54 protein-coding genes (1 of these 54 cut by a window edge) are annotated in these 55,669 nt (G+C 63.3%); 19 read left to right on the top strand and 35 right to left on the bottom strand.

Going from position 1 to position 55,669, the window contains the following annotated elements:
* Positions 1-365 precede the first annotated feature (365 nt).
* Complete coding sequence (locus BLQ09_RS13340) at positions 366-2,486, top strand: TonB-dependent receptor (protein ID WP_092357270.1); 2,121 nt, start codon at positions 366-368, stop codon at positions 2,484-2,486.
* Between the two features lie 5 nt (positions 2,487-2,491).
* Here the strand turns inward: BLQ09_RS13340 and BLQ09_RS13345 are convergent, their stop codons facing one another.
* From BLQ09_RS13345 to BLQ09_RS13365, 5 genes are read right to left on the bottom strand one after another with little or no spacing between them, the layout of a single operon-like run.
* The gene (locus BLQ09_RS13345; RefSeq protein ID WP_092357271.1) at positions 2,492-3,259 is read right to left on the bottom strand and encodes an energy transducer TonB; all 768 of its coding nucleotides are present in this window, start codon (positions 3,257-3,259) and stop codon (positions 2,492-2,494) included.
* Complete coding sequence (gene tolR / locus BLQ09_RS13350) at positions 3,256-3,702, bottom strand: protein TolR (RefSeq protein WP_027607142.1); 447 nt, start codon at positions 3,700-3,702, stop codon at positions 3,256-3,258. The genes BLQ09_RS13345 and tolR overlap by 4 nt, the downstream gene beginning before the upstream one ends.
* A 14-nt stretch (positions 3,703-3,716) precedes the next feature.
* Positions 3,717-4,409, bottom strand: a complete 693-nt coding sequence (gene tolQ, locus BLQ09_RS13355; RefSeq protein WP_092357273.1) for a protein TolQ — start codon at positions 4,407-4,409, stop codon at positions 3,717-3,719.
* A gap of 47 nt (positions 4,410-4,456) precedes the next feature.
* Positions 4,457-6,322 (bottom strand): phytase, encoded by a 1,866-nt coding sequence (locus tag BLQ09_RS13360; RefSeq protein WP_092357275.1) that lies wholly within the window; start codon positions 6,320-6,322, stop codon positions 4,457-4,459.
* 46 nt (positions 6,323-6,368) lie between these two features.
* The gene (locus tag BLQ09_RS13365) at positions 6,369-8,882 is read right to left on the bottom strand and encodes a TonB-dependent receptor (protein WP_092357277.1); all 2,514 of its coding nucleotides are present in this window, start codon (positions 8,880-8,882) and stop codon (positions 6,369-6,371) included.
* A 450-nt stretch (positions 8,883-9,332) separates the two neighbouring features.
* Here BLQ09_RS13365 and BLQ09_RS13370 point away from each other — a divergent pair, with 450 nt between their 5' ends.
* Positions 9,333-10,247: a GGDEF domain-containing protein gene (locus BLQ09_RS13370; RefSeq protein WP_065941920.1), complete on the top strand. Its 915-nt coding sequence runs from the start codon at positions 9,333-9,335 to the stop codon at positions 10,245-10,247.
* Between the two features lies 1 nt (position 10,248).
* Positions 10,249-11,286, top strand: a complete 1,038-nt coding sequence (locus tag BLQ09_RS13375; RefSeq protein ID WP_027607147.1) for an AraC family transcriptional regulator — start codon at positions 10,249-10,251, stop codon at positions 11,284-11,286.
* Here BLQ09_RS13375 and BLQ09_RS13380 read toward each other — a convergent pair.
* The 5 genes from BLQ09_RS13380 to BLQ09_RS13400 all read right to left on the bottom strand — a co-directional run bounded on the left by BLQ09_RS13380 (position 11,273) and on the right by BLQ09_RS13400 (position 16,135).
* On the bottom strand, positions 11,273-12,154 hold the full coding sequence (locus BLQ09_RS13380) for a LysR family transcriptional regulator (protein ID WP_092357279.1): 882 nt from the start codon (positions 12,152-12,154) through the stop codon (positions 11,273-11,275). The genes BLQ09_RS13375 and BLQ09_RS13380 overlap by 14 nt on opposite strands.
* Positions 12,155-12,370: 216 nt before the next feature.
* Complete coding sequence (gene ycaC, locus BLQ09_RS13385) at positions 12,371-12,988, bottom strand: isochorismate family cysteine hydrolase YcaC (RefSeq protein WP_027607149.1); 618 nt, start codon at positions 12,986-12,988, stop codon at positions 12,371-12,373.
* 27 nt (positions 12,989-13,015) lie between these two features.
* A complete protein-coding gene (locus BLQ09_RS13390) occupies positions 13,016-14,854 on the bottom strand; it encodes an amidohydrolase (protein ID WP_027607150.1) in 1,839 nt (612 codons plus the stop codon).
* Positions 14,851-15,441, bottom strand: coding sequence for an antibiotic biosynthesis monooxygenase (locus tag BLQ09_RS13395; RefSeq protein ID WP_027607151.1), 591 nt, complete (start codon positions 15,439-15,441; stop codon positions 14,851-14,853). Before BLQ09_RS13395 ends, BLQ09_RS13390 begins: the two co-directional genes overlap by 4 nt.
* 106 nt (positions 15,442-15,547) lie before the next feature.
* Positions 15,548-16,135 (bottom strand): NUDIX domain-containing protein, encoded by a 588-nt coding sequence (locus tag BLQ09_RS13400; protein ID WP_027607152.1) that lies wholly within the window; start codon positions 16,133-16,135, stop codon positions 15,548-15,550.
* A gap of 164 nt (positions 16,136-16,299) precedes the next feature.
* Here BLQ09_RS13400 and BLQ09_RS13405 point away from each other — a divergent pair, with 164 nt between their 5' ends.
* Positions 16,300-17,226, top strand: coding sequence for an alpha/beta hydrolase (locus tag BLQ09_RS13405; protein WP_027607153.1), 927 nt, complete (start codon positions 16,300-16,302; stop codon positions 17,224-17,226).
* A 195-nt stretch (positions 17,227-17,421) separates the two neighbouring features.
* Here BLQ09_RS13405 and BLQ09_RS13410 read toward each other — a convergent pair whose 3' ends face one another.
* Positions 17,422-18,579 (bottom strand): alpha-hydroxy acid oxidase, encoded by a 1,158-nt coding sequence (locus tag BLQ09_RS13410; RefSeq protein ID WP_092357281.1) that lies wholly within the window; start codon positions 18,577-18,579, stop codon positions 17,422-17,424.
* 121 nt (positions 18,580-18,700) lie between these two features.
* On the opposite strand from BLQ09_RS13410, the gene BLQ09_RS13415 reads away from it, so the two are divergent.
* Together BLQ09_RS13415 and BLQ09_RS31270 are read left to right on the top strand one after the other, a co-directional pair.
* Positions 18,701-19,486 (top strand): DeoR/GlpR family DNA-binding transcription regulator, encoded by a 786-nt coding sequence (locus tag BLQ09_RS13415; RefSeq protein WP_092357283.1) that lies wholly within the window; start codon positions 18,701-18,703, stop codon positions 19,484-19,486.
* A 14-nt stretch (positions 19,487-19,500) separates the two neighbouring features.
* Positions 19,501-19,656, top strand: coding sequence for a hypothetical protein (locus tag BLQ09_RS31270; protein WP_175472311.1), 156 nt, complete (start codon positions 19,501-19,503; stop codon positions 19,654-19,656).
* Positions 19,657-19,824: 168 nt separating this feature from the next.
* Here BLQ09_RS31270 and BLQ09_RS13420 read toward each other — a convergent pair whose 3' ends face one another.
* Positions 19,825-20,259 (bottom strand): hypothetical protein, encoded by a 435-nt coding sequence (locus BLQ09_RS13420; RefSeq protein WP_027607156.1) that lies wholly within the window; start codon positions 20,257-20,259, stop codon positions 19,825-19,827.
* A gap of 296 nt (positions 20,260-20,555) precedes the next feature.
* Between BLQ09_RS13420 and BLQ09_RS13425 the strand changes: the two genes are divergently transcribed.
* Positions 20,556-21,116, top strand: coding sequence for a type 1 glutamine amidotransferase domain-containing protein (locus BLQ09_RS13425; protein WP_092357285.1), 561 nt, complete (start codon positions 20,556-20,558; stop codon positions 21,114-21,116).
* 62 nt (positions 21,117-21,178) lie between these two features.
* On the opposite strand, the gene BLQ09_RS13430 is transcribed toward BLQ09_RS13425, so the two are convergent.
* Complete coding sequence (locus BLQ09_RS13430) at positions 21,179-21,385, bottom strand: PLD nuclease N-terminal domain-containing protein (protein WP_027607158.1); 207 nt, start codon at positions 21,383-21,385, stop codon at positions 21,179-21,181.
* 256 nt (positions 21,386-21,641) lie between these two features.
* Here BLQ09_RS13430 and BLQ09_RS13435 point away from each other — a divergent pair, with 256 nt between their 5' ends.
* Positions 21,642-22,118: a hemerythrin domain-containing protein gene (locus BLQ09_RS13435; protein WP_092357287.1), complete on the top strand. Its 477-nt coding sequence runs from the start codon at positions 21,642-21,644 to the stop codon at positions 22,116-22,118.
* Positions 22,119-22,186: 68 nt separating this feature from the next.
* On the top strand, positions 22,187-22,465 hold the full coding sequence (locus BLQ09_RS13440) for a hypothetical protein (protein WP_092357289.1): 279 nt from the start codon (positions 22,187-22,189) through the stop codon (positions 22,463-22,465).
* On the opposite strand, the gene BLQ09_RS13445 is transcribed toward BLQ09_RS13440, so the two are convergent.
* Positions 22,454-22,663, bottom strand: a complete 210-nt coding sequence (locus tag BLQ09_RS13445) for a DUF3079 domain-containing protein (protein WP_027607161.1) — start codon at positions 22,661-22,663, stop codon at positions 22,454-22,456. The genes BLQ09_RS13440 and BLQ09_RS13445 overlap by 12 nt on opposite strands.
* A gap of 179 nt (positions 22,664-22,842) precedes the next feature.
* Between BLQ09_RS13445 and BLQ09_RS13450 the strand changes: the two genes are divergently transcribed.
* From BLQ09_RS13450 to BLQ09_RS13465, 4 genes are read left to right on the top strand one after another with little or no spacing between them, the layout of a single operon-like run.
* Complete coding sequence (locus BLQ09_RS13450; protein WP_092357291.1) at positions 22,843-23,373, top strand: iron transporter; 531 nt, start codon at positions 22,843-22,845, stop codon at positions 23,371-23,373.
* On the top strand, positions 23,373-23,696 hold the full coding sequence (locus tag BLQ09_RS13455) for a cupredoxin domain-containing protein (RefSeq protein WP_092357293.1): 324 nt from the start codon (positions 23,373-23,375) through the stop codon (positions 23,694-23,696). The genes BLQ09_RS13450 and BLQ09_RS13455 overlap by 1 nt, the downstream gene beginning before the upstream one ends.
* Positions 23,697-23,705: 9 nt before the next feature.
* A complete protein-coding gene (locus tag BLQ09_RS13460; protein WP_092357295.1) occupies positions 23,706-24,545 on the top strand; it encodes an FTR1 family iron permease in 840 nt (279 codons plus the stop codon).
* Positions 24,542-25,897 carry a 4Fe-4S binding protein gene (locus tag BLQ09_RS13465; protein WP_092357298.1) on the top strand — a complete coding sequence of 452 codons (1,356 nt, stop codon included), beginning with the start codon at positions 24,542-24,544 and terminating at the stop codon, positions 25,895-25,897. The genes BLQ09_RS13460 and BLQ09_RS13465 overlap by 4 nt, the downstream gene beginning before the upstream one ends.
* 399 nt (positions 25,898-26,296) lie before the next feature.
* Here BLQ09_RS13465 and BLQ09_RS13470 read toward each other — a convergent pair whose 3' ends face one another.
* The 12 genes from BLQ09_RS13470 to BLQ09_RS13535 form a co-directional block, all read right to left on the bottom strand.
* Complete coding sequence (locus BLQ09_RS13470; RefSeq protein ID WP_027607166.1) at positions 26,297-27,916, bottom strand: methyl-accepting chemotaxis protein; 1,620 nt, start codon at positions 27,914-27,916, stop codon at positions 26,297-26,299.
* 69 nt (positions 27,917-27,985) lie between these two features.
* A complete protein-coding gene (locus tag BLQ09_RS13475; protein WP_043293716.1) occupies positions 27,986-28,681 on the bottom strand; it encodes an anaerobic ribonucleoside-triphosphate reductase activating protein in 696 nt (231 codons plus the stop codon).
* The gene (gene nrdD, locus BLQ09_RS13480) at positions 28,678-28,833 is read right to left on the bottom strand and encodes an anaerobic ribonucleoside-triphosphate reductase (RefSeq protein WP_049712898.1); all 156 of its coding nucleotides are present in this window, start codon (positions 28,831-28,833) and stop codon (positions 28,678-28,680) included. The genes BLQ09_RS13475 and nrdD overlap by 4 nt, the downstream gene beginning before the upstream one ends.
* A 31-nt stretch (positions 28,834-28,864) precedes the next feature.
* Complete coding sequence (locus BLQ09_RS13485) at positions 28,865-30,865, bottom strand: ribonucleoside triphosphate reductase (RefSeq protein WP_092357300.1); 2,001 nt, start codon at positions 30,863-30,865, stop codon at positions 28,865-28,867.
* A 916-nt stretch (positions 30,866-31,781) separates the two neighbouring features.
* Positions 31,782-32,768 (bottom strand): GTP 3',8-cyclase MoaA, encoded by a 987-nt coding sequence (moaA, locus tag BLQ09_RS13500; protein WP_092357302.1) that lies wholly within the window; start codon positions 32,766-32,768, stop codon positions 31,782-31,784.
* A 1-nt stretch (position 32,769) separates the two neighbouring features.
* Positions 32,770-33,696 carry a peptidylprolyl isomerase gene (locus BLQ09_RS13505; protein ID WP_027607171.1) on the bottom strand — a complete coding sequence of 309 codons (927 nt, stop codon included), beginning with the start codon at positions 33,694-33,696 and terminating at the stop codon, positions 32,770-32,772.
* A 10-nt stretch (positions 33,697-33,706) separates the two neighbouring features.
* Positions 33,707-34,387: a respiratory nitrate reductase subunit gamma gene (narI, locus tag BLQ09_RS13510; RefSeq protein WP_027607172.1), complete on the bottom strand. Its 681-nt coding sequence runs from the start codon at positions 34,385-34,387 to the stop codon at positions 33,707-33,709.
* Entirely contained in the window at positions 34,380-35,135 is a 756-nt protein-coding gene (gene narJ, locus BLQ09_RS13515; protein WP_027607173.1) for a nitrate reductase molybdenum cofactor assembly chaperone, read from the bottom strand. Before narJ ends, narI begins: the two co-directional genes overlap by 8 nt.
* A 3-nt stretch (positions 35,136-35,138) precedes the next feature.
* Entirely contained in the window at positions 35,139-36,677 is a 1,539-nt protein-coding gene (gene narH, locus BLQ09_RS13520; protein ID WP_027607174.1) for a nitrate reductase subunit beta, read from the bottom strand.
* Between the two features lies 1 nt (position 36,678).
* Positions 36,679-40,452, bottom strand: coding sequence for a nitrate reductase subunit alpha (locus tag BLQ09_RS13525; RefSeq protein ID WP_092357304.1), 3,774 nt, complete (start codon positions 40,450-40,452; stop codon positions 36,679-36,681).
* A 57-nt stretch (positions 40,453-40,509) separates the two neighbouring features.
* A complete protein-coding gene (locus BLQ09_RS13530; protein ID WP_092357306.1) occupies positions 40,510-41,907 on the bottom strand; it encodes a NarK family nitrate/nitrite MFS transporter in 1,398 nt (465 codons plus the stop codon).
* Between the two features lie 2 nt (positions 41,908-41,909).
* Positions 41,910-43,166, bottom strand: a complete 1,257-nt coding sequence (locus BLQ09_RS13535; protein WP_092357308.1) for an MFS transporter — start codon at positions 43,164-43,166, stop codon at positions 41,910-41,912.
* A gap of 310 nt (positions 43,167-43,476) precedes the next feature.
* On the opposite strand from BLQ09_RS13535, the gene BLQ09_RS13540 reads away from it, so the two are divergent.
* The 3 genes from BLQ09_RS13540 to BLQ09_RS13550 all read left to right on the top strand — a co-directional run bounded on the left by BLQ09_RS13540 (position 43,477) and on the right by BLQ09_RS13550 (position 46,955).
* Positions 43,477-45,279: a HAMP domain-containing protein gene (locus BLQ09_RS13540; RefSeq protein WP_092357310.1), complete on the top strand. Its 1,803-nt coding sequence runs from the start codon at positions 43,477-43,479 to the stop codon at positions 45,277-45,279.
* On the top strand, positions 45,276-45,923 hold the full coding sequence (gene narL / locus BLQ09_RS13545) for a two-component system response regulator NarL (protein WP_027607179.1): 648 nt from the start codon (positions 45,276-45,278) through the stop codon (positions 45,921-45,923). The genes BLQ09_RS13540 and narL overlap by 4 nt, the downstream gene beginning before the upstream one ends.
* A gap of 351 nt (positions 45,924-46,274) precedes the next feature.
* Complete coding sequence (locus BLQ09_RS13550; protein WP_092357312.1) at positions 46,275-46,955, top strand: Crp/Fnr family transcriptional regulator; 681 nt, start codon at positions 46,275-46,277, stop codon at positions 46,953-46,955.
* Here BLQ09_RS13550 and BLQ09_RS13555 read toward each other — a convergent pair whose 3' ends face one another.
* The 6 genes from BLQ09_RS13555 to pdxH form a co-directional block, all read right to left on the bottom strand.
* Complete coding sequence (locus BLQ09_RS13555) at positions 46,956-47,435, bottom strand: ubiquinone anaerobic biosynthesis accessory factor UbiT (RefSeq protein WP_092357314.1); 480 nt, start codon at positions 47,433-47,435, stop codon at positions 46,956-46,958.
* Entirely contained in the window at positions 47,429-48,319 is an 891-nt protein-coding gene (locus tag BLQ09_RS13560) for a U32 family peptidase (protein ID WP_092357316.1), read from the bottom strand. Before BLQ09_RS13560 ends, BLQ09_RS13555 begins: the two co-directional genes overlap by 7 nt.
* Before the next feature lie 10 nt (positions 48,320-48,329).
* The gene (locus BLQ09_RS13565; protein ID WP_065948136.1) at positions 48,330-49,325 is read right to left on the bottom strand and encodes a ubiquinone anaerobic biosynthesis protein UbiU; all 996 of its coding nucleotides are present in this window, start codon (positions 49,323-49,325) and stop codon (positions 48,330-48,332) included.
* Between the two features lie 9 nt (positions 49,326-49,334).
* On the bottom strand, positions 49,335-50,567 hold the full coding sequence (gene glp, locus BLQ09_RS13570) for a molybdopterin molybdotransferase MoeA (protein WP_092357318.1): 1,233 nt from the start codon (positions 50,565-50,567) through the stop codon (positions 49,335-49,337).
* Entirely contained in the window at positions 50,564-51,118 is a 555-nt protein-coding gene (gene moaB / locus BLQ09_RS13575) for a molybdenum cofactor biosynthesis protein B (RefSeq protein ID WP_027607185.1), read from the bottom strand. Before moaB ends, glp begins: the two co-directional genes overlap by 4 nt.
* Positions 51,119-51,203: 85 nt before the next feature.
* Complete coding sequence (pdxH, locus tag BLQ09_RS13580; RefSeq protein ID WP_092357320.1) at positions 51,204-51,851, bottom strand: pyridoxamine 5'-phosphate oxidase; 648 nt, start codon at positions 51,849-51,851, stop codon at positions 51,204-51,206.
* A gap of 99 nt (positions 51,852-51,950) precedes the next feature.
* Between pdxH and BLQ09_RS31545 the strand changes: the two genes are divergently transcribed.
* Positions 51,951-52,079: a hypothetical protein gene (locus BLQ09_RS31545; protein ID WP_256568784.1), complete on the top strand. Its 129-nt coding sequence runs from the start codon at positions 51,951-51,953 to the stop codon at positions 52,077-52,079.
* A 480-nt stretch (positions 52,080-52,559) separates the two neighbouring features.
* On the opposite strand, the gene BLQ09_RS13595 is transcribed toward BLQ09_RS31545, so the two are convergent.
* Together BLQ09_RS13595 and BLQ09_RS13600 are read right to left on the bottom strand one after the other, a co-directional pair.
* On the bottom strand, positions 52,560-52,991 hold the full coding sequence (locus BLQ09_RS13595; RefSeq protein ID WP_027607187.1) for a membrane protein: 432 nt from the start codon (positions 52,989-52,991) through the stop codon (positions 52,560-52,562).
* Positions 52,992-53,000: 9 nt separating this feature from the next.
* Positions 53,001-54,191 carry an NnrS family protein gene (locus tag BLQ09_RS13600; RefSeq protein ID WP_027607188.1) on the bottom strand — a complete coding sequence of 397 codons (1,191 nt, stop codon included), beginning with the start codon at positions 54,189-54,191 and terminating at the stop codon, positions 53,001-53,003.
* A gap of 251 nt (positions 54,192-54,442) precedes the next feature.
* On the opposite strand from BLQ09_RS13600, the gene BLQ09_RS13605 reads away from it, so the two are divergent.
* Both BLQ09_RS13605 and BLQ09_RS13610 read left to right on the top strand, forming a co-directional pair.
* Positions 54,443-55,126 (top strand): Crp/Fnr family transcriptional regulator, encoded by a 684-nt coding sequence (locus tag BLQ09_RS13605; RefSeq protein ID WP_027607189.1) that lies wholly within the window; start codon positions 54,443-54,445, stop codon positions 55,124-55,126.
* The gene (locus BLQ09_RS13610) at positions 55,123-55,314 is read left to right on the top strand and encodes a hypothetical protein (protein ID WP_027607190.1); all 192 of its coding nucleotides are present in this window, start codon (positions 55,123-55,125) and stop codon (positions 55,312-55,314) included. The genes BLQ09_RS13605 and BLQ09_RS13610 overlap by 4 nt, the downstream gene beginning before the upstream one ends.
* Here the strand turns inward: BLQ09_RS13610 and BLQ09_RS13615 are convergent.
* Positions 55,308-55,669 carry the 3' end of a nitric oxide reductase activation protein NorD gene (locus BLQ09_RS13615; protein WP_027607191.1) on the bottom strand. 1,480 nt of this gene lie beyond the right edge of the window, so the window shows 362 of its 1,842 coding nt (coding positions 1,481-1,842); its start codon lies off the right edge, out of view; it ends in the stop codon at positions 55,308-55,310. The two genes, BLQ09_RS13610 and BLQ09_RS13615, sit on opposite strands and share 7 nt — an antisense overlap.

Genomic DNA, 55,669 nt, shown 5'->3' on the forward strand with positions numbered 1-55,669 from the left:
CGAGGTGCCGAGTGTTGGGGCAAGAGCCCTTTGGTTACTTTGGGGCTTTTCCAAAGTGACCCGCCGTAAGGGCGGAACCCTAAGCCGCCGTTACCGCAGCAACGGATATGTACTCGGTCAAAGCCAACGACATGGTCGGCCCGAAGGCCGCCACGGGGGCAAGCCCCACATCTGGTTATGCGGCCAGGCGAGAATATCATCAGATATACGCATCATAAATAAAAATTAACTGCATATCTTTAATAATGAGCATATAACAAAACAGACTTTTACGAACGTCTTTCCTATCCATATTGTTATGTCCAGCACCGACCCCTGACCAGGTGGAGGCCTTGCCTGAACCACCACTTTCTCAGGGACCTACCATGAGCCACATCGCCGCGCCCAATCGCCTCACCCTTGCTGTCTCCCTCGCCCTGTTCGGCGCGTACGCCCACGCCGATGACGCCGCGCTGCCGGTGGTCAATGTCACGGCCGAGCACCGCAGTGAAGACTTGCAGAAAACCCCGCTGGCGATTTCCGCCTTCGACGAGAAGAGCCTCGACGACAAGCAGATCCGCAGCGTGCGCGATCTGTCGGGCCAGGTGCCGAACCTGACACTCAGCCGCCAGTCGATCTCCTACAGCGCCCAGACCTATGGCATTCGCGGCATCGGTGAAACCGACCCGATCCAGGAAGCCGCCGTGGCGGTGTACGCCGACGACTTGTACATCCCACGGGCGATTTCCTCGATGCTCGACTTCAATGACGTCGAGCGCGTCGAAGTGCTGCGCGGCCCCCAGGGCACCCTGTACGGGCGCAACAGCAGCGCCGGGGCGATCCGCGTGATCACCCGCGACCCCAACCAGGAAACCCGTGGTTTCGTCGAGCTCGGTGCCGGCAACTACAATGCGCAGAACGGCCGTTTCCTGATCAGCGGCCCGCTGGTGGACAACGCGTTGTTCGGCAGCTTTTCGGCGATCCGCCTGAGCCGCGACGGCACGGTGTCCAACCCGACCCGGGGCAAGGATGTGAACAACGTCGATATCCAGTCCTATCGCGGCAAGCTGCGCTACAAGCCGGAGGATTCACCTTGGGATGTGCAGTTGACCCTGGCCGGCACCTTTGACCGTGGCGACACCACCAGCTACTCGCCGTTCGACGCCAACGGCCGTTTCGACAAGTTCAAGAGCTACAGCAGCCTCGACCCGAAAAACCGCCTTGACCAGGGCAGCTCGGTGTTGCGCGCGATCTATGCGATCAACGATCACTTGAATGTCAAATCGGTCACTGCCTGGTCGTCCTTCAACCAGCCGGTGGACTACGACAACTCGGGGCAGGCCGCGCTGATCCAGAACAACCTGATCCTCTACAAGCAAAACTACGCCACCCAGGAATTCCAGCTCAACGGTGACTATGACGACTTCAGCTTCAGCACCGGCCTGTACCTGTACCGCGAACGCTTCGATGCCGACCGCGACAACCTCACCTACTCCATCGCACGCAACCAGGTGATCGGCCAGGGCCAGTACAGCACCACCAACACCGAAAGCTACGCGCTGTATGGCCAGGGCACCTACAAGATCACCCCGCAGCTATCGCTGATCGCCGGCCTGCGCTTTACCCGCGAACACAAGAATTTCGAGTTCACCAATTACGCGATCAATACCGACCGGCAGATTACCGGCACCAACTTCGCGGCCGAGTCGAGCAAATCCTGGCAGTCCACCAGCCCGAAAATCGGCTTCGAATATGCCTGGACGCCGCACCTCAACCAGTACGCCTACGTCGCCAAGGGCTTCAAGGCCGGCGGATACGACAACCGTGCGCCGACCCGCGCCGCCGCCGAGCAGGCGTTTTCGCCGGAAGACGTGACCACCTGGGAAACCGGCTTCAAGGGCGACTTCTTCGACCAGCGCCTGCGGGCCAACGTCGCGCTGTTCTACAACGACTACAAAGACCTGCAGACCAACGCCTACGACCCGGCGCTGGGGGTGAGCCTGCGCACCAACGTCGGCCAGGCCCACACCTACGGTGTCGAGTTGGAAACCCTCACCGCCCTGAGCCGCGACCTGCAACTGAGCGCCAACCTCGGCTACCTGGAGAGCCAGTACGACGACTTCCAGAACGCCAGCGGTGCCGGGGTCGATGCCAATGGCAAGCAACTGGTGTTCTCGCCGCGCTGGAACGCCAGTGTCGGCCTGAACTACACCATTCCCGCAGGCCTGCCGGGCACCTGGCTGGCGGGCACGGATGCGCAGTTCCAGACCAAGTCCTACGCCAACGCGCTGAACGACGACATCCAGGAAGTGCCGCAGCAAACCTTCTGGAACGCCAACACTCGCTACATCAGCGGCGACGGCCACTGGACCACCACCCTGGCGGTGAAAAACCTGCTGGACCGCGCTTACCCGCAATCGGTGGGCTATGTGCCGTCCAGCGGCGCCCGTTATTACTCGGTCAACGATCCGCGCACGCTGTTGCTGTCGGTGCGCTATGACCTCTGAGTGCGTTACTTGATGCGGTAGTGGAAGGTATTGCGCACCGCCGGTACGGCCACGGCCTTGCCGTCAACGATCCTCGGCTGGTAGCGAAAGGTGTTCGCCGCCGCCAGTGAAGGCCGGATAAACAACGGGTGGCAGCCGTCCAGCACCTTGGGATTTTCCACGCGGCCTTGCGTGTTGACGCTGTACTCCAAGGTGCAGTCGCCCTCGATGTTCTTGTCCAGGGCGCGCTCGGGATAGTCCGGTGCCTCCTTGCTCAGGGGTTGGTATTGGCGGCTGTCGAAGGCCGGCGCCGGGGCTGGCGCGGGGGTGGCTGCCCGGGCTTTTTCAGCGGCCAGGCGTTGCTGATCGAGGCGTTGTTGTTCCAGCTCGCGGTTGCGTTGTTCGCTGGCCAGGCGTTCCTGCTGCTGCTCGATTTTCTTGTCTTCGACGCGTTTACGCGCCAGGGCGGCTTTCTCGAGTTTCTGCGCCTGGACCTGTGGATCGACCACGGGCTTTGCCGGCACCGGTATCACCACCGGTTCCGGCGGTGCGGGGGCAGCCACCACCGGTTCAGGCTCGGGCGCTGGCGCCGGTGGCAGCATGACCAACTGCGTGTGCATCACCCGAGGGGCATCCACCACGGGCTTCTCCGTCGACCAGCCCAGCATCAACGCGGCCAGCACGCCGACGTGCAGGGCCACCGCCAGGCTGGCGGCGAGGCTGTTTCTCCAAAACCCGGAAGCCTCCCGGGGCGCCATCGTCAGGGTGGGACTGTGCATGATCATCGCCGTCATTGCGGGGCCTCGGTCACCAGCCCCAGGTTACTGACTCCACCCTTCTGCAACACCGCCATGGCCGCGACCACACGGCCGTAACCGGCGTTGTCGTCGGCGCGGATATAGACCTGGGTGTCGCTGCGCGCCGCCACCACCTGCATGACCTTGGCGCCCATTTCATCCAGGCTCACGGCGCTGTCGGTCTGGTGCTGGGTATCGAGTTCGCCGCCGAGGTTCCAGTAGTAGCCGCCGTCGGCCTTTACCGACAGCGTGAGGATCTGCTGGCGGGTGTCGGTGGCCAACGCCTCGGCGGCGACTTTGGGCAGGTCGATCTTCACGCCCTGGGTCAGCATCGGCGCGGTGACCATGAAGATCACCAGCAGCACCAGCATCACGTCGATATACGGCACCACGTTCATCTCGGCCTTGGGCCCGTGCTTGCGTTGCGGCCTGACTAACATGGGAGTTGCTCCTTTCAGGCGGCGACGGCCAGGTTGATCGACGTACCGCGCAGGGTGCGGTGCAGGCGTACCTGCAGCTCGTTGCCAAACGCGTAGTAACGGGTGAGCAGGGTCTGGCCGCGCGCCGCGAAGCGGTTATAGGCGATCACCGCCGGGATCGCCGCAAACAGGCCAATGGCCGTGGCGATCAAGGCTTCGGCGATGCCCGGCGCTACGGTGGACAACGTCGCCTGTTGCACCTGGGACAAGCCGATAAAGGAATTCATGATGCCCCACACCGTGCCGAACAGGCCGATGTACGGGCTGACCGAACCCACGGTCGCGAGAAATTGCAGGCCCTTTTCCAGTTCGATTTCCTGCTCGGTGATCGCCACCTGCAAGGCCCGCTCCACGCCTTCGAGCACCGCCGGGTCATGGCTGTGCAGGTGCTGGTATTCCTGGACCCCGGCGATAAAGATCGGCGCAATGCCGCCCTCGCCCGCCTGCTGGACCTCACGGGACAGTGCCTGCAGATCCGGCGCGGCGCGAAAGCGCTGCACAAACGTATTCAACTGCCGCTCCAGGCGGCGCAGCACACTGCCGCGCTGGATAATCAGGTACCAGCTGAGCAAGGACGCCAACAGCAAGGTGAGCATGACAGCCTTGACCAACAGGCTGGCGTCGCTGATCAAACCCCAGATCGTCATATGTTCCATCGTCGCGTGCATAGTGAATCTCCCATTCGATTAAAAAGTGATGACCGGTTGATGACGGTTCACGGCAATTTCAATGCGCGGGTGACCTCGGCCCAGGGCACGAACTTGAAGTTCTGGGTCTGCTCAGGCATGCGCTTGCGCCCGTCCTGCACCACCAGCATGCCTTGGCTCCATGGCCCGCCGAGGTTGATGGCGGTGACTTCCAGGCCATCGGTTTCCGACGCACCGTCGATACCGGCGGCGGCGTTCAAGCCGACGCGGAAGCCGCCGTGCACGGCAAACGGCGGTTCGGCATCCACCACCAGGTAGCTGTCATTACCTTGGCTGGAGATCACCAGGTAGTCATGTTTATCGCTTTGGTACAGCGCCAGGCCCTCGACATCCGCATGCAATTGCGCGCCGACCTTGATCACGCTGGTCAACGTCGCCGGTTGATCGGCGCGCGCATCCACCGCCCACACGCCGACGTCTTCCTCACCGATAAACAGGCGCTGGCGCTGGTCGTCGGCCACACAGCCTTCGGGTTGGCTGTCGACCTTGAACTGGCGCACCAGCTCGCCGTGTACACGGCCGTCCGGCGCACTGAGGCGGTATTGCAGGAAGGTGCCGTCCTTGCCGTTGGCAATCGCGTAGATCTCGCCGCTGGCGGGCTGGAACAGGCAGATGCCATAGATTTCCTTGAGCGGCGTGGGCACTTCACCGGCCTCACGCAGCTCGCCGCTCTGGCGGTCGATGCTGAACAGGCTCAGGCTGTTGTGATCACGATTGCTCGCCACCGCCAGGTCCACCGTTTGCGCGCCAAGCTTGAAGTTGGGGCGTACATCGACGTTATTCAGGCGGCCCACCGCCAGTTCCTGCAACAGCTTGCCGTCGAGGTCGTAGGCGAGCAGGCCCTGTTTCTTGTTGGTGCCAAGCACACGGCTGTTGGCCGGGGTTTGCGGGTGAATCCAGATCGCCGGGTCATCCGCCGCGTCGCCCTGGCGGCCGACCGGGTCGCTCTGGCGCAAGGCCGCGACTTCCGGCAACACCGGCACCGCCGCGACGGGCGTGGCCTGCCAGTCGAGCCTGGCCTGGTAGAGCGTGCCGCTGTCATCATCGCGCACCAGCAACTGGCGGCCATTGAGCGCCAATTGCTCCGGCTCTTTCAGACCCGGCAGGCCCAGGCTCGATTGCTCCACCCAGCGCTCGCCGGTGTGCTGGAACAGGTGTAACCGGGCGGTCTTCGGGTCCAGCGCAACCAGGCCACCGGGTACCAGCGCCATGGCCCCGGCTTCGCGCCTGGGAGTGTCGAACAGCGCCACCGGCGTGCGTTTCACCTCGGCTTCCGGGTGCGCCGGGTAGGCCCACCAGCCGACATTCTCTTCATTCACCAGCAACTGCTGGGTGGCATCGTCCACCTGGCAGAACTGCGCCGACGGCGGCAGCGGCAGACCCCGTACACGCTGCGGGTCGGTGAGCAGCGTCGAGCCGTTGCCCACCAGCCATTGCTCGCCCTTGCCCTCTTCGCCCACCAGGAACACAAACAGGTTGGCCGCTGCATCGCGGTACAGGCACAGGCCATTTACCGGGTAGTCGCGGGTCGGCAGGTACAGCGGTTTGCCCCAGCTTTTGCCGGCGCTGTCCAGGCTGATCAGCAACGCCTGCTGGCGCTCGTTGTCGAGGCTGGCGACCAGCACCTGGGCCCCTGCGGCGCGGGTGTCGAGGCTGCTGAAGTTACCCTTGAAACGCGCCAGCTCGGCGCCCTGGCTGTCGAGCAGTTGCAGGCCGTCGCGGGTGCTGGCGGCCAGGCGCTCGGTGGTGTTGGGCAGGAAGCCCACGGCTTCGGCCTTCAGGCTGGGTGCCCACGGGGTCAGCGCCAGGTCGGCGGCGAACGCATGGCCGCTGGTGACCAGGGCAATCAGCAGGTACAGCTTGGAAATTCTCATGGACAAGCAAATCCTTCAAAAACAATGGAGATCAAATGTGTTGAATTCAAAAATGGGTGAAGGTCAGGCCCACTTTGTAGGTGGGGCCGTACTCTTCGTATTGGCCGTTGTAGCTGCGGTGGCCGGTGTAGACGAAGTACGACTCATCGGTGAGGTTCTGGGCTTCGAAGCTGACTTGCAGGTTCTTGGTCAGCGAGTAGCGTGCGCTGAAGTCGACGAAGGTCTGCGCGTCGACGTGCAGGTCGTGGGCCTTGTCGTTGATCGAGGCCAGTTCATACAGGTAGGCCGACTTGTAGTTGGCCGACAGGCGCAGGCTGAGCTTGTCGTCCTCCCAGCCGAGCATCAGGTTGCCGACGGTGTCCGACTGGTTGGGCAGGCTGATGTTGCGCTTGCGATTCGTGCCGCTGGCGGCGTCGAAGCCTTCGATATCGGCGCTGGAGCGGCTGAAGGTGCTGTTGGCGCCGATCAGCAAACCGTTCCACGGTGCGGGCAGCCAGTCGAACTTCTGTGAGTAGGCCAGTTCCAGGCCGTAGAGCTTGGCGCTGTCGCCGTTGGCGTAGGTGTGGGCCTCGGAGAAATTGGTCCAGGCGCCGGTGCCGGCGAGGTCGGTGTTGTAGACGAAGTTCTTGATGTCCTTGTAGAACACGAATGCCGATACGGTCCCGGCGCGGCCCATGAAGTGCTCGATACCCAGGTCAAGGTTGCTCGATTCCAGGGGCTTGAGGTCCGGGTTGCCGAAGGTGGCTTCGTCATCGTCGATCACAAAACCCGGCGCCAGCTGGCCGAACGTCGGGCGCACCACCGACTTGGTCCAGGCTGCGCGCACCTGGGTGTTCTTGTCGATCTTGTAGCGCGCATGCAGGCCCGGCAACCAATGGTGATAGCGGCGCTTGGTCTCGGTGGGGGTGAACACGCCATCGGTGGCGCCGGTGCCCTTGGCTTCGAACTCGGTGCCCTCGTAGCGCAGGCCGGCGATAAAGCGCCAGTCATCGATGTCGAGGGTGTTCATCAGGTAGCCGGCGTTGATGTCCTCGCGGATGGTGAAGTCGTTGACCCGCGACTCGGTCTCGTCATAGAAATCCGCCGGGTTGAGGCTGCCGATCAGCTGCTTGATCGCACCGGGGCTGATGCCGGGGCCGTAGTTGCCCAGGCGATAGTCGACGCTGCCCTTCTGGAACCGGCTGAGGTTGAGTTGGTCGGCGCTGAAACCGAGGGTGTCGAAGTCTTCGTAGACCCAGGCTTCCAGGTCGTTGTCCTTGTTGCGGCGGCTGACCTTGCCACCGAACTTGACCTGGGACGCATAGCCGCTCAGGTCATAGTCGCGGGCCAGGTCCAGGCGCAGGTTTTTCTCGGTGTCCTGGGTGTTCTGTTTTTCCCAGTCGACCTTGTCGAGGCTGAAGTTGCTGGCGTCGTAGAAGCCGCTGCCGATGATCGGGCGGGGTTTGTCCTTGTCGTAGAAACCGCTGTTGGCAAAGTCGCCGCCGTCGAAGGTGGCGCCGGCGATATGCGCCGGGCTGTCTTCGCTGGATTGGCTGTAGCCGGCCTGGCCGCTTAAGGTCCACAGGCCGAGCATGCGTTCGCCGCCGAATACATAGGATTGGATTTCCTGGGTTTCCTCACGGTTTTTCAGCTTGCGCTTGCCCTCGGCATCCCCCAGTTGGCCCGGGGCCTGGGGGTCGGCAAACTCGATGCTGGTGGAGTTGCGGGTTTCGGTGTCGGTGTAGCGGCTGTAGAGGGTGCGCAGGTAGTAGCTGCTGAGGTCGTCGGGCTTGTAGTCGAAGTTCAGGCCACCGCCGGCACGCTCGCGGCTGATGTCGTAGTCGCGCTGTTCGAACTCGTTGAGCCGGGCGCCGTCGGTGAAGTCCCAGGCACCGCCGGTTTCGACGTTGTCCGAACCGAAGTCGCGTTTCTGCCAACTCAGCGCTGCGGCGACGCCGAAGTTGTCAATGCCGTCGCCGAGGCTGAAACGGTTACTGGCGGCGCCGGAGAATTTCGGGCTGGTCTGGCGGGTGTTCTTGTCGTAGCTGGCTTCGCTGCTGCCGGTGTAGAACAAACCTTTATGGTCGAAGGCCGAGAGGCTTTGCACATCGACGGTGCCGCCGAGGGAATTGGCGTCCATGTCCGGGGTGAGGGTCTTGATCACCGACAGCGACTGCACCAGTTCCGAGGGCAGCACATCGAGGGCCACGGCGCGGCGCGCGCTTTCCGGGGCGGGCACCAGGGTGCCGTTGATGGTCACGCTGTTGAGGTCCGGGCCCAGGCCGCGCACGCTGACAAAACGCCCTTCGCCCTGGTCGCGCTCCACACTGATGCCCGGCAGGCGCTGCGCCGCTTCGGCGACGTTCTGATCCGGCAACTGGGCCACGCCGTCGGCATGCACCACGCTCTTGATGCTGTCGGCGCTGCGTTGCTCCTTGAGCGCCTGGTCGATGGCGGCCGCCTGGCCGACCACCTCGACGTGCTCGGTGGCGCTCGCTTCGGCGGCGCTCAACCGTTCACTGGCCATCGCCAGGGCCAAGGCGGTAAGCGTAAAGCTGACGAGCCCGGTGCGCTTGTACATGCAATCCTCCCCAAGAATCCGTTGGCGCCAGGCAAGGGGCCCGGCAACTGGGAGGGCACGCTAGGGGTGGGGGATGACGGTTCTGTGACAGTAGGTCTGTGGCAGGCCCATAAACCGGGGGGTTTAGCCGATTTCCGGTTTGAAATGAGCTGAAATGACCTCAGTAGATCGAATGTGGGAGGGGGCTTGCTGTGGTGAGGGGCTTGTCCCCCGACGGGTTCACTGAGGATACGGGGGGCCTGCTTCGCAGACCAGCGCGGGGCAAGCCCGCTCACCACAGCTAGCCTGCTCACCACATCAAGCCTGCTCACCACAGCAAGCTCCTCCCACATTTTTTGATCGCCAGTGTGTTTGAGCTGAGCTGATTCGACCCTCCTCCACCGTCATCCAACGGTCACATCCATCTGCTGTGCTGGCGCCCACCACTCATTTGCCCAAGGACCTGCGGCCATGTTTTCCGTGCTCAAGCCCCACCGCTGGAAACTCTCGTTGCTGCTGATCGCGGCCAACCTCGGGCTGATCCTGCACCTGGCCTGCGGCGAGTTGAAAAGCGTCAGCGAATGGGTGTGGCTGGATATCTTCGGCGAAGGCGGTTCCGCCCTGCTCGCCCTGGTATGGCTGGGCCTGGTGCTCAAGAGCCGCCCCGCCGGGCGCGTCACCAATTACCTGGCGCTGGGCCTGTCGTGCATCTTTTTCTCCTGGTGGATCGACAGCCTCGACGAATTTATCCGCCTGCCCGACAGCATCACCTGGGACCATTGGCTCGAGTCCGGGCCGATGCCGGTGGGCATGATCCTGCTGACCATCGGCATCTACCACTGGCACCGCGAACAACTGGCGATCAGCGCACAGATGGAAAAGCGCGAGCGCTTGTTCCGTGAACATCGACTGTTCGACAAACTCACGCCGCTGGCCGGCGCCGACTACCTCAAGCGCCAGCTGGCCGACAGCCTGCAGGACAGCCGCGAGCAGCAACAACCGCTGTCGCTGCTGGCCCTGGACCTGGACAACTTCGCCGCCATCAACCAGGCCTACGGGCATGCCGAAGGCGACGCGGTGTTGCAGGCCCTCAGCCATTTGCTGCTGCTCAACCTGCGCCGCCAGGACCTGGTGTGCCGCCTGGCCGGCGACCGTTTTGTGGTGCTGCTGCCCAACACCGGCGAACGCCAGGCCAAGGAGCTGGCGCTGGAGTTGCAGCAAGCGGTGCGCGGCCTGGCCCACAAGACCCGGCAACAGGGCGAACGCCTGCAACTGGCGGCGACCACCGCCGTGGTCATGGCCCTTGAAGAACCGCCCCAGGATTTGCTCAAGCGCCTGAACCTGGCCTTGGCCAGGGCCAAGCAACCCCTTGCGAAAAGTGCCTGAGATGGCCGTCAAAACCAGCTGGTATGAAGCCGACAGCCGCTTCATTCCAGGGCATTACCAACCCGCCACGCTGATCGACCTGGCCTTGTCCCGGGACATCGACAGCCATCGCCTGCTGCGCGGCACCGGGCTGTTTCACGAGGACATCCTGGCCGGCACCGCGCACTTGAGCCCGCAGCAGTTTTTCGGCTTGATCGGCAACAGCCGCAAGTTACTGGACGCCGACGACAGCAGTTTCCTGTTTGGCCAGCGCCTGCTACCGGGCTATTACGGTGCCGCCAGCCACGCCCTTGGCCATGCGCAGAACCTGCACCAGGCCCTGGAGATCCTGATCCAGCAACAGGTGCTGCTCAGCCCGTTGGCCAGCCTGCAACTGGAGCTGGATGAGCACCACGCCTACCTGTACTGGCTGGACAGTTGCGGCGCCGGCGAGCACTGGCGTTTCCTGCTGGAAGCCAGCATGACCTCGCTGGTTGCCATGAGCCAATGGCTCAGCGGCGAGCGCCTGCCGTGGGCGTGCAGTTTCAGCCATGCCGAACCGCGTTATATCGAGCAGTACTGGGTGCACCTGGGCGAAGACACGCGCTTCGAGCGCCCGCTGGACATGATGACGATCCCGCGCGAATACCTCACCCGCACCTGGCCGGGCGCCTCGGCCACGGCCGGCCAGGTGGCGCGCCGCCAAGCCCGCGAGCAGATCGAGCAGCTGGGCTTTGCCGGCAGCTTTCTCGACTGCCTCTACGAGTACCTGCGCGACCAGGTGCGCCAGCCGCCCAGCCTGGAACAGGCGGCCCAGGCCTTCGCCATGAGCCCGGCGACCCTCAAGCGCAAGCTGCACAAGCACGACACCGGTTTTCAACAGCAGGTGGACCGGGTGCGCAAGCAGGTGGCGTTGCACCTTTACCAGGTCAAGGGCTACAGCAATGATGAGGTGGCGGCGTACCTGAATTTCAACGATGCGGCGAACTTCCGGCGCTCATTCAAGCGCTGGACCGGCAGCACGCCGAACCTGATCCGCCAGCTGTTCAACAGCCGCTAGCCAGGCGTTCGCGCAGAAACGCCACCAGCGCCTGCACCGGCCGTGAGCTTTGCCGGTGCTGGGGGTACACCGCCGACAGGGTCAGGGCTTCGGGGGCAAAATCATCGAGGAGCGTGACCAGCCGGCCGTCCTTCAACGCGTCGCCGACGATGAAGGTCGGCAGGTAGGTGACGCCCAGGCCGGCGACGGCGGTATCGCGCAGCAACTCGCCGTTATTCACGCGCATACGGCCGGTGACATTCAGTGCTTGCAGCTTGCCTTTGAAGCGCCATTGCACCTGGCGGCCATGGCCGTAGGGCAGGCAGTCGTGTTCGGCGAGGTCTTCGGGTTTAAGCGGCGTACCGCGCAGTGCCAGGTACTCGGGGCTGGCGCAATACACGCGCTCGATGCTGGCGATACGCCGAGCGATGAGGGTGGAATCTTCCAGGGTGCCGATGCGCAGCACCAGGTCGTAGCCCTCACCGATGAGGTCCACCGGGCGGTCGCTGAGGTCAACTTCCACCGACACCTGGGGATGGCGCTGCAGGAACAACGGCAACAGGCAACCCAGGTGCGCCATGGCGAACGACAACGGCGCACTCAGGCGAATGGTGCCGCGCGGTTCACTGTTCTGGCCGGCGATGCCCTGCTCCACTTGCTCGACCTCACCGAGCAGGCGCAAGGCGGACTCGTAGTAACTCTGGCCCAGGGGCGTGACATCCAGGCGGCGCGTGGAGCGGTTGAGCAGGCGCACGCCAAGGCGATCTTCCAGCTGGATCAGGCGGCGGCTGACGAATTGCTTGGACAGGCCCAATTGTTCGGCGGCGGCGGTGAAGCTGCCGGATTCCATGACCTGGCAGAACAGGCGCATGTCTTCGAAGGGGTTCATTGTCGCTTCTCGGTAGACGATGGGCTGTTTTATAACTGGATGGTCGCCACACCACAAATCAAATGTGGGAGGGGGCTTGCTGTGGTGAGCGGGCTTGTCCCGCGCTGGTCTGCGAAGCAGCCCCACCGGATTCCTCAGTGAACCCATCGGGGGACAAGCCCCCTCACCACAGCAAGCCCCCTCCCACAGGGGATTACCGACAGGCTTGAAAACCGGTTACTTGGCCGTAAACGCCGAGTAGCTGTTCATCAGGTTGCGGTAGTTGGGGATGCGCGGCGACAGCAGGTTGGCCAGGCCTTCCATGTCGTTGCGCCAGTCCACTTGCAGCTCGCAGGCCACGGCGAACCAGTTCACCAGTTGCGCACCGGCGGCGGTCATACGGGCCCAGGCGGCTTGTTGCACAGTTTCGTTGAAGGTGCCGGAGGCGTCGGTGACCACGAACACCTCGAAGCCTTCGTCGAGGGCGCACAGGGTCGGGAACGCTACGCACACGTCCGTCACCACACCGGCAATGATGATCTGCTTGCGGCCGGTGGCCTTGACCGCCTTGACGAAATCTTCGTTGTCCCAGGCGTTGATCTGGCCAGGACGGGCGATGTACGGCGCGTCCGGGAACAGTGCCTTGAGTTCCGGCACCAGTGGGCCGTTGGGACCGCCTTCAAAACTGGTGGTCAGGATGGTCGGCAGGTTGAAGAACTTCGCCACATCGGCCAGGGCCAGTACGTTGTTCTTGAATTCGTTGGGGGAGAAATCCTGCACCAGGGAGATCAGGCCGGTCTGGTGATCCACCAACAGCACCACGGCGTCATCTTTGTTCAAGCGCTTGTAAGTCATGGGTTAACTCCTTTGTGGGTTTAGGTATCAGAACGCAAAGCACGAGCAGCCAAACGCCCCCCAGAAACCCTGGAAGTCGCTGACCGGCACGCTGGAAAGGCGCGCCTTTTCGTGGCTGTGGGAATGCACGCCGCACGGGCCGCTGCATTGGTGTACTTGAGCCTGCACAGGCGAACTCGGGCGCCAGTGCCCCGGCACCTTGACCACCGGCGACCAGTCCGGCAGCACCGGTACGCGTGGCGGTGCAAAGTCTTCGAAGTCGCCGGCGCCGTAGACCACCTTGCCGCCAACCACGGTGAGCACCGATTCGATCCACTTGATGGCTTCTTCATCGACGCTGAAAAAGTCCGCCGACAGCGCCGCCACGTCCGCCAGTTGGCCGACCTTGATCTGGCCTTTCTTGCCCTGCTCGGACGAGAACCAGGCGCTGCCATGGGTGAACAGCTCCAGCGCGGTCAGGCGCGGCAGGCCTTCGGCGTGCAGCTCCAGGCCACCGACGGTGCGGCCGCTGACCATCCAGTACAGCGAAGTCCACGGGTTGTAGCTCGAGACTCGCGTGGCATCGGTGCCCGCCCCCACCGGCACGCCTTCGGCCAGCATGCGCTTGATCGGTGGCGTGGCTTCGGCGGCCTTAGCACCGTAGCGCTCGACAAAGTATTCGCCCTGGAACGCCATGCGGTCCTGGATCGCGATACCGCCACCGAGGGCGCGGACCCGCTCGATATTCTTCGGCGTGATGGTTTCGGCATGGTCGAAGAACCACGGCAAGCCATTGAACGGGATGTCGCGGTTGACCTTCTCGAACACGTCAAGCATGCGCGAGATGGACTCGTCATAGGTGGCATGCAGGCGGAACGGCCAGCGCTGCTCCACCAGGTGACGCACCACCGGTTCCAGCTCCTGCTCCATGGTCAGCGGCAGGTCGGGACGGGGTTCGAGGAAGTCTTCGAAGTCCGCCGCCGAGAACACCAGCATTTCACCGGCGCCGTTGTGGCGCAGGTAGTCATCGCCCTGGTGCAGGGTGACGCTGCCGGTCCAGTTCTTGAAGTCGCTGAGTTCTTCCTTGGGCTTCTGGGTGAACAGGTTGTAGGCGATGCGTACCGTCAGTTGCTCATCCTTGGCCAGTTGCTCGATCACCGCGTAGTCATCGGGGTAGTTCTGGAAACCACCGCCGGCATCGATGGCGCTGGTCAGGCCGAGGCGATTGAGTTCACGCATGAACTGGCGGGTGGAGTTGACCTGGTATTCCAGCGGCAGTTTCGGGCCTTTGGCCAGGGTCGAGTAGAGGATCATCGCGTTGGGTCGCGCCACCAGCATGCCGGTGGGGTTGCCGTGGCTGTCGCGCACGATCTCGCCGCCCGGCGGGTTCGGCGTGTCCTTGGTGTAGCCGGCCACGCGCAAGGCGGCGCGGTTGAGCAAGGCACGGTCATACAGGTGCAGCACGAACACCGGGGTGTCCGGTGCGGCCTGGTTGAGTTCTTCCAGGGTCGGCATGCGTTTTTCGGCGAACTGGAATTCGTTCCAGCCACCGACCACCCGCACCCATTGCGGCGTCGGGGTACGGTCGGCCTGCTCCTTGAGCATGCGCAGGGCATCGGCCAGGGACGGCACGCCTTCCCAGCGCAGCTCGAGGTTGTAGTTCAGCCCGCCACGGATCAGGTGCAGGTGCGAGTCATTGAGACCGGGGATCACGGTGCGGCCCTTGAGGTCGATGACCTGGGTGCCGCTGCCACGCAGGGCCATGGCCTCGCCATCGGTGCCGACGGCAACGAAGCGCCCCTCGCGGATGGCAACGGCGGTTGCCCGCGGGTTTTCCCGGTCCACGGTGTGGAACTGGCCATTGAACAGAATCAGATCGGCGTTCATAGGGTTTCCTTTACAGAGGCTTCAAGCCAGGGAGCGAACAGGCGGGTGGCGGCCGGCATCAGCAGGTAGACCACCAGCAGGACGATGGTCACGGTGACCAGGAAGGTCGCGACCACGTAGTTGGAGAGGAACGGGTGCAGGCCGAGGATCGGGGCCCACACGATCGGCACCAGCAGGGTCAGCGGCAGGATCACGCACAGGGTCACCACCGCCTGCTTCCAGCGCGGCGGCTTGGCGGCGCTGTCGGCCAGGGGCGTGAACCAGAACTCGTTGAGCGCACCGATTTCGGTCTTGTCGCCGTCGGCCAGCATCGGCGTGGCTTCGGCGATCAGGGTGTTGCGCTCGGGGGAATTGAGCCAGGTTTCCAGGTCGTCGGTGGAGCGGTAGCGCAATACGCAGGTGAACAGCGTCAGGCCGTTCTGTTTGCTGCGCACCACATCCACACCGAGGTGGCCGGGACGCTCGCCGGCGATGCGCACGGTGCGGCGCAGCCAGGCTTCGTAGTCGGCTTCGCGGCCGGCCTTGATCAGGTGTTTGACGACCAGGGTGACGACTTCGTCGGGCCCTGTCTGTGGTGCTGGGTCCATGGGATGCCCCTCTGCCTTGAAATATCAGCGATGAGGGGAGTTTGCCGAGGACAGCGTCAGGAAAATTGCATGTACGTGCTGTTTAAGGGGGAGCGCTGGAAAGGGCTCACCAGCCTTCTTTCAACATGCGCAACTCCAGGTGCTGCAACAGCATGATGGTCTTGCCGTCGGCGATCTCGCCGCTCTGCACCATGGCCAGTGCCTGCTCGAAACCCAGCTCCAGCACCTCGATGTCCTCGCCCTCCTCTTCCAGGCCGCCGCCATGGCCGACCCGGTCCCCCGGCTGGTACTCGCCGAGAAAAAAGTGAATCCGCTCAGTGACCGACCCCGGGCTCATGAACGCCGCATAGATCTTCTCTACATGGCCGACGCGGTAGCCGGTCTCTTCCTCGGCCTCCAGGCGAATGCGCTCTTCGGGGCTGGCGTTGTCCAGCAGCCCCGCCGCCGCTTCAATCAGATAGCCGTGGTAGTCATTGACGAAGGTGGGCATGCGGAACTGGCGAATCAGCAACACCGTGCGTTGCTCGCGGTTGTACAGCAGGATGGTCGCGCCATTGCCGCGGTCATACACCTCGCGGGTCTGGGCTTGCCAACTGCCGTCGCGGCGACGCAGGTCGAAGCTGTATTTTTTCAGCAGGTACCAGTTGTCCGAGAGGGTCTCTTCGGCGGTGATACGAACGGGGCTGTTGTCCATGGTCAGGCCTTTGCTCAAAAGAGCACGAGCATGTCGCGCCGACATCAATGGCGTCAAATGCTGTAACACTTTGCAAGCAATCCCCCTGCGCGGCCGTCGAATTTATACCTGCCTGTGCAGGCCATCTGGTAAAACCCCAGCTTCACCTTTGCCCAGGAATCTCCATGCCCTCTCGTTTTCTATCGCGCCTGAGCCTGCGCTGGTTTCCCCTGCTGTGCATGGCACTGTTGATCGTCGGCCTGCCCGTGGGCTGCGCGGTGCTGCAACACAAGGAGCGCGAGCTGGTGTTTCGCATCGAACCCGGCACCGCCAGTTGGTACAGCGGCTTGCCCAAGGCGGTGCAGGAATTCGAGCTCAAGCCCGCCAGTTTCAAATCGGGGCAGAACATTCATGGCTGGTGGTACCCGGCAGCCAACAAGGACGCACCGGCGATCCTCTACCTGCATGGCGTACGCTGGAACCTCACCGGGCAGCTGTTTCGCATCGAGCAGTTGCACGCCCTGGGTTACTCGGTGCTGGCCATCGACTATCGCGGTTTTGGCCAGAGCCACGGCGAGCTGCCCTCGGAAACCACGGTCTACGAAGACGCGCGCATCGCCTGGGAACGCTTCCAGGTGCTGCAGCCGGACCCCGGCAAGCGCCTGATCTACGGGCACTCCCTCGGCGGCGCGGTAGCCATCGACCTGGCCGCCGAACTGGGCAAGCAAACGCCACTGCCGGTACGTGGGCTGGTGATCGAGTCCACCTTCACCTCCCTGGCCGATGTGGCCACGGCGGTGGCCAACACCTCGCTGCCGGTGCGTTGGTTGCTGTCGCAGAAGTTCGACTCCATCGACAAGATCGCCGATATCCATATGCCATTGCTGGTGGTGCATGGCCTGGATGATCGCTATGTGCCGCCCCGTTTCAGCGAGCAACTATTTGAAGCGGCCCGGCAACCCAAGCGCCTCTTGTTGGTGCCGGGTGCCAGCCACAACAACAGCATGAGCCTGGCCGGTCGCAGCTATCGCCAGGCACTCGACAACCTGATGCAAGCGAAGATGCCCGCCCAGGTTGTCACCCACACAACCGGCCGTGACAACGAGTCATAAATCCGTTTTTCGGCACTGGGTTCGCGCTGGGCTGTCAAGCGCAAACCCTGCCCATACTGGCCCTCGCCGGCAGTTGATCAAATATTAACCTTTGGTTAAATCGCCAACCCTGCCGGGCGTTCGCAAAGTTATCCACAGAGATACCCACGGTTTTCGTGGACAACTCTTTTTATTTTTTTACGATTTTTTTGCTGATTAAACGGTTTCTGGAAATGTACCCGGCAGCAGAATCTCGCGATTCACATCGCGTATATCGTTATAGCCACACAGCGCCATCGACACGTCCAATTCACGGGCGATGATCTCGAGTGCCTTGGTCACCCCTGCTTCGCCCATCGCGCCCAGACCATACAAATGCGGGCGACCGATCATGGTGCCCTTGGCGCCGAGTGCCATCGCCTTGAGCACGTCCTGGCCGGAGCGAATGCCGCCATCGAGCCACACCTCAATGCGTTCGCCCACCGCGTCGACAATCGCCGGCAACTGGCTGATGCTCGACGGCGCACCATCCAACTGGCGGCCACCGTGGTTGCTCACCACCAGTGCATCGGCACCGGAATTGGCGGCCAGGCGCGCGTCTTCCACATCGAGGATGCCCTTGATGATCAGCTTGCCGCCCCAGCACTGCTTGATCCATTCCACATCGTCCCAGCTCAGGCGCGGGTCGAATTGCTGGGCGGTCCACGACGACAGCGACCGCATGTCCGCGACGCCCTTCACATGCCCGACGATATTGCCGAAGCCACGCCGCCGGGTACCGAGCATGCCCATCACCCAGCGCGGCCTGGTGGCCATGTTGAGGAGGTTCGGCAAGGTCAACCTGGGCGGTGCCGACAAGCCGTTGATCAAATCCTTGTGACGCTGCCCGAGGATCTGCAGGTCCAGGGTCAGCACCAGTGCGTCCACGCCGGCCGCCTTGGCACGTTCGATCAATTGCTCGACAAAGCCACGGTCGCGCATCACATACAGCTGGAACCAGAACGGCTTGCCGACCTGTTCGGCGATGTCCTCCAACGAGCAGATACTCATGGTCGACAAGGTATAGCGCAGGCCAAACGCGGCGGCGGCCCGGGCGGTAAGAATCTCGCCATCGGCATGCTGCATGCCCGCCAGACCGGTGGGGGCCAAGGCAACGGGCATGGCCATGTCCTGGCCGAGCATGGTGGCGCGGATCGAACGTTCATCGATATTGCGCGCCACGCGCTGGCGGAATTTGATCCGGGCAAAATCGCTTTCATTGGCGCGGTAGGTGCTTTCAGTCCAGGACCCGGAATCGGCGTAATCGTAGAACATCCGTGGCACCCGCTTTTGCGCCAGCTTGCGTAAATCTTCGATGGTTGTAATCAACGACATCTAGGTCACCTCTCCCTGAACTGAGCGCAGAGAGTAACCGCCCCACGGGTGGGCAACCAGCCATTGCGTTTATATCGACTGCAGATTAATCTCGCACAAACCCGCAAAAAAGCGCACAAACATGCACAACACCCATCACGCCATCGACCTGCCTTCCCTGCGCAAACAAAAGATCCTGTTACTGCTGGAACGCGACGGCAAAGTCACGGCCTCGGAGCTGGTGGAGCACTTCGCCGTGTCCCAGGACACCATCCGCCGCGACCTCGGCGAACTCGCCGCCGCCGGTCTGTTGCAGCGCGTGCACGGTGGCGCCCTGCCCCGGCCCAAGGACACCGGCAAGGACTTCTTCACCCGTGTCGGCGAGATCAATGAAGCCAAGCGTCAACTCGCGCAACTCGCCGCCGACCAGGTGCAAGACGGCCAGATCGTGCTGTTCGATTCCGGCTCCACCACCTTGCAGATCGCCCAATCATTGCCGCACTCGATCCGCCTCACGGTGGTCACGCCGTCACCGATGATCGCCATCGCCCTGGCCGACCACCGCGATGTGAAGGTGATACTTGCCGGCGGCCAGCTCAACCCGGCCACCTTGTCTACCAGCGGTCACGAGGCGGTGCGCCTGATCCAGGGCATCAAGGCCGACCTGCTGTTTACCGGAGTGTGCGCACTGCATCCGCAAGTGGGCATCAGCTCGCTGCACTTTGATGAAGTCGCGGTCAAGCAGGCCCTGCTCGACAGCGCCTCCCATGTGGTCGCGGTGACCATGGCCGACAAACTGGGTGCGGTGGAACCGTTTGTGGTGGCGCCATGCAACCGTATTCACACGTTGATCACCGAGTGGCATGTGCCGAGTGTGGAGGCGTATGAGCAGTTAGGGTTGGAGGTGTTGCGGGTGGAGGTCGAGTAGGTACAGGGCATCAAATGGCGGTGTGGCTGGCAGGCTTTGTTGTGGCCCGCGGACTTTTTGTGGTGGGCAAGCTTTTTTTTATGGTGAGCGGGCTTGTTGTGGTGAGCAGGCTTTTTGTGGTGAGCGGGCTTGCTGTGGTGAGCGGGCTTGCCCCGCGCTGGGGCGCGTAGCGGCCCCTCATAAGGCCACCGCCATTATCCTGCCTGCCTGAACGCGGTGACTGGTTTTAGGGCCGCTTCGCAGCCCAGCGCGGGGCAAGCCCGCTCACCACAAAAAGCCTGCTCACTACAAAAAAAGCTTGCTCACCACAACAAGCTCACTAGCCACAACAAGCCCGCTCACCACGACAGCACCTTGGCCGCATCGCGCATGAAAATCTCGATGGTCTTGGGCCCCACGCCGTCAAATTCACCCAGGCGCTGTTCGAACGCCTGGCGGTTTTCGCTGGCACTGCGGATATGGCTGATCTTGCCGGCGTATTCGGCGTTCAGCTTGGCACTCAGGTCCAGCAGGCGCTGTGCGGTGCTTTCGTCGTACCGCACGTAGTGGGCACGCCCCAACATCGCCACCAATTCCTTGGAGGTGCAATGTTGCAGCTTGCGCGCCGTATCGCGCCCCTCTTCTTCAACGATCACCTTGTAGGCCTGGGCCGCAATCGGTGCCTGGATGCGCTTGCCCATCAGGAAGCTGGCGACAAGCCACTTGAACAGGCTGGCGTCATCCCCAGGCTTGAGATCGATGCCCAGTTCAGCCGCTGAAATAGCCTTGGCCATGCTCAGTGCCCCAGCTTGCGCTCGGCATCATCCGCCCGTTCGTTGATGGCGTCGGCCTGGCGTTCGGTGTCCTTGATCGAGGTGGCGGTCACAGTGAAATCTCCTGGCAGTTGAAGGCCCGCGAAAGCGCCGGGCACTTATGCAGCAGAGGCCGGTGAGTTTCGATAGTTCAAGGAAATTGCCCGCACCAACCGCCCACGAAAAAAGCGCAAATTAATTTAAACCTTTGCCGCCCGGACTCGATCCACTCTCCCATATCGCCTCTTCAATCATCCCCCCTCAGGAGACACTCGATCATGAGCTCACACCTTAACGGCAAGAAGATTCTGGTCATCACCTCCAACACCGGCATCGAACGCGACGAACTGCTCAAGCCCCTGGAAGCACTGCGCGGCCATGGCGCCACGGTGACCCACGCGTCCAGCAAAGGCGGCTCCACCCAGACCTTTGTCGGCGACACCGAGAAGGACAAAACCGTGGAATCCGACGTGCAGCTGTCGGACGTGGCCAGCAGCGACTTTGACGCCCTTGTGATCCCTGGCGGTACCGTCAATGCCGATACCCTGCGCCAGGACGCGGCGGCGCTGCGCCTGATCAAGGACTTCGCCGACGCCGGTAAAACCATCGCGGCGATCTGCCACGGCCCATGGACGCTGATCGACGCCGGCGTGATCAAGGGCAAGACCCTGACCTCGTACAAAAGCGTGCGCATCGACCTGGAAAACGCTGGCGCGGCCGGGTGGGTCGATACCGCAGTCAAGCAATGCCAGGCCAATGGCTGGACCTTGATCACCTCGCGTACACCGGACGATCTGCCTGCTTTCAACGAGGCGATTGCCCAGGCTGTCGCTGGTTGAACCGCCAACGTTGAACGCAAAACAGGCGCCTTTCGGCGCCTGTTTTGCGTTACCCCTGCCACTCAGCTTTTACGCTGTTCCGGCATCTCCCGCTTGGGTCCGAACATGGCCCATGCAATCAAGCCCACCAGCGGTACGAAGATCAGGATCACCAGCCATAAGCCCTTGGTCTCCCAGCCACTGGTGCTGCGCAATACGATATTGATCGCCCACAATTCCAACAGCAGCAGAATCACCGCCAACGCAATCCAGATATATTGAATTTCCATGCTTCACCTCCTAGGTCGTATGCGTTAGTTCAAGCATCGGCCGCGAGGGTTCATTTAAATTTTCCTGGGTGGTGGAATGCAACGTGGTCCCAGGCCGACCATGCAACCTGCACGACAGGCGCTCTCTGCAATCCTCTTCAACCAATTGAATTGAAAGGCCAATTTAAAAACACTCAAGTTGGTACGCCTGATGCACCACTGCACGGGACGAGGCGTGCATATCGACGCGCCCTGAGTTTCCCGTGAGGTGTCACCGATGAATGCCATTGACCTGCTCAAAGCCGACCACGAACGCGTAAAGGCCCTGTTGACTCAATTGAGTGAGTCCACCGAACGCGGGGTGAAAAAGCGCACCGAGCTGCTGGCCAAGCTGGAAGCGGAAATCAGCCTGCACACCAGGCTGGAAGAAGAAATCCTCTACCCGGCGTTAAGAAAGGCCGGCGGCAAGGAACAGGACATCATGTACCACGAGGCCAAGGAAGAGCACCGCACCGTTGACGCCCTGGTGCTGCCCGACCTGAAGCAGACCGAACCTTCGACCACCGAGTTTTCCGGCCGCGTCAAAGTGGTCAAGGAACTGCTCGAGCACCATATCGAAGAAGAGGAAACCGAGATGTTCCCCCAGGCCAAAAAGCTGCTGGGCAAGGCATTGCTTGAAGAGTTGGGCGCCGAAATGGAAGCCATGAAAGCGGCGCATAAAAAGTCGCAATCGAGCAAGCCGATGGCGGCTTGATCGAGGCAGGACCGGAGCCTGGAATTCATCCAGGCTCCTGATACATCCACACGATAGGGGATAGCGTCATGAAGACCAGATCGTCCCAACGGATTGTGCTTATCGTCGGCCTGTCGGCCCTGCTCGCCGGCCCCGCCCTCGCCGCCTTTGGCGATAACCCGGAACCTGCCGCCAACGCCTTGAGTGGCGACAGCGCCGCCGGCTCCGCCCTGCCACCGGGGACTTACCCCAGCAGCCCCTCGGACAGCGACAAAAAAACCAAGGACACCGCCAAACCGCCGAGCAAACCCGCCAGGCCGGCTGACACCCCTAAAGACGGCAAGGAAAAACCCCGCTCAGGCAGCTGAGGGCTCATCCGCCACCGGCGGCTCGGGCGCCAGCCCCCAGTCGCCATGCTCGTACCAGTCATCCCCGAGCATCTCGGCCGGGTGCATGGTGCGGTCGGCGCCATTGCCGCACGCCAGGTCGGCGGCCGCGCAGTAGCGGTCACAGCCCCAACAGATACGTTCGGGATGCTTGGGGTGCAGCGGGAAAGGCTTGGCCATGAGTCGACTCCCTGGCGACGAACACTCCCTGCAACCTACCCCCATACAGCCTGTACAACCTTGACCGGCATCAAGCCTGGCCAAGATGAAATATCCTCGGAACTTGACAAGAATCATTATTATTTACTGCTGACCTTCCTAGACTCGGGTTCTCTCTCCACACCCCTCAGGAAGCCTCCATGCGTACCCCTTCTTTGCTGTGCCTTGCCCTGCTGCTGAGCACCTCCGTGGCAGCTGCCAAGGAGTACCCCATCGGCGAACCGCAACACTGTCCCGGCCTGGAAATCGGCGCGGTGTACCTGCAACCGATCGAGATGGCACCCGCCGGCATGATGCGCGCCACGGCCGATTCCGATGTGCACCTGGAAGCCGACGTACGCGCCACGGCGGACAACGTCCAAGGGTTTCAGGAAGGCAGTTTCGTGCCCTACCTCAATCTGTCTTTCACCCTGAAGAAAACAGGCAGCGACACCCCCATCAGCGGCGACTTCCACGCCATGGTCGCCAACGACGGGCCGCACTACGGCGATAACGTCAAGCTGCAAGGCCCGGGCAAATACACCCTCACCTTCAGCGTATTGCCGCCTGCCGGCCACCACTCCCTGGGCCGTCATACCGACAAGGAAACCGGGGTCGCCCCGTGGTTCGAACGCTGCGAAGTGCACTATGAATTCGTCTACGCCGGCATCGGCAAAAAAGGCGGCTATTGATGCGCCGCGCCCTCTTGCTGGGCGGCCTGCTGCTAAGCGGCGCGGCAGTGGCGGCGCCGTTGCCCACCTATGAGTTGAGCCTGCAGGACGGTCACTTCGACCCGCCACAACTGGTGGTCAAGGCCGATGAGCGTTTCAAGATCGTGCTCAAGAACATCGGCCAAGGCCCGGCCGAATTCGAAAGCACGCCGTTGCGGGTCGAGAAGGTGTTGTCTGCGGGGGTGACCACCTTTGTGGTGATCCACCCGCTCAAGCCGGGGTTGTACCCGTTCTTCGACGAGTTCAACCCACAGTTGCCCGAAGGCAGCATCCTCGCCCAATAGGAGCCGTTGATGAATCAATCGATGTTTATTGTCTGGCGTGAAAGCGTCGAGGCCCTGCTGGTGATCGGTATCCTGCAGGCCTGGATCAGCCGCCAGGCCGGCCATGCGCAACTGGCCCGCTTCCTCTGGTCCGGGGTGCTGCTGGGGTTGCTGTGTTCGGCCGGGCTGGCCGGTTTGATGCTGTGGGCCGGCGACGCCATGACCGGCCCACAGGGCGAGTGGCTGCAAGCGGCGCTGACCCTGTTGGCCAGCGGCTTGATGGTGCAGATGGTGTTCTGGATGCACCGCAACGCGGCCACGCTCAAACACAGCCTGGTACGCGAGGCCGACGCGCGCCTGGCGCGCCAGGGCGGCTGGGGCGTGTTGTTACTGGCGCTGCTGGCGGTGAGCCGCGAAGGCAGTGAAACCGTGGTGTTTTTGTATGGCGCCGGTGCACGCCTGCACGATGAGGCGCAAGGCCTGTTCGCCGTCGGCAGTGTGCTCGGCCTGGCACTGGCGGGGCTCACCGTGCTGCTGTTGCGCGGCAGTCGGCGCTTTATCTCCTGGTCACTGTTTTTCGCCCTCAGCGAGGTGCTGCTGTTGCTGCTTGGCGGGGCCTTGCTGGTCGCGGCCGTGGACCGTATCAGCGGGCAACTGCTGGGCATGGACATGCCCGAGTGGGTCTACGCCGCCTTCGGTGACAGCCGCTGGGACAGCAGTGCACTGCTCAGTGACAGCCATGGCCTCGGCGCACTGCTGGCCGACTTTGCCGGCTACCGCGCGGCCCCCAGCCTTATCACCGTCCTGGTGCTGCTCGGCTACTGGCTATGGGTGGGCAACGGCCTGCGTCGCTCACGGCGCGCGGCATGAGCTGGCTGCAGCAACTGGGCGATGGCATGCGCCGCCATGCCCGGCTGATCCGTGTCATGCAATGGGCGGTTGTGCTGGCGTATGCCGTGCTGCTGGTACTGCCCGCCGCGCTGCCGTTGCCGGATAGCCAGGCGCGCATGGTGAACAACCTGACACTGCTGGCGCAATTTATCTTCTGGGGGATCTGGTGGCCGTTCGTGTTGCTGTCGATGGTGCTGTTCGGGCGCCTGTGGTGCGGCGTGCTGTGCCCGGAGGGTTCGTTGAGCGAGTGGGCCAGCCAGCACGGGCGTGGCCTCGGCATACCGCGCTGGCTGCGTTGGGGCGGCTGGCCGACCCTGGGCTTTTGCCTCACCACGCTCTACGGCCAGTTGATCAGCGTGTACGACTACGCCCAGGCAGCATTGCTGATCCTCGGCGGCTCGACGTTGGCGGCGGTGCTGGTCGGCCTGTTGTTCGTGCGCGGCAAGCGCGTGTGGTGCCGTTATCTGTGCCCGGTCAGCGGCGTGTTCGCCCTGCTCGCCCGCCTGGCGCCGGTGCATTTCGCCGTGGATGAACAGCGCTGGAAAGCCAACGACGCCCCGCGCCTGCCGCTGCCCAACTGCGCGCCACTCCTGGACATCCGCCGCCTGCAGGGCGCCAGCGACTGCCACGCCTGTGGCCGTTGCAGCGGGCAACGCGGCGCGGTGCAACTGATCGCCCGCTCCTGCAATCAGGAAATTCTCCAGGCGCCGCGTCAACCCGGCTCGCCGTGGGATGCGCGCCTGCTGCTGTTTGGCGTGATCGGCCTGGCCATGGGCGCGTTCCAATGGACCTTGAGCCCGTGGTTTATCGCGCTGAAACAGACACTCGCCGAATGGCTGGTGAGCCGCGACTGGCTGTGGCCGTTGCAAGACAACGCGCCCTGGTGGCTGCTCACCCACTACCCGCCACTCAACGACAGCTTCAGCTGGCTCGATGGCCTGTGCATCCTGCTGTACCTGGCTGGCAGCGCACTGCTGCTCGGCGGTGGCTGCTGGCTGCTGCTGCGCCTGGCCGCGTCTGTGGCCGGCGATCGCGCACTGTTTCGGCCCCTGGCGCTGACACTCACGCCCCTGGGTGGTGCAGGGCTGTTCCTGGGGCTGTCGGCGACGACGGTGAAGTTGTTGCGCTATGAAGGGTTGGCATTGGCGTGGGTGCAACCGGCGCGCGCACTGGTGTTGAGCGCGGCGATTGGCTGGTGCTTGTGGTTGGGGTGGCGACAGCTCCAGGGGCTTGGAACCCGGCGCCGTTGCCTCGGGTGGTTGTGCGTACTGCTGAGCAACGGCCTGGTGGGCTATGGCTGGTGGTTGCAGTTCTGGGGATGGGCTGGCTGATGCACACCGATCCAAATGTGGGAGGGGGCTTGCCCCCGATGAGGGTGGGTCAGTGATACTTGGGTTGACTGACTCACCGCTATCGGGGTTAACCCAGTACACCAGACACAACTCCGGTCGGCTCTAAGGCCGCCGCGCTTTGGCTTTTGATCTCAAATCGCCCCGTCAAACACGCTGGCCAAAGCCGGAGTGAGGGCACACCGAGCCTAGGCGAGGTGCCGAGTGTTGGGGCGAAGCGTTTTTGGTTACTTTTGGCGCTCTTCCAAAAGTGACCCGCTGTAAGAGCGGAACCCTAAGTGGCCGTGACCGCAGCAACGGATATGTACTCAATCAAATCCAACGACATGGTCGGCCCGAAGGCCGCCACGGAAACAAGCCCCCTGACCGCACCAGCCGAAGTTACACCTTGAACCGCGCCACCGTCTGATGCAGCGTCCCCGCCATCCCGGCCAGGTCGTGCCCCGCCGTCTCGGTGTGTATCGCGCCCTGTAACACCTGCTGGGACAAGTTGCGAATGCCCACCAGGTTGCGATCCACTTCCCGCGCCACCAGCGCCTGCTCTTCCGTGGCGCTGGCAATCATCATATTGCGTTCGTTGATCTGCGAGATCGACCGGGTGATCTCGTCCAGCGCTTCTCCCGAACGTTGCGCCACGCTCAAGGTCGCCTGTACCCGCTCGCTGCTGCTGTGCATGGCGGCCACGGCGTGTTCAGTGTCCTGGCGGATATTGCCGATCATCTGCTCGATCTCCTGGGTCGAGACCTGGGTGCGATGGGCCAACGCGCGCACTTCATCGGCGACCACCGCAAACCCGCGTCCGGCTTCCCCGGCGCGGGCCGCTTCGATGGCCGCGTTCAACGCCAGCAGGTTGGTCTGGTCGGCAATGCTGCGGATCACTTCGAGCACGCTGCTGATGTCTTGCACACGGCCGGCCAACTGCTGGATACGCTCCGAGGTTTCCACCACACCGGTGGCCAAGGTATTGATCGACGCCACGGTTTCCTGCACCTGCGCCTGTCCACGCTGGGCGGTCTGCTCCGACAGGCGCGAGGCTTCGCTGGTGCTCACGGCATTGCGTGCCACCTCGTCGACGGCGGCGGTCATTTCATTCACCGCCGTGGCGGCCTGTTCGATTTCCTGGCCCTGCAACTGCAGGCTGCTGCTGGTCTGGCCGCTGACCGCGCTCAACTCTTCCGACGAGCTGGCCACGCCGTCCACCGACGCGGCGATATGGCGGACCATCTGGTTGAGGCTCTGCTGCATCTGGTGCAGATTGCGCATCACACTGCCGTCGATACTGTTGCCCAACGGCACCTCGAGGGTCAGGTCGCCCTCGGCGATATGACTCAACACCCGCGCCACCTCATCCGGCTCGCCGCCCAGCGGGCGGGTGACGCTACGCGTGACGATCACCGCCGCCACCACCACCAGGGCCAGGCACAGCAGGAACAGCCCGAGCATGGTGCGTCGTGCCTCGTCATACAGGGTTTGCGCCGCCTGCTGACGCTCGGCGAACAACCGCCCCTGCATGGCCATCAACGCATCCAAACTCTTGAACACCTCCAGCTCGGCCGGGATCACCTGCTGTTTGAGCTGGGCCAGGCCCTGCTCGCGCGCACCTTGCCGGATCAGCGCCTGCACCTGGGTGAAGGCCGCCACGTAGGCCTCACGGTGGGTTTTCAAGGTGGCATAGGCGGCCTTGCCTTCGGCGGTGTCGAGCAGCGGTTCGAGGGTGGCGAACGCCTGGGTGATGCGCTCGCGCGTGGTGCCGATGGAGGCCTGGGCCTGTTGGTTGTCCTGGTCGATCAGCAGGTCGCGGGTGTTGCGCCCGTTATCGCGCACCCCGGTGGCGATCACCATGATCGGCGCAATTCTGGGCCAGTCCTGCTGCACGATCTGCTCGGACTGCTGCTTGAGGGTCGCCAGGTCGTGAAGGGCGTAAAACACCAAGCCGACCAGCGCCAGCGGCGCAATCGCGAAGCCGATGACAATGCGTTGTGCCGTGGTTAATTGCTTCATTGTGATAGTCCCTGATGAACACCTGCCCGTCATGGGCAGCATCTATAAAAATCCGCTTGAGGGCGCCGATCACCCTCGCAATACAAAGGCAGGAAACAACTCGCGCAATCGGCTCCATAACTCCGGCAAGGCAGCCTGTGGCGGAGAACTCGACAATTGCGCATCGAGCATGCTGGCCGTGCGCACCATTTGCACCGCAAAGCGTTGCACGCCATTCGCTTGCAAACGCTGGGCCAGCAACAGCAACCGAGGCGGGTCGATCAAATGCCAATGCACCGTGGTGCGGCACTCGTACTCGACGCCGCTGGCCAACAGGGTGTCGAGGCTGCGCCAGTTGGCGGCACCGCTGTTCCTGACCTGGGTAATCGACTGGCAATCCTCGGCCAGCGCCTTGACGTCAAAGCCGACCCAATCGGCATGCCGCAACGCATTGGCAAACCCTGCCGGCTTGATCCCGGCGCTGTGCAGGCCGACACGAAAGCCCATCGCCCGCACTTCATCCATGGCCGCCGGCAAGCCTTCCTGCAAGGTCGGCTCGCCGCCGCTGAACACCACGGCGTCGAGCAAGTCCTTGCGCCGCTGCAAGAACAGCAACACCCGGCGCCAATCCACCTCCGTGCTACCGCGCGGCGGGATCAGGTCCGGGTTGTGGCAGTAACGACAGCGCCAGGCACAGCCCTGGCAAAACAGCACACAGGCGAGCATGCCGGGGTAGTCGAGGGTGGTCAGGGGCACCAGGCCCCCGACCCGTAGCGCTCGACTCATTGGCGCCCGGCCACGGCGGCCGTTTCAGTGAAATGCACCCGTTCCTTGTGCTCGGATTGTTTGCCGGGATTGAACGCCGACACGGGCCGGTGATAGCCCATCACCCGGGTCCAGACTTCGCAGCGCTGACGTTGTGGCTGGGATGCTTGCATGGTGAATCTCCTTGCGGGTTGGAAGATCGGTTCAGTGCGCAGCGGCCAGTGCCAGCACTTCATCGCACTTGGGACAGAACTCATGCTCACCGGCGAGGTAACCGTGCACCGGGCAGATCGAGAACGTCGGGGTGATCGTCAGGTACGGCAGGCGGAAACGTCCCAACGCCTTGCGCACCAGCTGCTTGCAGGCCTGGGCCGAGGAAATCTGCTCGGCCATGTACAGGTGCAACACGGTGCCGCCGGTGTACTTGCATTGCAGTTCGTCTTGCAGCTCCAGGGCTTCGAAGGGGTCCTGGGTAAAGCCCACCGGCAGTTGCGAGGAGTTAGTGTAGTACGGCGCGATGTCGCTGCCGGCCTGCAGGATGCCCGGGTAGCGCTTGCGGTCTTCCTTGGCGAAGCGGTAGGTGGTGCCTTCCGCCGGGGTGGCTTCGAGGTTGTAGAGGTGGCCGGTGTCTTCCTGAAAGCGCAGCAAGGTGGCACGCACATGGTCGAGCAGCTTGAGGGCAAATGTGCGGCCCTCTTCGGTGTGCATGCCCTGCTCGTCGCCGGTGAAATTGCGCAGCATCTCGTGCATGCCGTTGAGGCCGATGGTGGAGAAGTGATTGCGCAAGGTGCCCAAGTAACGCTTGGTGTAGGGGTACAAGCCGGCGTCCATATGGTGCTGGATCACCTTGCGCTTGACCTCCAGGCTTTCCATGGCCATGTCCATCAGGCTGTCCAGGCGTTGCAACAGGCCCGAGGTGTCGCCCTTGAACAGGTAACCGAGGCGCGCGCAGTTGATCGTCACCACGCCCAGGCTGCCGGTCTGCTCCGCCGAACCGAACAACCCACCGCCGCGCTTGAGCAGCTCGCGCACGTCCAGTTGCAGGCGGCAGCACATCGAGCGCACCTGGTTGGGTTGCATATCGGAATTGAGGAAGTTCTGGAAATACGGCAGGCCGTAGCGCGCGGTCATCTCGAACAGGCGGTCGGCGTTCTCGCTGTCCCAGGGGAAATCGTGGGTGATGTTGTAGGTGGGAATCGGGAAGGTGAAGACCCGGCCCTTGGCATCGCCGGCCTGCATCACTTCGATATAGGCGCGGTTGATCAGCGCCATTTCCGCTTGCAGGTCGCCATAGGCAAACGGCATTTCCTCACCGCCGATCACCGGTACCTGCTCGCGCAGATCTTCCGGGCACACCCAGTCGAAGGTCAGGTTGGTAAACGGCGTCTGGGTGCCCCAGCGCGACGGCACGTTGAGGTTGTAGATGAACTCCTGCACCGCCTGGCGCACCTCGGCGTAACTCAGTTGATCCTTGCGCACATAGGGCGCCAGGTAGGTATCGAACGAGCTGAACGCCTGGGCGCCGGCCCATTCGTTTTGCAGGGTGCCGAGGAAATTGACCATCTGCCCCAGGGCGCTGCTCAAGTGCTTGGGCGGCCCGGCTTCGACACGGCCCGGCACGCCATTGAGGCCTTCGTGCAACAGCGACCGCAGCGACCAGCCGGCGCAATACCCGGCGAGCATGTCCAGGTCATGGATATGCAGATCCGCCTCACGGTGCGCACGGCCGATCTGCTGGCTGTAGACCTCGTCGAGCCAATAGTTGGCGGTGACCTTGCCCGACACGTTCAACACCAGCCCGCCCAGGGAATAGCCCTGGTTGGCATTGGCTTGCACACGCCAGTCTTCGCGGTCGAGGTATTCGTTCATCGAGGTGGCGACTTCCACCAGGGTCTTGCGGTCGCGACGCAGGCGGCCGTGTTGTTCGCGGTAGACGATATAGGCGCGCATGGAAAGGAAGTAGCCGGCGTCCATCAATACGCGTTCGACGCTGTCCTGGATTTGTTCGACGTCCAGGTGTTCGATGCCCCTCAGGCGAGCCAGGACAGCGCCCAGTAACAGGTCGACGTCGGCCTCCTGGTACTCGCCGGTGGCGGTACCGGCGGCGGTCAGGGCGTGGTGGATTTTTTCGGCGTTGAAGGGGACCAGGCTGCCGTCGCGTTTGTGTAGGCGGGTGCTGACCAGCGGGGTGAGCGTGTTTTGCATTTTCCGGGCTCCAGGCACTACATGTAGATATTTTTAGGTTTACAGACACAATATGCAGTGAGGTTACGGAGAATGGGGTGGGGGTCCCTTGATCGGGGTCAAGGTTTTTTGATTGGGTACATATCCGTTATTTAGGTAACGGCGGCTTAGGGTTCCGCCCTTACGGCGGGTCACTTTTGGAAAAGAGCCCCAAAAGTAACCAAAAGGGCTCTTGCCCCAACACTCGGCACCTCGCCTAGGCTCGGTGTGCCCGAACGAAGGCTTGAATCCGTGGGCCGCCGTCATGGGCCATCCCTGGCCCAGGACGGCTAACCCGGCGTCCTGCCGGGTTACCCACGGATTCAAGCCTGCGTTCGGCCAGCGTGTTTGACGGGGCGCCTAGGATCAAGATCAAAAGCCAGAGCAAAAGCAGAGCAAAAGCAGACCGAGTTCTAGCTGATATGTGGAGATCCAAATGTGGGAGGGGGCTAGCCCCCGATGAGGGAGTGTCAGTTGATGGATTTGGTACTGACCCACTGCAATCGGGGGCAAGCCCCCTCCCACATTTACCGAGTACACCAGACCCAACTCCGGTCGGCTCTAAGGCCGCCGCGCTTCGGCTCTTGATCTAAAATCGCCCCGTCAAACACGCTGGCCGAACGCAGGCTTTGGAGCGTGGGTAACCCGGCAGGACGCCGGGTTAGCCGCGCTGGGCCATGGATGGCCCATCGCGGCGGCCCACGCTCCAAAGCCGGAGTGAGGGCACACCGAGCCTAGGCGAGGTGCCGAGTGTTGGGGCGAGGACCTTTTGGTTACTTTTGGGTCCCTCCAAAAGTGAGCCGCTGTAAGAGCGGAACCCTAAGCCGCCGTTACCGAAGAAACGGATATGTACTCAATACCACACCACCCCACACACCCCACACACCCCTCACCCCCCTCACCCCCCACTCATATTCATAAACCGCACCACCTGCACCTCCCCCTCCCCACTGAAATCATGCCGCAACGGCTTGCCCTTCAACCCCCTGTGCAACGCCTCGACCAACGGCCCATCCTCCAGCGGATAGCGCCGTAACAACGCGCGAAAATCCAGCGCATCCTCCTGCCCCAGGCACAACAGCAACTGCCCTTCCACCGTCATCCGTACCCGATTACAACCGCCACAGAAATTATGGGAATTTGGCGAAATAAACCCCACCCGCGTCCCAGGATGCCCGGCCAACCGCACATACCGCGCCGGCCCGCCGCTGTTCTCGGTGCTATCGATCAGCCCATGCTCACGGGCAATCACCGCGCGTACTTCATCGCTGGAGCAGAACGTCTCGCCCCGCGATCGCCCCACGTCCCCCAGGGGCATTTCCTCGATAAAACTGATGTCGACACCCTGGTCGATGGCGTACCGCACCAACGCCGGCACCTCGTCGAAGTTGCGCCCTTTCATCACCACGCAGTTGAGCTTGACCCGCTCGAACCCCGCATCCCGCGCGGCCTCGATACCGTCCAGCACCTGGCGCAGGTCTCCGTTACGGGTAATCCCGCGAAAGCGTTGCGCATCCAGGCTGTCGAGGCTGATGTTCATGCGCTTGACCCCCGCCTCCACCAATGGCCGCGCCAGTCGCGCCAACTGCGAGCCATTGCTGGTCATCACCAGTTCACGCAAGCCCGGCAGTGCCGCGATGTTGCGGCACAGCCCGACAATGCCCGGGCGAATCAGCGGTTCGCCCCCGGTGAGGCGGATCTTGCGCACGCCCTGCCCCACGAACAGCGCGGCCAGGCGTTGCAGTTCTTCCAGGGTCAACACCTGCTGGCGCGGCAGGAATGTCATGTTTTTCGCCATGCAGTACACACAACGAAAATCGCAACGGTCGGTCACCGACAAACGCAGGTAATCGATCGAACGGCCCACCCCATCCACCAGGCTCATGTCACTGCACCAACGGTGAGTCGGCGCCCTGCAGCGCGATGCCGCGGATGTCCGCCGCGCCGATCAGGGTTTGCAGGTACTGCACCAATGCCTTCTGCCACACCCCTTGCTGCAACTGGGTGCGAATCGCGACGGCTACCGCTTCATACGGCAACGGCTGGCCTTCGATACGCTGGTCGACACTGATCACATGCCAGCCGTAGCGGCTCTCCAGCGGTTTGGCGGCCAAACCTGGGGCCAGGGTGAACAACTGGCGCTCCAACTCCGGCACGGTCTGGCCTTTGCTCACCTGGCCCAGCGAACCACCCTGTGCCTTGGACGGGCAGGCCGAGTACTTGAGCGCCAGTTCGGCAAACTGGCCCGGATGTTCTTCCAGCGTCAGCAGCAGGACTTCGGCCTGGGTGTGCGCCAGGTGGCGCGCCTCGGCGTCGTCCGGCGCGCACTCGAGCAGGATATGCCGCACCGCCAGCAACGGCGCGCTGTGAAAGCGCCCACGGTTGTTCTCGAAGTAGCGCACGCAGGTGGCTTCGTCGCAGTCGGGCACCGTCACCTCACGCTCCAGCAGCAGGCGCGTGGCGGCTTCTTCTTCGTTCTCGCCGGCGGCGATTTCCACCGCCAGGCCCAGCTCGGCGATCCGCTGTTGCAACAGCTCGCGGATCACCAGCGCGCGGGCGGCCAGGTACACCGCTTCCTCGCGGCTGGCGGCCGGGTGGTATTGCAACTCCAGGGCCATGGCCTCGGGCGTGACCGCCACGCCGTTGACGCTGATGATCGGCCATTCCTGTTCACTGCTGGCGATCAATTCCGGCGCCTTGATCTCCTCGAAAGAGGCCTGGGCCACAGCCTCGGCCATCACCGGTTCCTTGGCCGACGAGCCGCAACCACCGCTGCCGCCGTTACCGCCACCACATCCGCATCCTGTAGTCATGACGTTCTCCTCAATACTTCTGCCGCACGATTTGATAACGACGCCCCAGGTACCAGATCGGCGCGCTGACCATGTGCACCAGGCGGGTAAACGGGAACAGCACAAACAGGGTCAAGCCCAGCGCCACGTGGGCCTTGTAGATCAGCGACACCGGCGCAATCGACTCGGCCGCTTCCACCGGCCGCAACAGCACCACGTTCTGCGCCCAGTCGGCGAGCATCACCATCACCGAGCCGTCCATATGCCCGGTGGAGGCGACGATGGTCAGCAGGCCCAGCAGCAACTGCGCCAGCAACACCAGCAGGATCAAGATGTCCGACGGGCTCGAGGTCGCCCGCACGCGCGGGTCCCCCAGGCGACGCTTGACCAGCATCAGCAGGCCCACCAGGCACAGCAGGCCGAAGAAGCCACCCGAGACCATCGCCAGCAACTGCTTGTGCTCAGTGCTGATCACATGGTGGTAAACCGACGCCGGGGTCAGCAGGCCGACAAAATGCCCGGCCAGCACGAACAGCACGCCGATGTGGAAAAAATTGCTCGCCACGCGCATGCCCCGGTTGTTGAGCATCTGGCTGGAACCGGCCTTCCAGGTGTACTGCGACAGGTCGAACCGTGCCCAACTGCCCAACAGGCAGATCGCCAGGGCCACATAGGGGTACACCCCGAATACCAGCAAATTCCACTTAGACATTACCCACCTCCCCGGCGGGCGCTGCGGCCCGGCCTTCTTGCTGAAAATCCACCCAGTGCAACGGCACCGCGCTTTCTTCGCGGGCCTTGCCCGGACTGCTCGGCATCGAGCTGCAGCGGTCCTGTTGCTCAGCCTGCATAAAGTCCACCGCTTCCTCTTCCCAGATTTTGTCCAGGGCTTCGAGGGAGTCGTCGCGCGGTTCGGCGGCGACCTGGGCACGCAGTTCGGCCACGGCCTGGTGCGGCTCGGCGCCGGCAATCTGCAACAGCGCACGGAAGCAACTGGCATAGCCGCTCTCACGCTCGTCGAGACGCGCAGCGAGCAAGGCCAACAGGTGCGCCACATCCGCCAGGCCCTCCCGGGCCTCGATGTCTTCGCGGGTGGACAGGAACTCCAGGTACAACGGGATGTAGTCCGGCAGCTCCTTGACGCCGATGGCAAAGCCGGCTTCTTCGTACTGGGCCATCATGTCGACCATGGCCTGGCCACGGTCGCGGGACTCGCCGTGCACGTGTTCGAACAACAACAGCGACAGCGAACGGCCCCGGCCAAACAGCGCGCCGTAGTGTTCCTGGCCGTCCATCAGGTCATTGGCGCAGATCAGTTCCAGCAGCTCGAACAACGCACCGCGCTGCTTGGGGCTGATTTCCCGGGATTCGAGAATTGCCTGCTCCAGTTCGTCGCGGCCGTTCACCAAGGTTTCAGTGGGGTAGTCCAGCAGCAACGAAATCACTTTAAGAATGCGCATGGCTCAGTCCTCCCAGATCTGGACGGTTTTCAGCACGTCTCGGCGGTTGGCCTTCTTGGCGCCGAACATGTTGGTGTCGGAGCTGCCGCTGCAACCGCTGCCGAAGCTGAAACCACAGCCGGAGCGTTCGGCGAACGCGTCGCTCATGGCGTCTTCACGGTGGGCGCTCGGTACCACGAAGCGGTCTTCGTAGTTGGCGATGGCCAGGTAGCGGTACATCTCTTCCACCTGTTCAACGCTCAGGCCGACGTCTTCGAGCACTTGCAGGTCCTGTACGCCATCGACTTGCTGGGAGCGTTTGTAGGCGCGCATCGCCAACAAGCGCTTGAGTGCACGCTTGACCGGTTTTTCATCGCCGGCGGTGAGCATGTTCGCCAGGTAACGCAGCGGAATACGCAGGCTGTCCACATCCGGGATCACCCCGTTCATGCCCACGGTGCCGGCCGCGGCGGCGTTCTGGATCGGTGACAGCGGCGGCACGTACCAGACCATCGGCAAGGTGCGGTATTCCGGGTGCAGCGGCAGCGCCAGCTTCCAGTCGACGGCCATTTTGTACACCGGCGAACGCTGGGCCGAGTCGATCACCGACTGCGGCACGCCATCGGCCAGGGCCTGGCGAATCACCGCCGGGTCATTCGGGTCGAGGAAGATCTCCAGTTGCTTCTCGTACAGGTCCTGCTCGTTGGCGGTGCTGGCCACTTCGCTGATACGGTCGGCGTCGTACAGCAACACACCGAGGTAGCGAATCCGACCCACGCAGGTTTCGGCGCACACGGTCGGCATACCGGCTTCGATACGCGGGTAGCAGAAGATGCACTTCTCGGACTTGCCGCTCTTCCAGTTGAAATAGATTTTCTTGTACGGGCAACCGCTGATGCACATGCGCCAGCCCCGGCACTTCTCCTGGTCGATCAGCACGATGCCGTCTTCTTCACGCTTGTAGATCGCACCGCTCGGGCAGGATGCCGCACACGCCGGGTTGAGGCAGTGCTCGCACAGGCGCGGCAGGTACATCATGAAGGTGTTTTCGTACTCGCCATAAATGTCGGCCTGGATCTGGTCGAAGTTCTTGTCCTTGCGACGCTTGGCGAATTCGGTACCGAGGATTTCCTCCCAGTTCGGGCCCCACTCGATCTTTTCCATGCGCTTGCCGGACACCAGCGAACGCGGGCGTGCGGTCGGCTGGTGCTCGCCCAATGGTGCGGTGTGCAAGTGCTGATAGTCGAAGTCGAACGGCTCGTAGTAGTCGTCCAGGCTCGGCAGGTCGGGGTTGGCGAAGATGTTCGCCAACACGCGGAACTTGCCGCCGATGCGGGGGTTGATCGAGCCATTGGCGTTGCGCACCCAGCCGCCCTTCCACTTGTCCTGGTTCTCCCACTCCTTGGGGTAGCCGATACCGGGCTTGGACTCGACGTTGTTGAACCAGGCGTATTCCATGCCTTCACGGCTGGTCCACACGTTTTTGCAGGTGATGGAACAGGTGTGGCAGCCGATGCATTTGTCCAGGTTGAGGACCATGCCGATCTGTGAGCGAATTTTCATCTCAGTTCTCCTCGATGTCAGTCGGCAATGGGCGCGGCAAATCATCGCCGCTGGAGCCATCGAGCCAGTCGACCTTGGCCATCTTGCGCACCACGACAAACTCATCGCGGTTGCAACCGACCGTGCCGTAGTAGTTGAAACCGTAGGCCTGCTGGGCATAGCCGCCGATCATGTGGGTCGGCTTGAGCACCACGCGGGTCACCGAATTGTGGTGGCCGCCGCGGGTCTTGGTGGTTTCCGAACCCGGCACGTTCACGATGCGTTCCTGGGCGTGGTACATCATCACCATGCCTTCCTTGACGCGCTGGCTGACCACCGCACGGGCGGTCAATGCGCCGTTGACGTTGAAGCATTCGATCCAGTCGTTGTCTTCGATGCCGGCGCGCTTGGCGTCGATTTCCGAGAGCCACACGATCGGTCCGCCACGACTCAGGGTGAGCATCAGCAGGTTGTCGCTGTAGGTGCTGTGGATGCCCCACTTCTGGTGCGGGGTGATCCAGTTCAGCACGATCTCGGTCTCGCCATTGCTGCGCTTGCCCTTCACCCCTTCGATGGTGCGGGTGTTGACCGGTGGCCGGTAGCTCATCAGCTGCTCGCCGAACGCCTGCATCCACGGGTGATCCTGATAGAACTGCTGGCGGCCGGTGATGGTGCGCCATGGGATGTTTTCATGGACGTTGGTGTAGCCGGCGTTGTAGCTCACGTGCTCGTCTTCCAGGCCGGACCAGGTCGGGCTGGAGATGATCTTGCGCGGCTGCGCCTGGATGTCGCGGAAGCGAATCGCTTCGTGGGCCTTGGAGATCGCCAGGTGGCTGTGGTCGATGCCGGTGAATTCCGACAGCGCGGCCCAGGCTTTCAAGGCGACCTTGCCGTTGGTTTCCGGGGCCAGGGACAGGATCACTTCGGCGGCGTCGATGGCCGTGTCGATTTTCGGCCGGCCGTGGCTGATGCCCGCAGCGCTTTCGTGATGGTTCAGCTCGCCGAGGAACTCGACTTCTTCGTCGGTGTTCCAGTTGATGCCCTTGCCGCCGTTGCCGAGTTTTTCCAGCATGGGGCCCAGGGACGAGAACTGCTTGTAGATGTTCGGGTAGTCGCGCTCCACCACCGCCATGTTCGGCGCGTTCTTGCCCGGCACCGGCGCCACACCGGCGCTTTTCCAGTCGGTGCCGCCAAACGGCTGGGCCAGTTCGCCGACGCTGTCGTGCATCAACGGGACGGTGACCAGGTCTTGCTCCACGCCCAGGTGGCCGACCGACATGGCCGAGAACGCCTTGGCGATGCCCTTGTAGATTTCCCAGTCGGAACGCGACTCCCACGCCGGGTCGATGGCCGCCGACAACGGGTGAATGAACGGGTGCATGTCCGAGGTGTTCATGTCGTCTTTTTCGTACCAGGTGGCAGTCGGCAAGACGATGTCGGAATACACGCAGGTGGAGGACATGCGGAAGTCGAGGGTGGTCACCAGGTCGAGCTTGCCGATGGCGCCGTCCTCGACCCATTCGGCCTCAGTGGGCTTGCATTCGGTGCTGTGGCCGATGTCTTCGTTCATCACGCCGTTCTTGGTGCCCAACAGGTACTTGAGCATGTACTCATGGCCCTTGCCCGAGGAACCGAGCAGGTTGGAGCGCCAGATAAACATGTTGCGCGGGAAGTTCACCGGGCTGTCCGGCTGTTCGCAGGCGAAGCGCAGGCTGCCGTCCTGCCAGGATTTGACCACGTAGTCCTTCGGCGTCATGCCGGCTGCAGCCGCATCACGGCAAATGTGCAGCGGGTTGGTGTTGAGCTGTGGGGCACTGGGCAACCAGCCGGCGCGTTCGGCGCGGATGTTGTAGTCCAGGGCGTGTTCCGGGAATTGCGACTTGTCGGCCAGCGGCGAGAGCACGTCGTGCATGCTCATCTTCTCGTGGCGCCATTGCGAGCTGTGGCCGTAGAAGAAGCTGGTGCCGTTCATCTGGCGTGGCGGGCGGTTCCAGTCGAGGCCGAAGGCCAGGGGCAGCCAGCCGCATTGCGGGCGCAGTTTTTCCTGGCCGACGTAGTGGGCCCAGCCGCCGCCGGTCTGGCCGACACAACCGCAGAGCATGAGCATATTGATCAGCCCGCGATAGTTCATGTCCATGTGGTACCAGTGGTTCATCGCCGCGCCGACGATGATCATCGAACGGCCCTTGGTCTTGTCGGCGTTGTCGGCGAACTCACGGGCGATCTGGATGGCTTTCTCGCGGCTGACACCGGTGATCGCTTCCTGCCACGCCGGGGTGCCCGGCACGCTGGCGTCGTCGTAGTCCCTGGCCACGTTCTGGCCGCCCAGGCCACGGTCGATGGCCAGGTTGGCGGCGGACAGGTCGAACACCGTCGCCACTTTGGCCACGCTGCCGTCAGCCAGGGTCACGCTGTGCACCGGCACGCGGCGGAACTGCACGGCATCGCCGGCCACGTGCTGGAAGTGCTCGTGGGCTTCGCCGGCAAAATACGGGAAGGCCACTTCGGCGATGTCGTCGCCGATCAAGCTGAGTTTCAGGTCGATGGCACGGCCTTCACCGCCCTCCTTGGCGAGGATGTTCCACTTGCCCTTCTCGCCCCAGCGGTAGCCGATGGAGCCTTGTGGCGACACCAGTTCACCGCTTTCGTCGAGGGCGATGGTTTTCCATTCCGGGTTGTTGTCCTGGCCGAGGTTGCCGGTGAGGTCCGAGGCACGCAGGAAGCGGTCGGGCTGGAAGCCGGCGCCGGGCGCGAACCCGGTCATCGGCTTGAGCATCACCAGCACCGGCAAGTCGGTAAAGCGCTTGGCGTAGTCGGTGAAGTAGGCGCTCGGTTTATCCAGGTGAAATTCCTTGAAGATCACATGGTTGAAGGCCTGGGCCAACGCGGCGTCGGTGCCCTGCTTGGGGTTGAGCCACAGATCGGTGAGCTTGGCCACTTCCGAATAGTCCGGGGTGATGGCCACGGTCTTGGTGCCCTTGTAGCGCACCTCGGTGAAGAAGTGCGCGTCCGGGGTACGGGTCTGCGGGACGTTGGAACCCCAGGCGATGATGTAGTTGGAGTTGTACCAGTCGGCCGATTCGGGCACGTCGGTCTGCTCGCCCCACACCATCGGCGAGGCCGGAGGCAGGTCGCAGTACCAGTCGTAGAAGCTCAGGCACACGCCGCCGAGCAGCGACAGGTAACGCGAACCCGCCGCGTAGCTGACCATCGACATGGCCGGGATCGGCGAGAAGCCGACGATGCGGTCCGGGCCGTATTGCTTGATGGTGTAGACGTTGGAGGCGGCGATGATCTCGTTGACCTCCTCCCAGTTCGAGCGAATGAAACCGCCCATGCCGCGCTTGCTCTTGTACGAGTCGGCCTTGACCTTGTCCTCGACGATGCTCGCCCACGCCTCCACCGGCGACAGGGTCTGGCGCGCCTCACGCCACAGCTTGAGCAGCGGCTTGCGGATCTTCGGGTACTTGAGGCGGTTGGCGCTGTAGATGTACCAGCTGTAGCTGGCACCCCGTGGGCAGCCGCGCGGCTCATGGTTGGGCAGGTCGTTGCGGGTGCGCGGGTAGTCGGTCTGCTGGGTTTCCCAGGTGATCAGGCCGTTCTTCACGTAGATCTTCCACGAGCACGAGCCGGTGCAGTTCACGCCGTGGGTGGAGCGCACGATCTTGTCGTACTGCCAGCGCGAACGGTAGACGTTTTCCCAGTCGCGGGACTCCTTGCGGGTCTCGCCGTGACCGTCGGAGAATTCGTTTTGCTTGCGGTTGAAGAACCGCAGTTGATCCAGTAAGTGACTCATGATGCTTTCCTCATCAGGCGTGCCGTGGGGTGCGTTGCCCCGCGAATTCGTGGTCGATCAGCAGGGTGTGGCGCAGCCTTTGCGGGCGTACCACCACCAGGTCACGACGATGCAGCTCAGGTAGAAACCGACAAACATGTAGAAGGCCATCGCCGGGCTGCCAGTGGCGGCCATGGACGTGCCGAAGGACTTGGGAATGAAGAACGCACCGAAGGCGCCCATGGCCGAACTGAAGCCCAGCACCGCGGCGGATTCCTTACCGGCATCCTTGATCGCCTGCTCGCGCTCGGCGGCGGACTTACCGGCACTGGCCTTCTCGTGCTGGGTGCGGAAGATCACCGGGATCATGCGGAAGGTGGAGCCGTTGCCGACGCCGGTGGTGATGAACAGCAGCATGAACATACCGAGGAAGCCGTAGAAGCTGCCGCCCTGCCCGTTCTGCGGCAAAAAGTGCAGCACGCCGAACACCATCACGATCATCAGCACGAAGTTCCACAAGGTCACCCGTGCGCCGCCCAGCTTGTCCGCCAGCCAGCCGCCGAGTGGGCGTACCAGGGCGCCGACCAGCGGGCCGAGGAAGGCGAATTTCAGCGCCACCACGTCGGGGAACGAGGTCTTGATCAGCAGCGGGAACGCCGCCGAAAAACCGATGAATGAGCCGAAAGTCGCCAGGTACAACCAGCACATCAGCCAGTTGTGCTTGCGCTTGAAGATCACCGCCTGCTCGCTGAACGAAGCGCGGGCGCTGGACAGGTCATTCATGCCGAACCAGGCCGCCACGGTGACGGTGAGGATAAACGGCACCCAGATGAAACCGGCGTTCTGCAGCCAGAGTTGACTGCCATCCGCCAAGGTCTGCGGTTGGCCGCCCACCAGGCCGAACACGCCGAACGTGATCACCAGCGGCACGCAGAACTGCATCACCGATACCCCCAGGTTGCCGAGGCCGGCGTTCAGGCCCAGGGCCGTGCCTTGCTGCGACTTGGGGTAGAAGAAGCTGATGTTGGACATGCTCGAGGCAAAGTTGCCGCCGCCGAAACCGCACAGCAGCGCGATCAGTACAAACACGCTGTAGGGGGTGTTGGGGTCTTGCACCGCAAAGCCCATCCACAGCGACGGCAGCAGCAGCGACGCGGTGCTCAGGGCGGTCCAGCGGCGGCCGCCGAAGATCGGCACCATGAACGAGTAGAACACCCGCAAGGTGGCACCGGACAGGCCCGGCAACGCCGCCAGCCAGAACAACTGGTCGGTGCTGAAGGTAAAGCCGATGGCGTTCAGGCGCACGATCACCGTGCTCCACACCATCCACACGGCGAAGGCCAGCAACAGCGCAGGGATCGAGATCCACAGGTTGCGGGTCGCGGTCTTCTTGCCGCTGGCGCCCCAGAACGCCGGGTCTTCAGGGCGCCAGTCGTGGATCACCGGCCCCGAGCCGGGCTTTTGCGCGATGGACATGTTCATTCTCCTTGGAGAGGTTGGGCGGTTTTGCCCAACAGCGGTTGCTTGCGCATTTCGCTGAAGTACATCCAGGTCAGGGACACCCAGACCACGCCGTACATCAACATGAAGCAGGACGAGCGCACGCCGGTGAGGTCCACCAGGGCGCCAAACAGGATCGGCAGCACAAAGCCGCCCAGGCCACCGGCCAGGCCGACGATGCCGGACACCGCGCCCATGTTCTGTGGGTAGTCATTGGCGATGTACTTGAACACCGAGGCCTTGCCGAACGCGAAGGCGATGCCCATCACGAACAGCAGCACGGTGAACAGGGTGGCGTTGAGGCCGATATGGAAATCCAGGGGACCGTTGACGGTCTGCACCTGCAATTGGGTCTGCGGGTAGCTGAGCAGGAACAGGCAGATCCAGCTCACCCACAGCACCCACCAGGTCACGCTCTGGGCGCCCCAGCGGTCGGACATCCAGCCGCCTACCGCACGCAGCACGCCGCCGGGCAGGGAGAAACACGCGGCCAGCAACGCGGCGCTTTGCAGGCTGAAGCCGTATTCCTGCACGTAGTACTTGGTCATCCACAGCGCCAGGGCCACATAGCCGCCGAACACAATCGAGTAGTACTGGCAGTAGCGCCACACGGCCGGGTCTTTCAGGCACAGCAGCTGCTGGCGCAGGGTGGCGCCGCCGGCACTGCGGTGGGCCTTGTTCTCGCTGGTGAGGAACCAGAACAGTAGCGCGGTGATAAACAGGATCGCGCCGAACACCTTGGGCACCAGGTGCCAGGTGCCGAGGGCGATCAGCGCCGGGGCCAGGAACTTGGTGACGGCGGCGCCCGCGTTGCCGGCGCCGAACACGCCCATGGCAAAGCCCTGGTTGTCTTTGTCGAACCACTTGGCCACGTAGGCGATGCCCACCGAAAACGAACCGCCGGCCAGGCCGACGAACAGGCCCAGCACCAGGAACTGCCAATAGGCGGTGGCGTAGGTGATCAGGTACAGCGGCAGCACACAGGCGAGCATCAACAGGAAGAACACGATGCGCCCGCCGAAGCGGTCAGTCAGCAGGCCCAGGGGCAGGCGTACCAGGGAGCCGGTCAATACCGGGGTAGCGGCCAGCAGGCCGAACTGGGTTTCGTTGAGTTGCAACAGCTCTTTGATGGGTACGCCCAGCACGGCGAACATCATCCACACCATAAAGCAGACGGTGAAGGCGAGTGTGCTCATGCCCAGCACCAGGCCTTGTCTTATACGGGGTTGAGTCACGGTATGCGCTCCAGAAAGTGATTCCATGGGCGCAGGTTAGGGGCGACACCCCCGTGGAACTTGACCCAGGTCAACGTCCGCCTGGGGGGTATGGGGCTATGCTGGCCCCACATACCTCTAAGGAGGTAGTCTTAACAACAAGAGAAAGTCTTTATTTATCAATGGATTGGTCTCTTGTGCCGGCGTTTTCCCGTGGGAGGGTTTGCCGGCAACTCTTTAGAGGTAGTGCGCCAGGGATTGCGGTTTTTCAGCCCTTTTCCCTTTGCAGGTGCCGCCATGCAGGCTTCCAACCCCCTTCGCTTACGCCGCCATGTTTAACTGGCTGCGCAGCTCCCTGCCCGCTCGCGCCGGGCTGGCGGTGATCCTGATCGCCATCCTCGCCCTCGCCAGTTCCTTGAGCGCCGGCCTGATCGCCTGGTTCAGCCAGGGCGACGCGGCCGCCATCAACACCGCCGGTTCGGTGCGTATGGAGACCTACCACCTGAGCTGGAAACTGGCGGCCGGCGCGCCTGCCGACGAGATCGACGCCATCACCCACAGCCTGCAAGGGCGCCTCGACAGCCAATCGCTCAAGGCGGTGCTTGAAGACGGCCCGCGCAGTGCCCTGCTGCAGAGCTACCAACAGATCCAGCAGCGCTGGGACACCGATCTGCGCCCGGCGCTGGCCCGTGGCGACGCGATGCTGTTCCAGGCCAGCGCACCGGGGTTCGTCGAGCAATTGAACCAATTCGTCAGCCTCCTGCAACAACACAGCGAACAGAAACAGGGCTGGCAGCAAAGCATCCAGGGCCTGGCTCTGTTCAGTACGCTGATCATCCTGCTGATCGGCCTGTATGAATTGCAGTACGGCGTGGTCAACCCCCTGGAAGAGCTGGTGCACGCGACCCGGCGCTTTCGTGATGGCGACTTCAAGACCCGGGTCAATCACCGCTCCGAAGACGAGTTGGGGCAACTCGCCCTGAGCTTCAACACCATGGCCGAAACCATTGAACACTCCCACCGCACCCTCGAGAGCCAGGTGCGGCAGAAAACCCTCAACCTGCAACAAGCCAACGCTGCCCTGGAGCTGCTTTACCAGAGCAGCCGCAGCCTGGCCACGCGCCTGGCGAACGCCGAGGGCCTGGATGAACTGATCCGGCGCTTCCAGAAACGCCTGCCGGGGCTGCGCCTGTCGCTGTGCCTGCAAGGGCACTTCCTGGCGCCGGCCCAGCAGATGCTCTCCCTGAATGGAGGGGATAGCCGCAACGTCTGCGCCATCGGTGATTGCGCAACGTGCCAAAAACAGAAAGTGGCGCTCCCCCAGGTATTCAGCATCAGCAACCAGGGCTCGGAACTGGGCGAACTCAAGGCGCACTTCCTCGACGGCCATGCGCCCCAGGACTGGGAGAAACAGTTGATCCAGGCCCTGGCCAACCTGATCGGCACCTCGCTGTCGCTCAAGCGCCAGCGCGAACAGGACCACCGCCTGCTGCTGCTCGACGAACGCACCATCATCGCCCGGGAACTGCACGATTCCCTGGCCCAGGCGCTGTCCTACATGAAGCTGCAGGTCAGCCGCATGCAAACCCTGATCCGCCGTGGCGAACCGGTGGAAACCCTGGCCACCGTCACCGCCGAACTGCGCGACGGCCTGAACAACGCCTACCGCCAACTGCGCGAATTGCTCACCACCTTCCGCCTGCAAATCCACGATGCCGGGCTGGTGCAGGAGCTGCAGGACACCGCCGAGGAGTTCTCGCGGCGTGGCGAGTTCCAGGTGCACCTGCATGTGGACGCCCTGGCCTTCCAACTGTCGGCCAGCGAACAGATCCACTTGTTGCAGGTCACCCGCGAGGCCCTGTCCAATTGCCTGCGCCATGCCCATGCGCAAAACGCCTGGCTGCAACTGCGCCAGGAAGGCGAGACCGTGAGCCTGAGCATCGAGGACGACGGCCGGGGCTTCTGCGGTGAGGTCGACACCCGCGAACACCACGGCCTGACCATCATGGACGAGCGCGCCCGCAGCCTGCATGGCCACCTCGACATCAGCCCCCGCGAGCCCCAAGGCACCCGCGTGCAATTGCGTTTCCAACCGGAATTTCTCGGCCACTCCCTACAAGGCACCGCCTCATGAACACCCTCACCCGCCACCGTATCCTGCTGGTCGACGATCACCCGATGATGCGCCACGGCATGCGCCAGATGCTTGAACTGGAAGACGACCTGCAAGTGGTCGGCGAAGCCGGTAACGGCCAGGAAGCCCTGGACCAGATCGACGGGCTGCAACCGGACCTGGTCCTGCTGGACAACAACATGCCGCACATGAACGGCCTGGAAACCCTGCGCCGCCTGCGGGCCATGAACTATGCCGGCAAGGTGCTGCTGTTTACCGTGTCCGACGCCGAGGACGACATCCGCGATGCGCTGCGCCTGGATGCCAATGGCTATCTGCTCAAGGACATGGAGCCGGAGTTGTTGATCCAGTACATCCGCGATGCGTTGCATGGCGCGCTGGTCATCAGCCCCGGCCTGACCCGCGTCCTGGCCCAGGCCCTGCGCTCGCCACAGCCCCATGCGGCAGTGGAATTGACCGAGCGCGAGCGCCAGGTGCTGAGGACGATTGCCAGTGGGCACAGCAACAAGGTAATCGGGCACAAATTGGGGATTACCGAGGGCACGGTGAAGGTGCATGTGAAGAATCTGCTGCACAAGCTGGGATTGCGGTCGCGGGTCGAGGCGGCGGTCTGGGCGATGGAGCATTTGCGGCAGGCGGGGTGAGGCTGTTTGAGGCTGAACGCGCGGCAGATAGGGCTGTTGTGGTGAGCGGGCTTGTCCCGCGCTGGGCTGCGCAGCAGCCCCAGTCCAGAAGAATGCGGTGTATCAGACACTCTGTAGACACTGGTTTTGGGGCTGCTACGCAGCCCAGCGCGGGACAAGCCCGCTCACCACAAAAAGCCCGCTCACCACAGGGAGATTTGTCAGGGGCTGAAAAGTTGTGTAGATACTCATGCTCATCGGGGGCAAGCCCCCTCCCACATTGTTTACACAAACCCCGCAAGAGGTACCCCCACAGAGGCATATCAACCCCGCCCCAAGCCTTCTACGCTAGCCCATTGCGGAGGCCCAACCATGCTCACCCATCCCCACATCGTGCTCACCCTGCGTCGCCATCACCTGTTCAGCCAGCTCCCGGAAAAAACCTTCCAGGACGTCTGCACCCTGGCCAATCTCAAGCGCCTGCCCGGCCATGCGCCGTTGATGCACCAGGGCGACGCGGCCGAGCGTTTTTTCCTGCTGGTCAGCGGCCAGATCAAGCTGCACCGGGTCACGGGCGAAGGCCAGGAACACCTGGTGGAAATCATCCAGCCCGGCCAGACCTTTGCCGAAGCGCTGCTGTTCACCCAGGCCAAGGCCTATCCGGTGAGCGCCACCGCGCTCAAGGACAGCTTGCTGGTCAGCATCGAAGGCCAGCACTACCGCCGGGCCCTGGAAGACCAGCCGAAAATCTGCCTGGCGATCCTGGCCAGCATGAGCATCCACCTGCATCAGCGCCTCAAGGACATCGACACCCTGACCCTGGCCAGCGCCAGCCGTCGGGTGATCAACTTCCTGTTCCAGGAGCGCGATGCACTGAGTGGCGAGGTGGTGCTGCAAGTGCCCAAGCGCCTGGTGGCGTCGAAGCTGGGGATCCAGCCGGAGACCTTTTCAAGGATCCTGCACCGGCTGGTGGAAGGCGGGTTGATCGAGGTGCAGCGGCGCACCATTCGAATCCTCTGCGAAGAACAGTTGATGGGCTATCAGGCCGGCTGATCAGTGCCCGCTGTGGACCGCTGACGCCCGCCCCGCCCGCTCCAGATTCCGCCACAACCAGGGCGGCAACACATCCGGGTCCAAACTGTCGATCAGATTCTTCAACCCCAGCCCCAATTCCGTATCCCCCTCGATCACCAACCGGCGGCGGAAGAACAGCGTATCCGGATCTTCCTGGCGGCTGGCCAGCAACAGAAACTCCCGCCAATTACCACTGATGCTGACCTGCGCCTCAGCCTTTTGCGCAATCCGCAACCCATCCCGCCCCAGGGTCAGGTACCAGCACAACCCCAGGTCAGGAATACGCAAACACAGCCAACGCCCGCGCAGCAGGTCAAACCCGCCGTCGCGCAGGGGTTCGGCCAGGCAGCGGTTGAGGGCTTGCTGCAGGGCCAGGCGCTGTACGCCAAATGGCACGCGGCGGATCAATGGCAACAACCGGTCGGCCCCCTTGAGCAGCCATGGTTTACGACTCAGCACAGGCCCACCTCCTCAACCCGCAACATGCCCGCCTGGCCGTGCCAGTAGCCGTTGCAGCCTTCGACATACAGCGGCGGCGTAGCGCCCTGGCGTACCTGGTCGTAGGCACGCACCACCTCGACCATGCCCTCGGCCCGTGGGCTCAGGCGCAACAGGTCGGCGCCGCTGGACACCAGGCCGGGGTAATCGGCCAGCAGGTTGGTAACGTCGGCGGACATGGTCTGGATGCCGTTCAAGGTGAACAGCGCCTGCCCTTCCTGGCTGGTCAGGGGCATGCCGTCGGGGTAGTTGATGCAGCAGAACTGGCAATCGTCCTTGGGGCGGTTTTCCGCGCGGGCGGTGAAGCAACGCGCCGAGTACGCCAGAGGCAAATGGCCGTAGGCGAAGATCTCCACTTCGGGCAACGGCCGGCCCAATTCGCGCACCTGTTCCAGCACGTCGGCGATCAGGCCCTGGGAGCATTCCACCGGCGGCACCCAGCGCTGCATGCCGGCGTCAAGCAGTTGCACCAGGGCGTGACCGTTGTAGAGGTTGAGCGCCGGGCCGCCGACAAAGGGCAATTTTCGCTCGATCAGCATCTGCACCGCGCCCATGTCGTTGGCCTCCACCAGCCACTCGCCGTTGTCGCACAGGCGGCGCAGGCTCGACAGTTCGGAGGCGGCTTCGATCAAGGTCAAGCTCGACAACACGATCTGCGCCGAGCTGCAGGTTTGCAGCTCCCGGCCCAGCCCCAACCAACGGTCCAGGGAAAACGCGCGGCGCTTGGCGCACACGGTTTCGCCCAGGTAAATCACGTCCAGGGGCAAGCCGGCCATGTCCGAGTAGAAGCGCCCCAGGTGTTCCTTATCCCAATAAAACAGCACCGGTCCCAGGCTGAGTTTCATCTGTGTCTCCTCACTGCCATGCACGATGGTAGGCGCCGAGTGTGGTCTGGCTGCCTTCGGATAACCCGGCCAGCACCTGGCGCCATTGGTCCTTGACCACAAAGCTGGCCGGTGCGCTGCGGTGGGCGTCGAGCGCGGCGCGCCAGACCCGGGTGACTTGTTCCACATACGCCGGGCTGCGTTGGCGGCCTTCGATCTTGACCGCTTCGACGCCGATGGCGCTGAGCTCCGGCAGCAGGTCGAGGGTGTCGAGGCTGGTGGGTTCTTCGAGGGCATGGAAGCGTTTGCCGCCGACCAGGAAGCGGCCCTTGCAAAGGGTCGGGTAACCGGCGGGTTCGTCGGCGGTATAGCGGTCGATCAGTACTTCGCTCAGGCGCGCACTCAAGCCCTCGGCATCTTCGCTCCAGCGCACCGCCTTGGCCGGCGAGCACACGCCGCACAGGTTCGGCGACTCGCCGGTGATATAGGAAGACAGGTGGCAACGCCCCTCGGCCATGATGCACAGGCTGCCGAAACCGAACACTTCGATGGGCACCGGGCTGCTCGCAGCCACCTGCTTGACCTGGGCCAGGGACAACACACGGGGCAATACCGCGCGGCGAATGCCATAGCGTTCGGCATAGAACTTCAGCGCCGCCGCGTGGGTGGCCGAGCCCTGTACCGACAGGTGCAAGGCCATGTGCGGATGCTGGCGGCTGGCGTAGTCGAGCACGCCGGGGTCGGCGGCGATCAGGGCGTCCACGCCGTGGTCCGCCGCGCGGTCGACGGCGCGTTGCCAGCGTGCCCAGATCTTCGGTTGCGGGTAGGTATTGACCGCCACGTACAGCTTGCGCTGGTGCTGGCGAATAAAGGCGACGGCACCGTCGAACTGTTTGTCGTCCATGTTCAACCCGGCAAAGTGCCGGGCATTGGTGTCATCGCGAAAACCGACATACACCGCATCGGCGCCTTGGCGCACCGCGGCTTTAAGCGCAGGCAGGTTGCCTGCCGGGCAGACCAGTTGCATGGGGGCTCCTCAGAGAAATTCAGCGAAAGACACAAACAGCACCGGTTCATCCTTGAGCACCTGGTGCTCACGCTCGACGATCACCAGGCCATCGGCCCAACAGGCGGCGGTGAGCATCGCCGAGCTTTGCTGGGGGTGCAGCACGGCGCACAATTGCCCGTCCTCGCCAGGGCTCAGGCGTGCACGCAGGTACTGGCGGCGCTTGTTGGGCTTGAGCCATTCGAATGCGGCCGGCACCTGGATCGGCACCGGCAACACCCGCTCCACTCCTTGGGCGCGCAGCAGGAACGGACGCACCACCACCAGCGCGGTGATCAACGCCGCCGACGGGTTACCGGGCAGGCCCAGCCACGGCTTGCCCGCCACGTCGCCAAATGCCAGGGGTTTGCCGGGCTGGATCGCCAGGCGCCAGAAGTCCACGCGGCCGAGCGCCTCGATGGCCTGCTTGAGATGGTCCTCCTCACCCACCGACACCCCCGCCGAGGTCAGCAACAGGTCGCATTCAGACGAGGCCAGGGCCAGCGCATCACGGCTGGCGGCCAGTTCATCCGCCATCACGCCGTAGTCGTGCACGTCCACGCCCCAGCCACGCAACAAGGCAGCCAGGGCATAGCGGTTGCTGTTGTAGATCTGCCCCGGCACCAGCGCTTCGCCCGGGTCACGCAGCTCGTTGCCGCTGCTGAGCAGGCACACCCGCAACGGGCGATAGACTTTCAACCGAGGGATGCCGGCCGAGGCCAGCAAGCCGATGTCCTGGGCGCGCAGGCGCTTGCCGACGGCGATCAGGGTCTGCCCACGCTGCAACTCTTCACCCTGCTTGCGCACATGCTCGCCGAGACGTACCGGCGGGCACCAGATGCGCTGGCCGTACAGGCGACAACGCTCCTGGGGCACCACCGTGTCGGCGCCGGGCGGTAGCGGCGCACCGGTAAAGATGCGCACGGCCTGCCCGGCCTGCACCCTCACCTTGCTGTGCTGCCCCGCCGCAATGCGCCCGGCGAGCATCAGGTAGCCGCCTTCGGCCGGTACGTCCTCGGCGCGCAGGGCGTAGCCGTCCATGGCGCTGTTGTCGAAGCCGGGCAAATCCAGGGGTGAGAACAGTTCTTCGGCGACCACCCGCCCCAGCGCCTGCTCCAGGCCAATCACCTGGGTGCTCGGCGGCGGCGGCGCCTGGGCCAGCAGCGCGGCGATGGCCTCGTCCACCGGCATCAGGTGGCCGCTGTCACACACCGAGACACTCATGAACGCGACTCGCAGGCTTGCAGGATTTGCTCAGGCTGGGGCTTGAGGTGCGGCACGAAGTTGCACGGGCCGGTGCGGCTGTCCAACTGTTCCGCCAGGATCCTGTCCCAGCCGGTGCGGCATGCGCCCGGCGAGCCCGGCATGCAGCACACCAGCACGCCGTTGCTGATGCCGGCCAGGGCGCGGGACTGCAAGGTGGAAGTGCCGATTTCGGCCAAGGACACCTGGCGGAACAGCTCACCGAAGCCTTCGACATGTTTGTCCAGCAACGGCAGCACCGCCTGGGGCGTGTTGTCGCGGGCGGTGAAACCGGTACCGCCGGTCATCAGCACCACTTGCACCTCGGGGTCGGCGATCCACAGGGACACCTGCGCACGAATCTGGTAGATATCGTCGATCACCAGGCCACGGTCGATAAGCACATGCCCGGCACTTTCGAGGCGGTCCACCAGGGTCTGGCCGGAGGTGTCGGTGTCGAGGGTACGGGTGTCACTGATGGTCAGCACGGCGATGTTCAGGGGCACGAACGTGCGTTGTTTCAAATGGGCCATGATCAAGGCTCCAGGCGTCAAGAAAGTTGCCGTCAGCCTGCGCCGCAACGGGCGCAGGGCCTATTCCTCCAAGGAGGTATCTCGTTCAGGGGGCCAGGCGCGTGCGCTGCCAAATGCCCCCGTGCAGGCGGTAGTCGAGACGGTCATGCAGACGGTCGGGCCGGCCCTGCCAGAACTCGATGCGCTGCGGTTGCAGGCGGTAACCGCCCCAATGCTCGGGCCGTGGTGGTTGCTGCCCGGCGAAACGCTCGGTGACGTCACGCAGGCGGCTTTCCAACTCGCTGCGATGGCCAAGGGGCTGGCTTTGCGGCGACGCCCAGGCGCCCAACTGGCTGGCGGCCGGTCGCGCATCGAAATAATCGTCCGACAGCTGCGCATCCGCTCGAACCACCGGGCCTTCGATACGCACCTGACGCTCCAGCCCCGGCCAGAAAAACGTCATGGCCGCATGGGGATTGCTCGCCAACTCCTGGCCCTTGGCACTCTGGTAATGGCCGAAAAAGAAAAAACCCTCGGCACTGAAACCCTTGAGCAGCAGGATGCGACAGTGGGCATGCCCATCATGATCGACCGTAGCCAAGGCCATGCTATTGGCCTCGGCCGGCGGCACCTCGGTTTTACGCGCCTGATCCAGCCACTGGCCGAACAGCACCAAGGGATCGTCCTGCACCAAGTCATCACGCAGGCCATAAAGGGTGTAGTTGCGGCGCAATTGCGCAAGAGACAGGGGCATGGCGCAGTCCTCCAGAAAGTTCGCCACAGTGTGGGAACTACCACGAAGTTATCCCTTGACCGCGATCAACATTCGCCCGTGGCATGACGCCGCATGTGATTGCTTGAGGTGTGGGGGGCTACACAACGGATCGCGTTGCTGTTGCTGTTGCTGTTGCTGTTGCTGTTGCTGTTGCTGTTGCTGTTGCTGTTGCTGTTGCTCTGGCTGTTGCTCTGGCTCTGCTTTTGATCTTGATCTCAGGCGCCCCGTCAAACACGCTGGCCGAACGCAGGCTTGAATCGGTGGGTAACCCGGCAGGACGCCGGGTTAGCCGTCCTGGGCCAGGGATGGCCCATGACGGCGGCCCACGGATTCAAGCCGGAGTGAGGGCACACCGAGCCTAGGCGAGGTGCCGAGTGTTGGGGCGAGGACCTTTTGCTTACTTTTGGGTCCCTCCAAAAGTGAGCCGCTGTAAGAGCGGAACCATAGGTGGCCGTTACCGTAGCAACGGATATGTACTCGGCCTGATCCAACATCCTGGTCGGCTGTCAGGCCGCCATCGGGGGCAAGTCGAATCGTCGCACCGCCCCTCCCACATGTGATCTCTGTACATCAGGTAGATATCAGTCTGCTCTGGATCTCACTCCATTACCGCAGCAACACCCGCGCGACCACATCCGCCTGGAGAACGACCTGTTGTTTACCAGGGCGCTCAGTCCGCCTGCCTGATCAACGCAACATCAGCTTGGCCACGATCACGATCACAACCATATGCCCCAGGATGCTGCGACGAATCCACGTCGCACGCCGGGGGCTCAAGCGCTGGTGACTCAGCAGGTACGCCAGCCACAGGTAATGGCCGATGATGCTCAGGGCCAGCAGGATTTTCAGGCTCAGCAGCGCGGCGAAGTGGCTGGCCCAGGGCACCGCCAACAGCCCGCGATAGTGCCAGGCCAGGCCGATGCCGGCGCCGTACAGCAGCACCACCACGCCGTGCAGTACCTGGCGCGAACGCCGTGCAATGGCATGGTCGGAGGTGAACTGCGCCGACCAGGCCAGCTCCTCGCGGGCGCTGTGCCAGATCACCACTTCGAAAAACAGCGTGCCGATAAACGCAATCGCCGCCAGCAGATGCACGATCAACAAGGTGGAATAGAGCATGACGTCCTCCTAGCCCGGATGCCCATCGACCCGTGCCTGCCACAGCATCGGGCCATACCGCCACAGGTACAGGCCGAGCCCGAGGGTCCAGCACACCCCCGCCAGCCACAACGCGGCCATCGGCAACAGCAGGACCAGCACCACCCGGCACACACACGCCAGGTTCAGCAGCCCAAAGGCCAGGGTCATCCCTGCGGGCGGCTGCAACGGGCGGCCGGTGTGGCCCAGGCTGACGCGGGCGATCATGGCCAGGATCAGCCCGGCCATGGCGCCGATGGTCAATGCATGCACGGCCAGGCTGGGATTGAGCGGCGCGCCGCAGTGCCACAGCGCCATGCCCAGGCAGGCCACGGCCAGCCAGGCATACGCCAGGTGCAATGACCACAGCAGCGGCACGCGCCACAGGCCACGATCATGCCAGCGGGCCAGGCGCACCAGGTGCCCCAGCCCGAGGGCGGCGAACAGCAGGCCGATCCACAGGTTGGCGCCCAACGCGGGCCCTGCGGCATACAGCACGGCGATCAGCAGCGAGCCGCCAAGCAATATAAGGTCCAGCCACACCCAGGGTTTGACCGCTTCGACCCGGCCCAAACCGCGCTGGGTGAAAAACGGAATCACCCGTCCGCCGATCAGGCCCATCATCGCCGCCACCAGCCACAGGCCGGTGAGCACCGCCTGGCGTTGCAGGCCGGGGTCATTGCGCAGCAAGCCATACAGCGACAGCGCATCGGCCACGGTCAGCAGCGCCAGCACCAGCACAATCGGGTAATTACGCTTCTGTCTTACCTGCCAGAGGGTCCAGCCCATCACCGCGGCGACGGCCAAGGGAAAGGTCAGTTCCAGCACCGCCAGCAGCGGCCAGTGCAGGTTGAACAACCAGCCCAGGCGCGCCGCCAGCCACACGCCGGCAAGCAGCGCCAGGGCATTGCCGCTGATGCCCGGGCGGCCGGTCCAGGTCTGCACTGCCGTGAGCAGGAACCCGGCGATGATCGCCACGCCGAAGCCGAACAGCAGCTCATGGCGATGCCAGGCCAGCCAGCCGCCAGCGGGTTGCCAACTGCCGAGGTGCCCGCCCAGGGCCAGCAGCCACAGGGGAATTGCCAGCGCCGCCAACACACAGGCGCCGAGAAAGAATGGCCGGAAGGCCAGGCGAAACAACGGGGTAATCGACATGGCCTTGCGCCGATCGAGCACTTGCATGACACGGTCTCCCTTCAGGACTGCGGCAATCTTGCGCCGATACCTGCGTATTGCCCTTGTCGTAGATCAAGTCGCTATCGGGGCCAAGGGATTACCCTCGCGCCTATATCCACACCGCACCCCGGAGCCATGATGAAAAACGCCTATGTCCCCCTCGCCTGGTTTGTGATCCTCGGCTCCATGCTGGCCGCCGCCAGCGGGCTCTCGCTGGTGCTGGTGTGAACGCCCCGCTGCTGTTCAAGGAACCGGGCATGGTGCTGCATCGCGTGCACCACCAGATCCTGCGCAGCCATCACCTGTTCGAACCGCTGAACGACGAAGAACTCGACGAGCTGATGGGCAACAGCCAGTTGCTGAGCATCGACAAAGGCGAGCCGCTGTTCCGCCAGGGCGAATCGGCCGAGGCGTTTTACTTTGTGATCGCCGGTGCGGTGAAGGTCTACCGTTTGACCCCCGACGGCCAGGAGAAGGTCTTCGAAGTGATCGGCGAGCGCCAGACCTTCGCCGAGGCCATGATGCTGATGGACACCCCCAACTACGTCGCCTGCGCCGAAGCGGTGTGCCCCACCCAGCTGTACCGTTTGTCCAACGCCACCTACATGCGCCTGCTGCACAGCAACAGCCGCCTGACCTTCGCCCTGCTCGGCACGTTGTGCGTGCGCCTGCACCAGCGGGTCAACGAGATCGAGACCCTGTCGCTGAAAAACGCCACCCACCGCGTGGTGCGCTACCTGCTGACCCAACTGATGCGCCTGCACAGCACCGACGCCACCTTCGAACTGCCCATGGCCAAGCAGTTGATTGCCGGGCATCTGTCGATCCAGCCGGAGACCTTTTCGCGGATTATCCGGCGCCTGATCGATGAAAAGATCATCACCCAGGACGGACGTCAGATCGCCATTCTGGACCGGCTGCGCCTGGAGCAATTCGAGTGAAAACCTGCCTGTATTGCCAGCAGCGCAATGCCGACAAGCACCAGCAGTGCACGGATTGCGGCATGGCCCTGCCCGCCTCGGACGCCGGCGTGCAGGCCCTTCGCTTGCGGCGTTTCCAGTGGTTCTGCCTGAGCCTGACGCTGTTTTGCATCGCGATGTTCTTCTGGTTGCCCCGCGACTTCTACTGACCTTCGGTCAGTTGCCGGTACAGCTGGGGCAACCGCAGCGGCAACTGCTCCGGCTGACGGATCAGGGTGTAGCCATGGGCACCGAACATGTAGGGCAAGTAATCCCCGGCCTGTCTGTCGATGGTGATGCAGAACGGAATCAGGCCCTGGCGCCGCGCCTCGGCCACCGCCTGGCGGGTGTCTTCGACCCCGTAGCGGCCCTCATACAGATCCAGGTCATTGGGTTTGCCATCGGTCAGTAGCAATAACAACTTGCGCCGCTGTTTGCACGCGCCCAGCAACTGGGTGGCCTGGCGAATCGCGGCGCCCATGCGCGTGTAGTACCCCGGTTTGAGGGCCTGGATACAGCCACGCG

Source organism: Pseudomonas sp. NFACC25, from assembly GCF_900100935.1.
GTDB classification, from domain to species: Bacteria; Pseudomonadota; Gammaproteobacteria; order Pseudomonadales; family Pseudomonadaceae; genus Aquipseudomonas; species Aquipseudomonas marginalis.

What these genes read in the sequence shown, in the direction of transcription:
- BLQ09_RS13485 (WP_092357300.1), bottom strand. Translation starts at nt 30,865, where the DNA reads ATGCAAAACACGCTCACCCCGCTGGTCAGCACCCGCCTACACAAACGC.
- narI (WP_027607172.1), bottom strand. Translation starts at nt 34,387, where the DNA reads ATGTCTAAGTGGAATTTGCTGGTATTCGGGGTGTACCCCTATGTGGCC.
- pdxH (WP_092357320.1), bottom strand. Translation starts at nt 51,851, where the DNA reads ATGCCCCTGTCTCTTGCGCAATTGCGCCGCAACTACACCCTTTATGGC.
- BLQ09_RS13600 (WP_027607188.1), bottom strand. Translation starts at nt 54,191, where the DNA reads ATGCAAGTGCTCGATCGGCGCAAGGCCATGTCGATTACCCCGTTGTTT.
- BLQ09_RS13475 (WP_043293716.1), bottom strand. Translation starts at nt 28,681, where the DNA reads ATGAGTCGAGCGCTACGGGTCGGGGGCCTGGTGCCCCTGACCACCCTC.
- BLQ09_RS13415 (WP_092357283.1), top strand. Translation starts at nt 18,701, where the DNA reads ATGCACAACACCCATCACGCCATCGACCTGCCTTCCCTGCGCAAACAA.
- tolR (WP_027607142.1), bottom strand. Translation starts at nt 3,702, where the DNA reads ATGTTAGTCAGGCCGCAACGCAAGCACGGGCCCAAGGCCGAGATGAAC.
- narH (WP_027607174.1), bottom strand. Translation starts at nt 36,677, where the DNA reads ATGAAAATTCGCTCACAGATCGGCATGGTCCTCAACCTGGACAAATGC.
- BLQ09_RS13605 (WP_027607189.1), top strand. Translation starts at nt 54,443, where the DNA reads ATGGTGCTGCATCGCGTGCACCACCAGATCCTGCGCAGCCATCACCTG.
- BLQ09_RS13410 (WP_092357281.1), bottom strand. Translation starts at nt 18,579, where the DNA reads ATGTCGTTGATTACAACCATCGAAGATTTACGCAAGCTGGCGCAAAAG.
- BLQ09_RS13345 (WP_092357271.1), bottom strand. Translation starts at nt 3,259, where the DNA reads ATGACGGCGATGATCATGCACAGTCCCACCCTGACGATGGCGCCCCGG.
- BLQ09_RS13375 (WP_027607147.1), top strand. Translation starts at nt 10,249, where the DNA reads ATGGCCGTCAAAACCAGCTGGTATGAAGCCGACAGCCGCTTCATTCCA.
- glp (WP_092357318.1), bottom strand. Translation starts at nt 50,567, where the DNA reads ATGAGTGTCTCGGTGTGTGACAGCGGCCACCTGATGCCGGTGGACGAG.
- BLQ09_RS13405 (WP_027607153.1), top strand. Translation starts at nt 16,300, where the DNA reads ATGCCCTCTCGTTTTCTATCGCGCCTGAGCCTGCGCTGGTTTCCCCTG.
- BLQ09_RS13460 (WP_092357295.1), top strand. Translation starts at nt 23,706, where the DNA reads ATGAATCAATCGATGTTTATTGTCTGGCGTGAAAGCGTCGAGGCCCTG.
- narL (WP_027607179.1), top strand. Translation starts at nt 45,276, where the DNA reads ATGAACACCCTCACCCGCCACCGTATCCTGCTGGTCGACGATCACCCG.
- BLQ09_RS13465 (WP_092357298.1), top strand. Translation starts at nt 24,542, where the DNA reads ATGAGCTGGCTGCAGCAACTGGGCGATGGCATGCGCCGCCATGCCCGG.
- BLQ09_RS13425 (WP_092357285.1), top strand. Translation starts at nt 20,556, where the DNA reads ATGAGCTCACACCTTAACGGCAAGAAGATTCTGGTCATCACCTCCAAC.
- narJ (WP_027607173.1), bottom strand. Translation starts at nt 35,135, where the DNA reads ATGCGCATTCTTAAAGTGATTTCGTTGCTGCTGGACTACCCCACTGAA.
- BLQ09_RS13360 (WP_092357275.1), bottom strand. Translation starts at nt 6,322, where the DNA reads ATGAGAATTTCCAAGCTGTACCTGCTGATTGCCCTGGTCACCAGCGGC.
- BLQ09_RS13420 (WP_027607156.1), bottom strand. Translation starts at nt 20,259, where the DNA reads ATGGCCAAGGCTATTTCAGCGGCTGAACTGGGCATCGATCTCAAGCCT.
- tolQ (WP_092357273.1), bottom strand. Translation starts at nt 4,409, where the DNA reads ATGCACGCGACGATGGAACATATGACGATCTGGGGTTTGATCAGCGAC.
- BLQ09_RS13455 (WP_092357293.1), top strand. Translation starts at nt 23,373, where the DNA reads ATGCGCCGCGCCCTCTTGCTGGGCGGCCTGCTGCTAAGCGGCGCGGCA.
- BLQ09_RS13565 (WP_065948136.1), bottom strand. Translation starts at nt 49,325, where the DNA reads ATGCAACTGGTCTGCCCGGCAGGCAACCTGCCTGCGCTTAAAGCCGCG.
- BLQ09_RS13440 (WP_092357289.1), top strand. Translation starts at nt 22,187, where the DNA reads ATGAAGACCAGATCGTCCCAACGGATTGTGCTTATCGTCGGCCTGTCG.
- BLQ09_RS13340 (WP_092357270.1), top strand. Translation starts at nt 366, where the DNA reads ATGAGCCACATCGCCGCGCCCAATCGCCTCACCCTTGCTGTCTCCCTC.
- BLQ09_RS13560 (WP_092357316.1), bottom strand. Translation starts at nt 48,319, where the DNA reads ATGAAACTCAGCCTGGGACCGGTGCTGTTTTATTGGGATAAGGAACAC.
- BLQ09_RS13430 (WP_027607158.1), bottom strand. Translation starts at nt 21,385, where the DNA reads ATGGAAATTCAATATATCTGGATTGCGTTGGCGGTGATTCTGCTGCTG.
- BLQ09_RS13380 (WP_092357279.1), bottom strand. Translation starts at nt 12,154, where the DNA reads ATGAACCCCTTCGAAGACATGCGCCTGTTCTGCCAGGTCATGGAATCC.
- BLQ09_RS13445 (WP_027607161.1), bottom strand. Translation starts at nt 22,663, where the DNA reads ATGGCCAAGCCTTTCCCGCTGCACCCCAAGCATCCCGAACGTATCTGT.
- BLQ09_RS13530 (WP_092357306.1), bottom strand. Translation starts at nt 41,907, where the DNA reads ATGTCCATCGCGCAAAAGCCCGGCTCGGGGCCGGTGATCCACGACTGG.
- moaA (WP_092357302.1), bottom strand. Translation starts at nt 32,768, where the DNA reads ATGAGCCTGGTGGATGGGGTGGGCCGTTCGATCGATTACCTGCGTTTG.
- BLQ09_RS13365 (WP_092357277.1), bottom strand. Translation starts at nt 8,882, where the DNA reads ATGTACAAGCGCACCGGGCTCGTCAGCTTTACGCTTACCGCCTTGGCC.
- BLQ09_RS13370 (WP_065941920.1), top strand. Translation starts at nt 9,333, where the DNA reads ATGTTTTCCGTGCTCAAGCCCCACCGCTGGAAACTCTCGTTGCTGCTG.
- BLQ09_RS13550 (WP_092357312.1), top strand. Translation starts at nt 46,275, where the DNA reads ATGCTCACCCATCCCCACATCGTGCTCACCCTGCGTCGCCATCACCTG.
- BLQ09_RS13505 (WP_027607171.1), bottom strand. Translation starts at nt 33,696, where the DNA reads ATGACTACAGGATGCGGATGTGGTGGCGGTAACGGCGGCAGCGGTGGT.
- BLQ09_RS31270 (WP_175472311.1), top strand. Translation starts at nt 19,501, where the DNA reads ATGGCGGTGTGGCTGGCAGGCTTTGTTGTGGCCCGCGGACTTTTTGTG.
- BLQ09_RS13400 (WP_027607152.1), bottom strand. Translation starts at nt 16,135, where the DNA reads ATGGACAACAGCCCCGTTCGTATCACCGCCGAAGAGACCCTCTCGGAC.
- BLQ09_RS13435 (WP_092357287.1), top strand. Translation starts at nt 21,642, where the DNA reads ATGAATGCCATTGACCTGCTCAAAGCCGACCACGAACGCGTAAAGGCC.
- BLQ09_RS13450 (WP_092357291.1), top strand. Translation starts at nt 22,843, where the DNA reads ATGCGTACCCCTTCTTTGCTGTGCCTTGCCCTGCTGCTGAGCACCTCC.
- BLQ09_RS13390 (WP_027607150.1), bottom strand. Translation starts at nt 14,854, where the DNA reads ATGAACGCCGATCTGATTCTGTTCAATGGCCAGTTCCACACCGTGGAC.
- BLQ09_RS13540 (WP_092357310.1), top strand. Translation starts at nt 43,477, where the DNA reads ATGTTTAACTGGCTGCGCAGCTCCCTGCCCGCTCGCGCCGGGCTGGCG.
- ycaC (WP_027607149.1), bottom strand. Translation starts at nt 12,988, where the DNA reads ATGACTTACAAGCGCTTGAACAAAGATGACGCCGTGGTGCTGTTGGTG.
- BLQ09_RS13395 (WP_027607151.1), bottom strand. Translation starts at nt 15,441, where the DNA reads ATGGACCCAGCACCACAGACAGGGCCCGACGAAGTCGTCACCCTGGTC.
- moaB (WP_027607185.1), bottom strand. Translation starts at nt 51,118, where the DNA reads ATGGCCCATTTGAAACAACGCACGTTCGTGCCCCTGAACATCGCCGTG.
- nrdD (WP_049712898.1), bottom strand. Translation starts at nt 28,833, where the DNA reads ATGCAAGCATCCCAGCCACAACGTCAGCGCTGCGAAGTCTGGACCCGG.
- BLQ09_RS13470 (WP_027607166.1), bottom strand. Translation starts at nt 27,916, where the DNA reads ATGAAGCAATTAACCACGGCACAACGCATTGTCATCGGCTTCGCGATT.
- BLQ09_RS13595 (WP_027607187.1), bottom strand. Translation starts at nt 52,991, where the DNA reads ATGCTCTATTCCACCTTGTTGATCGTGCATCTGCTGGCGGCGATTGCG.
- BLQ09_RS13525 (WP_092357304.1), bottom strand. Translation starts at nt 40,452, where the DNA reads ATGAGTCACTTACTGGATCAACTGCGGTTCTTCAACCGCAAGCAAAAC.